49 protein-coding genes (1 of these 49 cut by a window edge) are annotated in these 56818 nt (G+C 71.1%); 23 read left to right on the top strand and 26 right to left on the bottom strand.

The window, feature by feature from the left end; translation table 11 throughout:
* The 3 genes in view from otnI to denD are tightly spaced (at most 31 nt apart) and all read left to right on the top strand, a layout consistent with a single transcriptional unit that may run on beyond the window.
* Positions 1-639, top strand: the 3' portion of a protein-coding gene (gene otnI, locus FV233_RS06725) for a 2-oxo-tetronate isomerase (protein WP_147857472.1). It extends 144 nt beyond the left edge of the window; 639 of the gene's 783 nt are visible here — the last part of the coding sequence; its start codon lies beyond the left edge, outside the window; the stop codon is at positions 637-639.
* Positions 636-1922 carry a 3-oxo-tetronate kinase gene (otnK, locus tag FV233_RS06720; RefSeq protein ID WP_147897000.1) on the top strand — a complete coding sequence of 429 codons (1287 nt, stop codon included), beginning with the start codon at positions 636-638 and terminating at the stop codon, positions 1920-1922. The genes otnI and otnK overlap by 4 nt, the downstream gene beginning before the upstream one ends.
* A gap of 31 nt (positions 1923-1953) precedes the next feature.
* Positions 1954-2931 carry a D-erythronate dehydrogenase gene (denD, locus tag FV233_RS06715; protein WP_147856467.1) on the top strand — a complete coding sequence of 326 codons (978 nt, stop codon included), beginning with the start codon at positions 1954-1956 and terminating at the stop codon, positions 2929-2931.
* A 3-nt stretch (positions 2932-2934) separates the two neighbouring features.
* On the opposite strand, the gene FV233_RS06710 is transcribed toward denD, so the two are convergent.
* Together FV233_RS06710 and FV233_RS06705 are read right to left on the bottom strand one after the other, a co-directional pair.
* Positions 2935-3336: a type II toxin-antitoxin system VapC family toxin gene (locus FV233_RS06710; RefSeq protein WP_147856466.1), complete on the bottom strand. Its 402-nt coding sequence runs from the start codon at positions 3334-3336 to the stop codon at positions 2935-2937.
* Complete coding sequence (locus FV233_RS06705) at positions 3336-3572, bottom strand: type II toxin-antitoxin system VapB family antitoxin (protein ID WP_147856465.1); 237 nt, start codon at positions 3570-3572, stop codon at positions 3336-3338. The genes FV233_RS06710 and FV233_RS06705 overlap by 1 nt, the downstream gene beginning before the upstream one ends.
* Positions 3573-3659: 87 nt before the next feature.
* Here FV233_RS06705 and recQ point away from each other — a divergent pair, with 87 nt between their 5' ends.
* The 7 genes from recQ to rlmN all read left to right on the top strand — a co-directional run bounded on the left by recQ (position 3660) and on the right by rlmN (position 12190).
* A complete protein-coding gene (gene recQ / locus FV233_RS06700; protein WP_147856464.1) occupies positions 3660-5501 on the top strand; it encodes a DNA helicase RecQ in 1842 nt (613 codons plus the stop codon).
* Between the two features lie 211 nt (positions 5502-5712).
* On the top strand, positions 5713-6867 hold the full coding sequence (locus FV233_RS06695; RefSeq protein WP_147897005.1) for a hydrolase: 1155 nt from the start codon (positions 5713-5715) through the stop codon (positions 6865-6867).
* Between the two features lie 138 nt (positions 6868-7005).
* Positions 7006-9231, top strand: coding sequence for a phosphoribosylformylglycinamidine synthase subunit PurL (purL, locus tag FV233_RS06690; RefSeq protein ID WP_147855271.1), 2226 nt, complete (start codon positions 7006-7008; stop codon positions 9229-9231).
* Between the two features lie 30 nt (positions 9232-9261).
* Positions 9262-9498 carry a BolA family transcriptional regulator gene (locus tag FV233_RS06685; RefSeq protein WP_007568343.1) on the top strand — a complete coding sequence of 79 codons (237 nt, stop codon included), beginning with the start codon at positions 9262-9264 and terminating at the stop codon, positions 9496-9498.
* A gap of 22 nt (positions 9499-9520) precedes the next feature.
* Positions 9521-10402, top strand: coding sequence for a DUF29 family protein (locus FV233_RS06680; RefSeq protein ID WP_147896999.1), 882 nt, complete (start codon positions 9521-9523; stop codon positions 10400-10402).
* 8 nt (positions 10403-10410) lie between these two features.
* Positions 10411-10749: a Grx4 family monothiol glutaredoxin gene (grxD, locus tag FV233_RS06675; RefSeq protein WP_147896998.1), complete on the top strand. Its 339-nt coding sequence runs from the start codon at positions 10411-10413 to the stop codon at positions 10747-10749.
* 166 nt (positions 10750-10915) lie between these two features.
* Entirely contained in the window at positions 10916-12190 is a 1275-nt protein-coding gene (rlmN, locus tag FV233_RS06670) for a 23S rRNA (adenine(2503)-C(2))-methyltransferase RlmN (RefSeq protein ID WP_147896997.1), read from the top strand.
* A 130-nt stretch (positions 12191-12320) separates the two neighbouring features.
* On the opposite strand, the gene FV233_RS06665 is transcribed toward rlmN, so the two are convergent.
* The 4 genes from FV233_RS06665 to FV233_RS06650 all read right to left on the bottom strand — a co-directional run bounded on the left by FV233_RS06665 (position 12321) and on the right by FV233_RS06650 (position 20802).
* Entirely contained in the window at positions 12321-13445 is a 1125-nt protein-coding gene (locus tag FV233_RS06665; RefSeq protein WP_147896996.1) for a mechanosensitive ion channel family protein, read from the bottom strand.
* A 200-nt stretch (positions 13446-13645) separates the two neighbouring features.
* Entirely contained in the window at positions 13646-18931 is a 5286-nt protein-coding gene (locus tag FV233_RS06660) for an alpha-2-macroglobulin (RefSeq protein ID WP_147896995.1), read from the bottom strand.
* A 692-nt stretch (positions 18932-19623) separates the two neighbouring features.
* Positions 19624-19923: an antibiotic biosynthesis monooxygenase family protein gene (locus tag FV233_RS06655; RefSeq protein WP_007568328.1), complete on the bottom strand. Its 300-nt coding sequence runs from the start codon at positions 19921-19923 to the stop codon at positions 19624-19626.
* A gap of 18 nt (positions 19924-19941) precedes the next feature.
* On the bottom strand, positions 19942-20802 hold the full coding sequence (locus FV233_RS06650; protein ID WP_147855906.1) for a Kdo hydroxylase family protein: 861 nt from the start codon (positions 20800-20802) through the stop codon (positions 19942-19944).
* A 220-nt stretch (positions 20803-21022) separates the two neighbouring features.
* Between FV233_RS06650 and FV233_RS06645 the strand changes: the two genes are divergently transcribed.
* Positions 21023-21472 carry an RNA polymerase subunit sigma-70 gene (locus FV233_RS06645; RefSeq protein WP_147896994.1) on the top strand — a complete coding sequence of 150 codons (450 nt, stop codon included), beginning with the start codon at positions 21023-21025 and terminating at the stop codon, positions 21470-21472.
* Positions 21473-21622: 150 nt separating this feature from the next.
* On the opposite strand, the gene FV233_RS06640 is transcribed toward FV233_RS06645, so the two are convergent.
* Positions 21623-22615, bottom strand: a complete 993-nt coding sequence (locus FV233_RS06640; protein ID WP_147855908.1) for a GNAT family N-acyltransferase — start codon at positions 22613-22615, stop codon at positions 21623-21625.
* Positions 22616-22766: 151 nt separating this feature from the next.
* Entirely contained in the window at positions 22767-23249 is a 483-nt protein-coding gene (locus tag FV233_RS06635; RefSeq protein ID WP_147855909.1) for an Hsp20 family protein, read from the bottom strand.
* A 206-nt stretch (positions 23250-23455) separates the two neighbouring features.
* On the opposite strand from FV233_RS06635, the gene FV233_RS06630 reads away from it, so the two are divergent.
* Positions 23456-24487 carry an alpha/beta hydrolase gene (locus FV233_RS06630; protein WP_147896993.1) on the top strand — a complete coding sequence of 344 codons (1032 nt, stop codon included), beginning with the start codon at positions 23456-23458 and terminating at the stop codon, positions 24485-24487.
* A gap of 160 nt (positions 24488-24647) precedes the next feature.
* Here FV233_RS06630 and FV233_RS06625 read toward each other — a convergent pair whose 3' ends face one another.
* Positions 24648-25172 carry a histidine phosphatase family protein gene (locus FV233_RS06625; RefSeq protein WP_147896992.1) on the bottom strand — a complete coding sequence of 175 codons (525 nt, stop codon included), beginning with the start codon at positions 25170-25172 and terminating at the stop codon, positions 24648-24650.
* Between the two features lie 173 nt (positions 25173-25345).
* Here FV233_RS06625 and FV233_RS06620 point away from each other — a divergent pair, with 173 nt between their 5' ends.
* Positions 25346-26275 (top strand): class I fructose-bisphosphate aldolase, encoded by a 930-nt coding sequence (locus FV233_RS06620; RefSeq protein WP_147896991.1) that lies wholly within the window; start codon positions 25346-25348, stop codon positions 26273-26275.
* Positions 26276-26278: 3 nt separating this feature from the next.
* Here the strand turns inward: FV233_RS06620 and FV233_RS06615 are convergent, their stop codons facing one another.
* The 3 genes from FV233_RS06615 to FV233_RS06605 all read right to left on the bottom strand — a co-directional run bounded on the left by FV233_RS06615 (position 26279) and on the right by FV233_RS06605 (position 29108).
* A complete protein-coding gene (locus tag FV233_RS06615) occupies positions 26279-27130 on the bottom strand; it encodes a MoxR family ATPase (protein WP_147854877.1) in 852 nt (283 codons plus the stop codon).
* A gap of 71 nt (positions 27131-27201) precedes the next feature.
* Positions 27202-27849, bottom strand: coding sequence for a hypothetical protein (locus tag FV233_RS06610; protein WP_147896990.1), 648 nt, complete (start codon positions 27847-27849; stop codon positions 27202-27204).
* The gene (locus FV233_RS06605; protein ID WP_147854875.1) at positions 27846-29108 is read right to left on the bottom strand and encodes an ATPase; all 1263 of its coding nucleotides are present in this window, start codon (positions 29106-29108) and stop codon (positions 27846-27848) included. Before FV233_RS06605 ends, FV233_RS06610 begins: the two co-directional genes overlap by 4 nt.
* Before the next feature lie 319 nt (positions 29109-29427).
* Here FV233_RS06605 and FV233_RS06600 point away from each other — a divergent pair, with 319 nt between their 5' ends.
* A complete protein-coding gene (locus tag FV233_RS06600; RefSeq protein WP_147854874.1) occupies positions 29428-31275 on the top strand; it encodes a cation:proton antiporter in 1848 nt (615 codons plus the stop codon).
* A 15-nt stretch (positions 31276-31290) separates the two neighbouring features.
* Here the strand turns inward: FV233_RS06600 and FV233_RS06595 are convergent, their stop codons facing one another.
* Positions 31291-31698, bottom strand: coding sequence for a hypothetical protein (locus FV233_RS06595; RefSeq protein WP_147854873.1), 408 nt, complete (start codon positions 31696-31698; stop codon positions 31291-31293).
* Positions 31699-32035: 337 nt separating this feature from the next.
* Here FV233_RS06595 and FV233_RS06590 point away from each other — a divergent pair, with 337 nt between their 5' ends.
* The gene (locus FV233_RS06590) at positions 32036-33211 is read left to right on the top strand and encodes a VWA domain-containing protein (RefSeq protein WP_147897004.1); all 1176 of its coding nucleotides are present in this window, start codon (positions 32036-32038) and stop codon (positions 33209-33211) included.
* 24 nt (positions 33212-33235) lie between these two features.
* Here the strand turns inward: FV233_RS06590 and FV233_RS06585 are convergent, their stop codons facing one another.
* The 4 genes from FV233_RS06585 to FV233_RS06570 form a co-directional block, all read right to left on the bottom strand.
* Positions 33236-33532 carry a type II toxin-antitoxin system RelE/ParE family toxin gene (locus tag FV233_RS06585; RefSeq protein ID WP_147896989.1) on the bottom strand — a complete coding sequence of 99 codons (297 nt, stop codon included), beginning with the start codon at positions 33530-33532 and terminating at the stop codon, positions 33236-33238.
* 24 nt (positions 33533-33556) lie between these two features.
* A complete protein-coding gene (locus tag FV233_RS06580; protein WP_147896988.1) occupies positions 33557-33787 on the bottom strand; it encodes a hypothetical protein in 231 nt (76 codons plus the stop codon).
* A gap of 199 nt (positions 33788-33986) precedes the next feature.
* Positions 33987-34307 (bottom strand): 2Fe-2S iron-sulfur cluster-binding protein, encoded by a 321-nt coding sequence (locus FV233_RS06575; protein ID WP_147854870.1) that lies wholly within the window; start codon positions 34305-34307, stop codon positions 33987-33989.
* Positions 34308-34453: 146 nt separating this feature from the next.
* Positions 34454-34777: an Hpt domain-containing protein gene (locus tag FV233_RS06570; protein ID WP_147896987.1), complete on the bottom strand. Its 324-nt coding sequence runs from the start codon at positions 34775-34777 to the stop codon at positions 34454-34456.
* Between the two features lie 290 nt (positions 34778-35067).
* Here FV233_RS06570 and FV233_RS06565 point away from each other — a divergent pair, with 290 nt between their 5' ends.
* A complete protein-coding gene (locus tag FV233_RS06565; protein WP_147896986.1) occupies positions 35068-42582 on the top strand; it encodes a hypothetical protein in 7515 nt (2504 codons plus the stop codon).
* Positions 42583-42633: 51 nt separating this feature from the next.
* Here the strand turns inward: FV233_RS06565 and FV233_RS06560 are convergent, their stop codons facing one another.
* The gene (locus tag FV233_RS06560) at positions 42634-43074 is read right to left on the bottom strand and encodes a DUF1489 domain-containing protein (protein WP_147857009.1); all 441 of its coding nucleotides are present in this window, start codon (positions 43072-43074) and stop codon (positions 42634-42636) included.
* Positions 43075-43145: 71 nt separating this feature from the next.
* Positions 43146-44117, bottom strand: coding sequence for a hypothetical protein (locus tag FV233_RS06555; RefSeq protein WP_147857010.1), 972 nt, complete (start codon positions 44115-44117; stop codon positions 43146-43148).
* A 164-nt stretch (positions 44118-44281) separates the two neighbouring features.
* Here FV233_RS06555 and FV233_RS06550 point away from each other — a divergent pair, with 164 nt between their 5' ends.
* The 5 genes from FV233_RS06550 (at position 44282) to FV233_RS06530 (ending at position 49343) form a co-directional block, all read left to right on the top strand.
* A complete protein-coding gene (locus FV233_RS06550) occupies positions 44282-45448 on the top strand; it encodes an MFS transporter (RefSeq protein WP_147896985.1) in 1167 nt (388 codons plus the stop codon).
* A gap of 66 nt (positions 45449-45514) precedes the next feature.
* Positions 45515-46639 (top strand): MlaE family lipid ABC transporter permease subunit, encoded by a 1125-nt coding sequence (locus tag FV233_RS06545; protein ID WP_147855719.1) that lies wholly within the window; start codon positions 45515-45517, stop codon positions 46637-46639.
* A gap of 10 nt (positions 46640-46649) precedes the next feature.
* Positions 46650-47459, top strand: coding sequence for an ABC transporter ATP-binding protein (locus FV233_RS06540; protein WP_187277788.1), 810 nt, complete (start codon positions 46650-46652; stop codon positions 47457-47459).
* Between the two features lie 98 nt (positions 47460-47557).
* Positions 47558-48640: an MlaD family protein gene (locus FV233_RS06535; RefSeq protein WP_147855716.1), complete on the top strand. Its 1083-nt coding sequence runs from the start codon at positions 47558-47560 to the stop codon at positions 48638-48640.
* A gap of 121 nt (positions 48641-48761) precedes the next feature.
* Entirely contained in the window at positions 48762-49343 is a 582-nt protein-coding gene (locus FV233_RS06530) for an ABC-type transport auxiliary lipoprotein family protein (protein WP_147855715.1), read from the top strand.
* Positions 49344-49376: 33 nt separating this feature from the next.
* Here FV233_RS06530 and FV233_RS06525 read toward each other — a convergent pair whose 3' ends face one another.
* The 5 genes from FV233_RS06525 to thiE all read right to left on the bottom strand — a co-directional run bounded on the left by FV233_RS06525 (position 49377) and on the right by thiE (position 52416).
* Entirely contained in the window at positions 49377-49682 is a 306-nt protein-coding gene (locus FV233_RS06525; RefSeq protein ID WP_147855714.1) for a DUF4258 domain-containing protein, read from the bottom strand.
* Positions 49679-50086, bottom strand: coding sequence for a hypothetical protein (locus tag FV233_RS06520; RefSeq protein ID WP_147855713.1), 408 nt, complete (start codon positions 50084-50086; stop codon positions 49679-49681). Before FV233_RS06520 ends, FV233_RS06525 begins: the two co-directional genes overlap by 4 nt.
* Before the next feature lie 84 nt (positions 50087-50170).
* Entirely contained in the window at positions 50171-50797 is a 627-nt protein-coding gene (locus FV233_RS06515; protein WP_147855717.1) for an XRE family transcriptional regulator, read from the bottom strand.
* Between the two features lie 96 nt (positions 50798-50893).
* The gene (gene thiD, locus FV233_RS06510; protein ID WP_147855712.1) at positions 50894-51709 is read right to left on the bottom strand and encodes a bifunctional hydroxymethylpyrimidine kinase/phosphomethylpyrimidine kinase; all 816 of its coding nucleotides are present in this window, start codon (positions 51707-51709) and stop codon (positions 50894-50896) included.
* Complete coding sequence (gene thiE / locus FV233_RS06505; RefSeq protein ID WP_147896984.1) at positions 51706-52416, bottom strand: thiamine phosphate synthase; 711 nt, start codon at positions 52414-52416, stop codon at positions 51706-51708. The genes thiD and thiE overlap by 4 nt, the downstream gene beginning before the upstream one ends.
* A 203-nt stretch (positions 52417-52619) precedes the next feature.
* On the opposite strand from thiE, the gene FV233_RS06500 reads away from it, so the two are divergent.
* Positions 52620-53615 carry a hypothetical protein gene (locus tag FV233_RS06500; protein WP_147896983.1) on the top strand — a complete coding sequence of 332 codons (996 nt, stop codon included), beginning with the start codon at positions 52620-52622 and terminating at the stop codon, positions 53613-53615.
* A 69-nt stretch (positions 53616-53684) separates the two neighbouring features.
* Here FV233_RS06500 and FV233_RS06495 read toward each other — a convergent pair whose 3' ends face one another.
* Positions 53685-54905 (bottom strand): YbfB/YjiJ family MFS transporter, encoded by a 1221-nt coding sequence (locus FV233_RS06495; protein WP_147896982.1) that lies wholly within the window; start codon positions 54903-54905, stop codon positions 53685-53687.
* Between the two features lie 68 nt (positions 54906-54973).
* On the opposite strand from FV233_RS06495, the gene FV233_RS06490 reads away from it, so the two are divergent.
* Positions 54974-55852 carry a LysR family transcriptional regulator gene (locus FV233_RS06490; RefSeq protein WP_147896981.1) on the top strand — a complete coding sequence of 293 codons (879 nt, stop codon included), beginning with the start codon at positions 54974-54976 and terminating at the stop codon, positions 55850-55852.
* Positions 55853-55867: 15 nt separating this feature from the next.
* On the opposite strand, the gene panB is transcribed toward FV233_RS06490, so the two are convergent.
* Entirely contained in the window at positions 55868-56686 is an 819-nt protein-coding gene (panB, locus tag FV233_RS06485; protein WP_147855196.1) for a 3-methyl-2-oxobutanoate hydroxymethyltransferase, read from the bottom strand.
* Positions 56687-56818 lie beyond the last annotated feature (132 nt).

Raw genomic sequence — 56818 nt, 5'->3', positions numbered from 1 at the left:
CTCCGGGCGAACGGCCTGACCCAGGCTTTGTTCAACCTGCCGCCGGGGGATTTCGCGAACGGCGAGCGCGGCTTGGCGGCGTTTCCTGAGCGCTTCGATGAACTGAAGGCGGGCGTCGACACCGCGCTCCGCTACGCCGAGGCGACCGGCGTCGCCCGGCTGCACCTGATGGCGGGCCTCGCCCCGCACGATGACGCCAAAGCCGCCGACGCCTATCGCCAGGCGGTGACCTGGACGGCGGAGCGCCTGGGCGCGGCCGGCCTCGAACTCGTGATCGAGCCGATCAACGGCCGCAACATGCCGGGCTACTTTTTGAACGATTTCGGTCGGGCCGCCGATCTCATCCGCGAGCTGGCGCTGCCGAACCTGAAGCTCCAGTTCGACCTCTACCATTGCCAGATCCTGCACGGCGACGTGACCATGCGGCTGCGCGCGCTGATGCCGATCGTCGGCCATGTCCAGACCGCGAGCGTGCCCGAGCGGCACGAGCCCGGCACCGGCGAGATGAACGACGCGTTCCTGTTCGACGAACTGGACCGGCTCGGCTACGCCGGGTTCGTCGGCTGCGAGTACATCCCGGCCGCCGACACCGTGGCCGGCCTCGGCTGGCTCGCCGCCTACAAGGGGAGTGCCCGATGAGCCTCGCGCTGGGATGCGTCGCCGACGATTACACGGGCGCCTCGGATCTCGCCAACACCCTGACCAAGGCGGGCCTGCGCACGATCCAGACCATCGGCGTGCCGGCGGATGACCGCGCCCTGCCGGAGGCCGACGCGGTGGTGGTGGCTTTGAAGAGCCGCTCGATCCTGGCCGAGCAGGCCGTGACGCGCTCCCGCGAGGCGGAGGGCTGGCTGCGCGCCCGAGGCGCCGCCCACGTGATGTTCAAGGTCTGCTCGACCTTCGATTCGACCGACGCCGGCAATATCGGCCCGGTCATGGACGCCCTGCGGGAAGCGGCCGGCGAACCGATCGCGCTGGTCACTCCGGCCTTCCCGGAGACGGGCCGCAGCGTCTACCAGGGCAACCTGTTCGTCGGCGCGGTGCCGCTGAACGAGAGTCCGCTGAAGGACCACCCGCTCAACCCCATGCGCGACGCCAACCTGGTGCGCGTCCTGGCGCGCCAGAGCGCCGGCCCGGTCGGCCTCGTGGATACCGCCACGGTTGCCCGCGGCGCCGAGGCCGTGGCGGCCCGGCTCGACGCCCTAGCGGCAGAGGGCAAGCGGGCGGCCATCGCGGACGCGATCTTCGACAGCGATCTTGAAGTGCTCGGTCGGGCGATCCTCACGAAGCGCTTCTCGGTGGGGGCCTCGGGGCTCGGGCTCGGGCTCGCCCGCGCCCTCGTGGCCGACGGGCGCGGCACACCGGATGCGGCCGGCGGCGCCCTCGGCGAACCGGTGGGCGGCGCCGCGGCCTGCCTCGCCGGCAGCTGCTCGCAGGCGACCCTCCAGCAGATCGCCGCCGCGGAGGCGCTGATGCCGGTGCTGCGCCTCGACACGGCGGCCCTGCTCGGCGGCGCCGACGCGGTGGCGCGCGTGGTCGGAGAGGTCCTGGCCTTCGCTGAAGAACGTCTGGCCGCCGGCCCGGTGCTGATCGCCTCCTCGGCGACCCCCGAGGCGGTGCGCGCCCTCCAGGCGGAGCACGGGATCGACGCGACCGGCCACGCCATCGAGGCGGCGCTGGCCGCCATCGCCGAGGGGCTGGTCGCCCGCGGCGTGCGCCGGCTCGTGGTGGCCGGGGGCGAGACCTCGGGCGCCGTGGTCGACCGGCTGGGGCTCCGGGCGTTCCTGGTCGGTCCCGAGATCGCCGCGGGCGTGCCGATCCTGCGCACCGCCGGCCGGCCGGAGCCGATGCTGCTCGCGTTGAAATCCGGCAATTTCGGCGGTCCCGACTTCTTCGGGCGCGCCCTGGACATGATGGCCTGACGCGGCAAACCATCGGACGAAGAGGTTACCCATGCACGCCTTGATTCTCGGCGCCGCCGGTATGATCGGCCGCCGCCTCGTCGATGCCCTGGTCGCGGACGGCACGGTCGGCGGCGCGCCGCTCACCGCCCTCACCCTGCTCGACGTGGTGCCGCCCACGGCACCCGCCGGCTTCTCCGGACCGGTGAAGGCCGAGGCCGCGGATCTCACCGCCCCCGGCGCCGCCGAGTCCGCCATCGCCGATCGCCCGGGGGTGATCTTCCACCTCGCCGCGGTGGTCTCGGGCGAGGCCGAGGCGAACCTGGAACTGGGCTACCGGGTCAACCTCGACGGCACGCGGCTGCTGCTCGACGCGATCCGACGGGCCAACGCCGCCGACGGCTACCGGCCGAAGCTGGTCTTCACCTCGTCGCTGGCGGTGTTCGGGCCGCCCTTCCCGAAGGTGATCCCGGATGATTACATCCTGCGTCCGGCCTCCTCGTACGGGGTCCAGAAGGCCATGGGCGAGCTGATGCTCGCCGACTACGCCCGGCGCGGATTCCTGGACGGGATCGGCCTGCGGCTGCCGACCATCTGCGTGCGCCCGGGCAAGCCCAACAAGGCGGCCTCGGGTTTCTTCTCCGGGATCATCCGCGAACCGCTGGCCGGCCAGCAGGCGGTGCTGCCGGTCCCCGATACGGTGCGGCACTGGTTCGCCAGCCCCGCCGCGGCGGTCGGCTTCCTGGTCCACGCGGCCGGGCTCGACCTCGCGGCGATCGGCCCGCGGATCAGCCTGACCATGCCGGGTGTCTCCGCCACCGTCGCCGAGGAGATCGAGGCCCTGCGGCGGGTGGCCGGCGACAAGGCCGTGGCGCTGATCCGGCGCGAGCCGGACGCCGCCATCGCGCGGATCGTCGGCTCCTGGCCGGAGGCGTTCGAGCCGGAGGCGGCCCTCGCGCTCGGCTTTCGGGCGGACGCCTCCTTCGACGCGATCGTGGCGCAGCACGCGGCGGAGTTCCACGGCGGCTGAGATTTAGCCGCAGGCGGAGCGGATGTCGGTCCGCGGGAAATCGTTGCCGATATAGAGCAGGGGCACGCCGTGGACCTGCGCGCAGGCATAGGCGAAGCAGTCGCCGAGGTTCAGGCGGGCGGGGTGGCGGCCCTTACCAAAACGGGCATGGGCGGTGAGGGCGAGGGCGGATTCCGCCGCCGAAATCGGCACGATTCGCAGACCAGCGATGCGGATGAACGCGTCGACCTCCGTCTCGGCGTCTGCCACGGAGATCGCCTTCTTGCGCGCCACCGCGACCACCGTCTCGAAGACGGCGATGCCCGATGTGAGCGGCGTCATCGCGCCATCGAGGCAGTCCAGCAGGACGGAACGCTCCGGCTCGGCCGTCAGGATCGCCACGAGAGCCGAGGCGTCGACGAACATCACTCGTCGTTCAGGCTGTCGTAGAACGCCTTGTCGGCCTCCAGGCCCGTGCGCGGTACGGCATCCATCTTGTCGAGCAAGGGTTTCAGGCGCTCCGCGAGCGGCACCCGCGGCTCCTGCCGCGCCAGCTCGTTCGTGAGCGCGATCCGCACCGCCTCGGTCTTGCTCACGCCGGCCCGCGAGGCCAGTGTCTCGGCGAGCCGGTTCACCTCTTCGCTGCGGATGTTGAGCGGCATGACCGTCCCCGTGTAGAGATCCGAAAGGCTAGTGTGTCGCCACGGGTGCCGCAAGCCGCACAACACGTCCCGAAACCAAGGATCCCGATGACCCGCCTCGACGAGGCCCGCGCCGCGCTGAAGAAGACCTTCGGGTACGAGGATTTCCGGCCCGGTCAGGACGAGGTGATCGGCGCGGTGCTGGACGGCGACGACGTGTTCGCCGTGATGCCCACGGGCTCGGGCAAGTCGATGACCTACCAGCTGCCGGCGCTGATCGATGCCGGGTTGACCGTGGTGGTCTCGCCCCTGATCGCCCTGATGCACGACCAGGTGCAGCAGATGCGCAGCGTCGGCGTCGAGGCCGCCACCCTCAATTCGTCCGTGTCGGAGGTCGAATCGCGCGAGACCTGGCGCAGCCTGCGCTCCGGGGAGCTGCGCCTGCTGTTCGTATCCCCCGAACGCCTGCTGATGGAGGGCTGCATCGAGGCCCTGCGCGGCGTCGGGGTCCGGCGGCTCGCGGTGGACGAGGCCCATTGCGTCTCGCAATGGGGGCACGATTTCCGCCCGGAATATCGGGAGATCGCCCGGGCCCGGCAGGCGCTGGGCAACGTCCAGACCCTGGCGCTGACCGCCACCGCCGATGCCGCCACCCGGGCCGAGATCGCCGAGCGGCTGTTCCCGCAGGGGCGCGGCCCGAAAATCTTCGTTCACTCCTTCGACCGGCCGAACATTCGGCTGACGTTCCAGCCCAAGGACAACCCGGCCCGTCAGATTGAGCGCTTCCTCAAGCACCGAAGGGCGGAGAGCGGGATCATCTACTGCTCCTCGCGCAAGCGCGTCGAACAGCTCGCCGAGACCCTCAAGAAGGACGGGTTCGACGCCCTGCCCTATCATGCCGGCCTCGACCAGGGGACGCGGATGCGCAACCAGGACCGGTTCCTCCAGGAGGACGGCGTGGTGATGACCGCTACGATCGCCTTCGGCATGGGCATCAACAAGCCCGACGTGCGCTTCGTCTGCCACGCCGACATGCCCAACAACGTCGAGGGCTACTATCAGGAGATCGGCCGCGCCGGCCGCGACGGGTTGCCGGCCGACACGCTGACCCTCTACGGCCTCGACGACATGGCGTTGCGCCGCCGCCAGATCGACGAGAAGGAGATCTCCGACGAGCGCCGCCGGGTCGAGCGGCGCAAGCTCGAGGCGATGATCAGCCTGTGCGAGGGCGCCACCTGCCGGCGCCAGTCGCTGCTCGGCTATTTCGGCGAGGCGAGCGAGCCCTGCGGCCGCTGCGACCTCTGCCGCGGTGGCGTCACCCTGGTGGACGGGACCGTGGCGGCGCAGAAGATCCTGTCGGCGATCGTGCGCACCGGCCAGCGCTTCGGCGCGGCCTATATCTGCGACGTGGTCCACGGCAAGGAGAGCGAGCAGGTCCGCCGCAACGGCCACACAAGCCTCAAGACTTTCGGGGTCGGGGCGGACAAGCCTGTGGCCGCCTGGCGAGCGATCCTGCGCCAGCTCTTCGCCGCCGGGGCGATCGCCGAGAATGCCGACGGCTTTGGCGGCCTGTCCATGACCGAGAAGGGCGAGGCGATCCTGTTCGGGCGGGAGCCGGTCAAGCTGCGCCCCGATCCGGAACCGAAGTCCGAATCCCGCGAACGCCGCCGCACCGCGCCGCGCGAGGATGGCGAGATCGCCCTCTCCGAGACAGACGAGGCGCTGTTCCAGCACCTGCGGGGCCTGCGCGCCACCCTGGCGCGGGCCGAGGGTATCGCCGCCTTCATGGTCTTCCCGGACCGGACCCTGATCGAGATGGCCCGTCAGAAGCCCGTCGACCTGTGGGCGCTGCGCGCGGTCCACGGCGTCGGCGAGCGCAAGCGCGATGCCTATGGCGAGAAGTTCGTGGCGGCGATCGGCGAGTTCCTGGCCCAGCCGCCGGCGGCGTGAGCCTGCCGCCTCGGCGACCGGTCCGGCGCAAGCCCCACGCAGTTTCACTCTCGGCGCGCCCGGCCGCTTCCTGTAGGCAAGCGGCCAACTCGAATCGATCGGACCCATCATTTCGACGCTTACGCCCGACGCCGACGCACCGGCCCAGCACAGCTCCGGGAAGCCGGACGGCACCGCATCGCGGACGCTGACCTCCCGCATCGTGTTCTACATGCCGGGCTTCGATCCGCGCGATCCGGAGACCTACTGGGGCCTGTTCCGGCGCGAGGCGCGGTTCACCGCAGCCCGCCGGGGCGCCGCGATCACGGTCGGCGATCCGGTCCGCTCGGCGGACGGGATCGAGCTCGCCTGGGCGGCGGAATCGCGCGGCGTTTCCACCCGCTACGTCCTGCTGCGCTGGGAGGACATCGTCCGCGCCCGGTTCCCGCAATCCGACTGGACGCGGCTCCGGGGCGTGCCGGCGCTGCTCTGGCGCCTGTGGCGGTCGGGCTACATGGCCAACCTGCGCCGGGAGGGCTGGCGCTTCTCCACGGTGATCTTCTGCGTCCACTACATCTACATCGCGCTGGCGCTCCTCAGCGTCGCCGCGGCCGCCGGGCTCGCCGGGCTGGCACCGGCGGCGGCCCGGCCCTGGAGCCTGCTGGCGGTGCCGCCCCTCGCCTACGCGATCCTGGCCGGATTGATCCGGGCGACCCGCGGCAAGCCGCTCTACGTGCCCCACCTCGTGGACGACACCGCCTTCACGCATGCCTACGCGGCCGGCGAGGCACCCGAGATGGGGCCCCGCCTCGATGCCTTCGCGGCGCGCATCCACGCCGCCGAGGGCGACGCCGACGAGGTGGTGGTGGTCGGCCATTCCTCGTCGAGCTTCCTCGGCATCGAGGTGCTGGACCGGGTGCTCGCCCGCGATCCCGGATTCGGCGCGCGCGGCACGCCGGTCTCGTTCGTGAGCATCGGCAGCGTCATTCCCTGGCTCGGCCTAGACCCGGCCGCGCAGGGCTTCCGCGACAGCCTCCTGCGGTTCGGGCGGGCCGCGCAGATCCGCTGGCTCGACGTGCGCGCCACCTGGGACTGGCTGTCGATCCACAAGAACAACCCGATCGCCGCCTGCGGCCTGACCCCGCCCGATCCCGGCCGGCCCGCCGTCCTCTGGGTGGCGATCCACGAGCTGATCACCAGCGCCGATGTCGGCCGGCGGCAGTGGAACCTGTTCCAGATGCACTTCCAGCTGCTCATGGCGAGCCAGCGCGACAGCGGCTTCGACTATCTCGACGTAGTCACCGGGCCGGAGCCGGTGCACAGGCTCGTATCCCGCTGCCAGGAGGATGGGCCGCCCCCGGAGCGCGTCGGCGAAGCCGGGATCTGACCCCCGCCCCGCGCCCACGGATGTTGCCAGCGCGGGCGCTTCCGCTCTAGAGCCGGGTCAGCTTGAGATCTCAGCCCGGTTCGGGTTCGCCGCGGTACGCGTCCTTCGGGACGGGCCGCTCTCTGCCGAGACCTTCGCATGTTCCGCAACGACGTTCCGATCACCCCCGAGCTCGTGGCCCAGCACGGCCTCACGCCGGAGGAGTACGAGCGCTTCCGCGGCCTGATCGGGCGCGACCCGACGCTGACCGAGCTCGGCATCGTCTCGGCGATGTGGAACGAGCACTGCTCGTACAAGTCCTCGCGCAAGCACCTGCGTGGCTTGCCGACCTCGGGTCCGCACGTGATCCAGGGCCCGGGCGAGAATGCCGGCGTCATCGACATCGGCGACGGGCTGGCCTGCGTCTTCAAGATGGAGAGCCACAACCACCCGAGCTACATCGAGCCCTACCAGGGCGCGGCGACCGGCGTCGGCGGCATCCTGCGGGATGTGTTCACCATGGGCGCGCGGCCGATCGCGGCGCTCAATGCCCTGCGCTTCGGCTCCCCCGACCATCCGCGCACCCGCGCCCTCGTCTCCGGCGTGGTGGCGGGCGTGGGCGGCTACGGCAATTCCTTCGGGGTGCCGACGGTGGGCGGGCTGACCGGCTTCCACCGGCGCTACGACGGCAACATCCTGGTCAACGCCATGGCGGTGGGGCTCGCCCGCACCGACGCGATCTTCTACGCCGCCGCCACCGGGGTCGGGAACCCGATCGTCTATCTCGGCTCCAAGACCGGCCGCGACGGCATCCACGGCGCCACCATGGCGTCCGCGGAGTTCGACGAGGCCACGGAATCGAAGCGCCCGACCGTGCAGGTCGGCGACCCCTTCGCGGAGAAGCTGCTGCTGGAGGCCTGCCTGGAGCTGATGGCCTCGGGCGCGGTGATCGCCATCCAGGACATGGGCGCGGCGGGGCTGACCTGCTCGGCGGTGGAAATGGGCGCCAAGGGCGACCTCGGCGTCGAGCTCGACATCGAGAAGGTGCCGGCCCGCGAGGCCGGCATGACCCCCTACGAGATGATGCTGTCCGAGAGCCAGGAGCGCATGCTCATGGTGCTCAAGCCCGGCATGGAGGCCGAGGCGGAAGGCATCTTCGTCAAGTGGGGCCTCGACTTCGCGGTGATCGGCCGGACCACCGACACGCTGCGCTTCGTGGTCAAGTGGCACGGCGAGACCGTCGCCGACCTGCCGATCAAGGAGCTGGGCGACGAGGCGCCGCTCTACGACCGGCCGCATCTCGCCAACACCCATCAGCCGGTGATCGCCGCATCCACGGTGCCGGCGCCGGCCTCGCTCACCGAGGCGCTCAAGCGCCTCGTCGGCTCGCCCGACCTTGCCTCGAAGCGCTGGGTCTACGAGCAGTACGACCACTTCATCCTCGGCAACACCGTGCAGAAGCCCGGCGGCGACGCCGCGATCGTGCGGGTCGAGGACGGCCCGAAGGGCCTGGCGCTGACCTGCGACGTCACCCCGCGCTACTGCGAGGCCGACCCGGTCGAGGGCGGCCGGCAGGCGGTGGCCGAGGCCTGGCGCAACATCACCGCGGTGGGGGCCAAGCCGCTCGCCATCACCGACAACCTGAACTTCGGCAATCCCGAGAAGCCCGAGGTGATGGGCCAACTGGTCGGCTGCCTCCAGGGCATCGGCGAGGCCTGCCGGGCGCTCGACTTCCCCGTCGTGTCCGGCAACGTCTCCCTCTACAACGAGACCAACGGCGTCGGCATCCTGCCGACCCCCACCATCGGCGGCGTCGGCGTGCTCGACGACGTGGAGCGCCACGCCACCATCGCGCTCAAGCGCGAGGGCGACGTGCTGGTGCTGGTCGGTGCCGGCGAGGGCTGGCTCGGCCAGTCGTCCTATCTCGCGGTGATCGAGGGCCGGGAAGAGGGTGCGCCGCCCCCGGTCGACCTCGCGCTCGAGCGCCGCAACGGCGACTTCGTGCGCGGGCTGATCGTGTCCGGCACGGTCGACACCGTCCACGACCTGTCCGACGGCGGGCTCGCCGTGGCGCTCGCCGAGATGGCCATGGCCGGCGGCATCGGCGCGGCCCTGCCGGAGGTGCCGGTGGATCTGCCGGCCCACGCCTACCTGTTCGGCGAGGACCAGGCCCGCTACCTGCTGGCGGTCGATCCGGAGGCGGCCACCGACCTGCTCTACAGCGCCTCGGCCCAGGGCATCGACGCGGCCGTCGTCGGGGTGACCGGATCCGACCGTTTGACCCTGCCGGGCGGCGAGACCATATCCCTGTCCGAGCTGATCGCGGCCCATGAAGGCTGGCTGCCCACCTACATGGCGAGCCAGCCGGCCGCGCCGGCCGCCTGACCCCCTCAACGACGCCCCAGGAGTTTCCCGATGCCGATGGATGCGGGCGAGATCGAGCGCATGATCCGCGAGGCCCTGCCCGACGCGCAGGTCGAGATCCGCGACCTTGCCGGCGACGGCGACCATTACGCCGCCACCGTCCTGTCCGCGGCCTTTAAGGGCAAGACCCGGGTGGCCCAGCACCAGATGGTCTACGGCGCCCTGCAGGGCCGGATGGGCGGCGTGCTCCACGCCCTTGCGCTGACCACCGGCGTCCCTCAAGATTGACGGGAGACGTTTAGGCCTCGGGATGAGTCTAAAACCCTCCGTCTTCGTCGAACGCGTACAGCCGGCGGCCTGGGGCGAAGCCCTCGCTTGGGAACGTCAACTGCTTGGCGCCGTGCTGGGCGACCCATCCCTCCATGATGACCTTCGCGATCTCGTCGCGCCCGAAGATTTCTCGACAGGCATCCATGAGCGCCTGTTCGAGGCCGTACCGCGAATCACGGGTTCGGATGGGTCCATCGAGCGGGACGCGATCCCGGCCGCATTAGGGGCTTATGCCTGGGATGCGGAAGGCGGTGTCGAAGCCTGGCTCGACCGGTTACTGGCTGAGCGTGCCGCTGCCCCCGATGTGCTGCGGTGCGCGCGCGACATTCACGCAAACGCTGAACGACGGCGCGATCAGCCCGAACTGATCGATCAGGACACCGTCGCGTGGTGCCATCAACAGGTCGCCTTGCTCACGCGGCTGGCCGAGCGGTCCGACCCCTTATCTCAACAGATTGATTGGCAAAACATCGTTGGGGAGCTTCTGTACGTGGGCCGCTCGCAGACCAGCGGCGTGGTCCGCAAGATGGAGCTGGTTTTCGAACATCTCGTCAAACTCCTGTCAGACCCGGACGCGCCCAGCCGCAATCGGTGGCGGATCGAAATCGACGCGTTTCTGCTTCGGATCGCGCATGAGGCGAAGCCCTCCATGCGTCGACTGATCGACTTGGACGCTGCCTGGCGTCGTGGCGTTGCGGATGCCGCTGCCGGCCTTGCCGAATATGCGGTCCGCGTCCCTCGCGACCTGCCGCAGAAATGCCCGTTTACCTACGAGGATTTGACCGGCGGCACGTTGCCGGTCACCGCCCTCCTTGAGAAGCTGGCCGCGACCGGCAATATGAACGCAAGTCAACAGCCGTGAGATTCCCGATGACCGACGCCAACGCAACCATCCAGAACGAGATCGCCTCCCAGGACGTGGTGGTGTTCATGAAGGGCACCCCGCAGATGCCGCAATGCGGCTTCTCGGGCCAGGTGGTGCAGATCCTCAATTACCTCGAAGTGCCGTTCAAGGGCGTGAACGTGCTGGCCGACCAGGGCATCCGCGAGGGCATCAAGGCCTTCTCGAACTGGCCGACCATCCCGCAGATCTACGTGAAGGGCGAGTTCGTCGGCGGCTGCGACATCACCCGCGAGATGTTCCAGTCGGGCGAGTTGCAGACCTTCCTGGCCGAGAAGGGCATCCCGGTGAAGTCCGTCGCCGCCTGATTTCTTTGGGACCCGGCCGGATGGATCAGGGCGCCTGCGGGCGCCCTTTTTCGTGGCCGACTGCCATAGCGCCCGGTCGGGTCACCCGTGGGCGGGACGCATTCGCGTTCGCCGGCGCGATCGCCTATATCAGAACCGTTCCACAGCTATGGATAGACCGATCATCATGGCGACGCCGTCGCTCGACAGCGCCCGCGCGGCCGAACCCGCGATCGAGAAGGCGCCCGATTTCCAGCCCATGCCGCTCCCCGGCCGGCGCCCCTCGCTGGTCGGGCTGACCCGCGACGCGCTCAAGGCGCAACTCGTGGCGATGGGCGTGCCCGAGCGCGAGAGCCGGATGCGGGCCGGCCAGCTCTGGCACTGGGTCAACTTCCGCGGGGCGAACGACTTCGCCGAGATGACCAATGTCGGCAAGGCCCTGAAGGCCGAGCTGGCGCAGCACTTCACCCTGGAGCGTCCCGAGGTTGCGAGCCGCCAGGTCTCCCGCGACGGCACCCGCAAGTGGCTGCTGCGCATGGCGCCGACCAACCCGCAGGAGCACAATCGCGGCGCCGAGATCGAGTGCGTGTACATCCCGGGTCCGGACCGGGGCACGCTCTGCGTCTCCTCGCAGGTCGGCTGCACCCTCACCTGCTCGTTCTGCCACACCGGCACGCAGCGCCTCGTGCGCAACCTCTCGGCCGCCGAGATCGTGCAGCAGTTGGTGACCGCCCGGGACGAGCTCGGCGACTGGCCCGGCCAGATGCCGAGCCGCGACGCCTCCGGGGCCGGCGACGTCGGACGCCTGGTGACCAACATCGTGTTCATGGGCATGGGCGAGCCCCTGTACAATCTCGACGCGGTGATCGACGCCGTGGGGGTGATGTCCGACCAGGAGGGGCTCGCCCTGTCCCGGCGGCGCATCACGGTCTCGACCTCCGGGGTCGTGCCGCAGATCCCCCGGCTCGGTGAGGCGGCCAACTCCATGCTGGCGATCTCGCTCCACGCGGTGCGCGACGATCTCCGCAACGAGCTGGTGCCGCTCAACCGCAAATACCCGATCGCGCAGCTGCTCGAAGCCTGCCGGACCTATCCGGGCGTGAGCAACGCCCGCCGCATCACCTTCGAGTACGTGATGCTGAAGGGCGTCAACGATTCCGACGCCGATGCGCGCGAGCTGGTCCGCCTGCTCAAGGGCATCCCGGCCAAGATCAACCTGATCCCGTTCAATCCCTGGCCCGGCAGTCTTTACGAATGCTCGGATTGGGACCGGATCGAGCGCTTCTCCGAGATCGTGTTCAACGCCGGCTACGCCTCGCCGGTGCGCACCCCCCGGGGCCGGGACATCCTGGCCGCCTGCGGCCAGCTCAAGAGCGAGACCGAGAAGCTGCGCGCCCGGGCCCGGCTGATGCAAGAGGAAGGTATCGGCGCCGAGGGGTTCTACGCTGGGCTGGACGACTGACGCAGGTCCGGTTTCGAAAGGTCCGAGACCTTTCGTGGGTGCAGGGCAAAGCCCTGCTGCCGGGCTTCGCCCGGTGTCGGGCTCCGCCCTGACGACCCGCCAAAGGGCATGGCCCTTTGGAATCCCGGGATCACGCCGCGATCCGCTGCCCGTCCGCCCGGCGCAAGGGGGGCTCCTCGGCGCCGACCCATTCCGTGCGGTGCCGCGGCAGGGCCTCGGGGTGCTCGGCCTGGAGCCAGGTGATCATCGCCTCGCGGATCACGCAGCGCAGGTCCCAGGCCTGGGGCGCATTGCGGGCGCTCACCAGCATCCGCACCTCGATGGTCGTTTCCCTGGCGTCCGAGACTTGGAGGTTGACGACCTTGCCGTCCCACAGGGGCGTGGCGGCGGCGATCTCCGACAGCTTCTCGCGCATCCGGGCCACCGGGGCGCGGTGGTCGACATGCAGGAACACGCTGCCGATCAGCGAGGCGCCGTCCCGGGTCCAGTTCTGGAACGGCTTCTGGATGAAGTAGGTGAGCGGCAGCACCAGGCGCCGCCAGTCCCACAGGCGCACCACCACGTAGGTGGAGGTGATCTCTTCGACCCAGCCCCATTCGTTCTCGACGATGATCGCGTCCTCGATCCGGATCGGCTGGGTGATGGCGATCTGGATGCCGGCCACGAGGTTCGACAGGACCGGCTGCATGGCAAGCCCCAGGATCAGGCCAGCGGCCCCCGCCGAGGCCAGCAGGCTCACCCCATACTGGCGCACCGGCTCGAAGGTCATGAGCGCCACCGAGACGGTGATCAGGCCGACCAGGGTGACGGCGGCGCGCTCCAGGATGCGCATCTGGGTGAAGTGCTTGCGCGCCAGCAGGTTGTCCTCGGCGTCGAGCTTGAACCGGCGTAGGTAGATCACCGTGGCGATGTGGAGCGCGGTGGCGCAGCACCAGCCGGTGAGCGTCACGAAGGCGACGAGCAGGATCTGGTTGAGGGCGATCCGCACCTCCCAGGACAGGTGTACCGTCGTCGAGGCGAGGCTGATTGCCACGACGATCAGGCCCAGGCGGCTCGGTCCGCGGCTGCGCGAGACCAGGGAGCGCCAGAACAGGCTCTTGCTCGCCACCGCCCGCTTCATCGCCCGGTACGCGACCCCGTGCAGCGGCATCACCACGGCGCAGCAGGTGACGATCAGGATCAGGCTCTCGGCCCACCACGGCAGATAGGCCAGCACGGAGGCGGCGCGGCCGGTCAGGGCATTAAGGTCCGGCATCGGGCATGACCTCCACGGGTTCCGAACGGGACCTGGAGGAATGGGCGGCACCGGTCAGGGTTCCGCAGCGCACCATGCCGGCGCTGCAACGCAGCGGCATGGTCAGGACGCGGCCGGACGGTTGCGTTTCGGTGCCCGGCCGGGCAGCCGCGCGCGTTCGCCGGCGACCCGTCCCGATGGGCGAGCCGATCCCGTGCCCCTTACCGCGCCGCCCCGATCTCCACGCTGCCGGTCGCTGTGCGGCCGAAGCGCGCCGGCCGGTACATGTCCTCCACCGAGGCGCCCGGATGCACGTAGGTCCCGGGCGAGACCGCCCGGACCGTGTAGGCCACGGTGAAGAACGCCGACTGGCTCGGGTCGCGGTCGTAGGCGGCCACGAAACGGTCGTCGCGGAACTCGGTGTGGACCGGCTGCACCTCCGACTTGGCGAAGGCGAGGCTCTGGAGGGCGTCGGCGTCGAGCAGCTTCGGGTTGTCGATCTCCAGCCCCGCCGGCAGAGGATCGACCAGCAGGATCCGCCCGGCCTGGGCCTTGTCCTCGATCACCTTGAGCACCACCACGAGCCGGTCGTTCTGGCGCAGGCCGTGGGCCGGATCGACCACGCTGCCGTCGAGCCGGTGGATGCTGCGCTCGATCCTGTAGCCCTGGGCGGCAGCGGGCTCGGGCACCAGCGGGCTGCCGTTCACCCCCAGCACCACCTGCACCGGCGCCCGGCCGGTGTTGACCAGCGCGACGCTGCGCCCGTCCAGGGCCGGCCCCCGGTAGATCCGGGCGAGCGGCCCGGCCTGCGCCGCGCCGTCGAGGCTGAACGACAGGGCGTCGGCCTCCTTGGACAGGCCCTCGGCCGCGAGCACCAGCCAGGCATTCTCCTGCGTGCTGGTCGTCCGCGTGTCCTGGGATTCCTCGCCGATCACCGCGGCCACCGGGGCCAGCGCGACCTGGGTCAGCCCGCTCTCGGCCGCCAGCGCGATCAGGCCGGCCCCGTCGCGCAGGCGGGAGCCGTAATCGGCCCGGTACACGCCCGTATCCCGCTGGGCTCGCAGCGTGGCGAGCGCAGCGTCCATCGCCTTGGCGGCACGACCCCGGTCGCCCAGGAGCGCCAGGGAGGCGGCGAGCTGCGCCCGGCCGAGCCCGGTCGCGAAGGCGTCGAGCTTGGTGTCCACAAGGTAGCGCAGGTCGCCCATCACCGGCCGGCCGTTGCGGGCCAGCACGTAGGCGGCGTAGGCGAGGTCGGCGCCGCCGTCCCGCACCTCCGTGGCGTTCGCGACGGTGTTGCGCAGGCGGTCCAGCGCCTGGGTGAAGGCCCCCTGGGGCACCGCGAAGCCGCGCTCCCGGGCGCGGGTGAGGAAGTCGGTCACGTAGGCGTCGAGCCAGACGTCGCCCGACCCTTGCGCCGACCACAGGCCGAAATCCCCGCTCGCATCCTGGCGGGCGAGCAGCCGCTCGATCGACTCGCGCACCCGGTCGTCGACGTTCGCGTCGAGGGCCAGCTTGTCGAGCCCGGCCAGGCGGTTGACGTAGAGCAGCGGCATCGCCCGGCTGACGATCTGCTCGGAACAGCCGTAGGGATAGCGGTCGAGCGCCTGGAGCAGCGCCGGCACGTCGAGGCCCGGGAGCGCCGAGGCCGAGAGCGTGACGCTGCCGGTTCCGGGCAGCAGGTCGGCCAGCAGGTCGGCGCTCACCGTCAGGCCGGCCCCCGGCGCCAGGTTGCGCACCGACCGGCGCAGCAGCGCCCCGGTCCCCGGCAGCACGCCGAGCGCGAAGCTCTGGCCGAGAGGGCCGTCGAGGCCGGGCCCCGACAAAGCGAGGTCGAGCCGCGCCGTGCCCGGGCCCGCGGCGGTGATCGGGACCACGACCTGGCCCCTGCCCCCGGCCTCCAGCCGGATCGTCTGGCGCAGGGCCCCGGCGCCGATCAGGATCGGGCCGGACGGGGCGATGTCGACCGTGTAGTCGCCCGCCCGGCCCTCGACGTTGTCGAGCGCCATGAACAGGCGCGAGCGGTCGCCGGTATCGAGGAAGCGCGGCAGCGTGGCGGCGAGCACCACGGGGTCGCGGATGATCACGTCCGCCTGCGTCTGCCCGACCCGGTCGCCGCTCCAGGCGGTGACCATCACGCGGCCGGTGCCGTTGAACGCCGGCAGCGGGAAGGTGACGCTGGCGGCCCCGTCCGGCCCCACGGTCACGACGCCCGAGAACAGCGCGAGCGGCGCCTGGGTCGGCGGCGCGTCGGCGAGCTCGCCGCCCCCCGCGTCGCCCCCGGAGCGGATCGCCCCGGCCGAGCCCTGCATGCCGTCGATCAGGTAGCCGTAGAGGTCGCGGAACTCCGGACCCAGCGCCTTCTGGCCAAGGAAGTACTGGGTCGGGTTCGGCGCCTCGTAGCGGGTCAGGTTGAGGATGCCGACATCGACCAGCGCAACGGTGATCCGCGCCGGCTCGCCGGCCTTCAGACCGGTGAGCTGCACCGGGATCGTCAGGTCCTGGCGCGGGCGGGTGCGCTCCGGGGCCTTCACGGCGACGCCGAGGCTGCGCCGCTCGCGGTCCACCGAGAACCAGGCGAGCCCGAGCGCCCGCCCCGGCAGCCGCTTGGCCGCCTGGTCGAGGGGCCGGTAGGCGGTGGCCACCAGGTAGGCGCCCGCGCCCCACTCGGCCTTGACCGGCAGGCTCACCGTGGTGCCGCCCGACGGGACGCTGACCTCGACGGTCTCGTGCACCCGGTCGCCGACCACCATGAGGCTCGCCTGCCCCTTGAACGACGGGCTGAGCTTGGCCCGCAGGGTGTCGCCGGCCGCGTAGGCGGCCTTGTCGAGGGTGAGGTCGAGCAGGTCCGGCGCCTCCGCGGTCTCCGAGCCGCCCCAGCCGACGGTGAAGCCGAGGCTCGCGGTGGCGTCCGGGGCACCCGGGGCCGAGACCTCCAGCCGGTAGCGCCCGAGGCCGACCGGCGCCTCGATCCGGCCCGACCCGCCGGCCGCGAGGTCGAGGCCGCCCTCGGCGACGCGGCGGCTGGTCTTGACCGGCTCGAACGACCAGCGGCCGCCGGCGCGGTACCATTGGTAGCTCTGGTCGATCTGCGAGAGCGTCCAGGTCACGCCCGGCCGGGCCAGCAGCGTGCCGTCCGGGGCGGCGAAGACCACCGCGAAGGTCGCGCGTCCGCCCTCTTTCAGCTCGGAGAAGCCCTTCCGGATCGCCAGCACCGGGGCGGCCGGCAGGATCGGCAGGGTGAGGCTCCGCGACAGCGCCCGCCCGCCGGGCTCGCCGACCGCGAGGGTGATCTTCGCCTCCAGGGGCCGCGGCGCCGCGAGGTCCGGGATCGGCACCGGGACCGTGGCCAGGCCCCGCGCGTCCGTGGTCGCCCCGCCGGAGATCTCCTGGGTGACCGGCTCCACCGCCTCGTCGTCGAGGCCGACGGCGTAGCCCTCGAGGCCCTTGATGCCGGAGCCGGAGGCGGCCTGCTGCACGACGACGCTGCCCGAGACGTCGAGCCCGGCGCCCGGGGCGCCGTAGAGGTAACGCGCGGTCACGGCGACCTGCGCGGCCTCGCCCCGGCGCAGGCCAGCCTGCGCCGGCTTGAGAGTCACCTCCAGACGCTCGGGGACGTAATCCTCCAGCAGGAAGCTGGTCTCGCCCAGGGCCGGCGCCTTCGGGTCGCTGTAGGCGGCGATCCGCCAGGTGCCCCGCATGGCCCCCGACAGCAGCGGCAGCGGCAGCGCCCGGCCGCCGAGCCCCTGGTCCGGCACCGAGACCCGGCGATACTCGACCCCGTCCGGGCGCTTCACCACCACGGTCAGCGGCAGGTTCGGCACCGCGGCGCCCCTCGGGTCGCGGAGCAGGGCGGTGATCTGCACGGTCTCGCCCGAGCGGTAGACCCCCCGCTCGGTGAACAGGTAGGCGTCGAGGCCGCCGCTCTCGGGCCTACCCTTCACGCCCCGGTCGGTCAGGTCGAAGGCGCCGAGGTTGAGGTCGAGGAAGCCGTAATCGTCCCCAGCCTGGGCGACCACGAGGCTCGGCGCGGTGCCGCCCTCCCCGCGGGCGAGGCCCGGACCGAACACGGCCCGGCCCTGGGCATCGGTCCTGGCGGTGCCCAGCACTTCGTTGTTGCGGGCGACCAGCCGGATCTCGGCCCCCGGCAGGACCTGCGCGGAGGCGAGCGAGCGCAGGACCACGTTGACCCCGTCCCGCCCCTTGGTGGCGGTGAGGCCGAGATCCGAGACCACGAACCACTGGGTCGCCTGGGTCTCGTATCCGTCCTCGTCCCCGGCGACCGTGCCGGAGGGCCGGGCCACCATCACGTAGATCCCGGGTTCCAGCTTGCCCACCGCCTGCAGGACCGGGAAGGCGGTCACGGCCTCCTGGTTCAGCTCGGCCTTGGCGGTGTCGAGGGTGCCCTTCCAGACGCGCTGGCCCTTCTCGGCCGCAAGCGTCGCAGCATTCGTGCCGCTGAGCTGCCCCAGGAAATCTTCGGAGCGCAGGGTCGGCAGCAGGCTGCGGTCGCCGATGCGCAGGACCTCGACGTCGAGCTTGGCGGCGTTCACCGAGACCAGGGGCACGCCCGCCTGCCCGGTGCGGGGCAGGACGTAGTTACGCCCGGTGAACCGGACCTGCGGGGCGCGGTCGCGGACGTAGATCTCGTAATCCGCGGACTTGAGCAGGCTCTCGCCCACCGCGGACGGCAGCCCCTGGCGCAGGACCACCGCATACCGGCCGCCATGCTTCAGCCCGTCGACGCAGACCTGCGCGTTCTCGGCGGTCACGGCGGCGCTGCTGCTGCCCGAGACCGCCACGTAGGGGGCGTAGTCGGTCTTGGGGACCACGGGCTCCGAGAGGGTGAAGCACAGGCGTGGCGCGGCGGCATCCGAATCGACCTTGTAGTCGAGGATGCGGAAGCCGTGCTCGGCCCGCAGGGCCTCGTAGGTCCGGTGCATCGCGGGCAGATCGTCGAGGGCCAGGCTGGCCGCGTAGGCGTTCAGGGCCGGCCGCCAGTTGGATTGCCCGGCCTCCACGGCGCCGAGCTGCGCCAGGGAGGCCGCCGCGTCGGCGGGCGAGCCGGCGCGCTCGTAGGCCCGGTAGGCCGCCGCGGCGGCCCGGTCCCGCAGGCGGGCCCGGCCTTGGTAATCGTTCTCCTCCAGGGCTTCGGCCGCCGCCGCGGCGGCCCGGGACAACGCCTGCCAGCTCCGGATGTCGGCCGGGTCGGTCGCGACCGCGGCGGTGAGCGGGACCAGCGACTCGTCCGGCTTGCCGGCGGCCAGCAGCGCCTGTCCCGCGGCCCGGGACTGGCCGGCCGGCCTGAGCGGGCCTCCGGCCTCGGCCTTGAGCGCAGCCTCGAGCCGCACGGCGGCGCTGGCGAGATCGGTCCGGACGAAGGTCTTCTCGAAGGCTGCAGCCGGACGGGGCGCGGTGCGCGAGGCCGGCGCCGTCTGGGCGAGGGCCGGCCCGCAGGCGAGACCTGCCAGAAGCGCCAGAGCACCCGCCAGCCGGTTCCGCCACGCCATACGCCTGCCCTCGTCGGCCCCGGATCCCGGACGATTCGTCCCGGGATCGGCCCGCCGGGAGCCTAGCACCGATCGATCCCGCCGCAACGCTCTGGGTGCGTGTTGGGAGCCGCTCCGCGGTCCCTTTCCGAAGGGCTATGGCCGCGACAGGATCGAGGCGCGAGGGGCTTTTGCAGGCTGCGACGCACCCCCGCGCCCGTATGGGCTGGCGGCTGCACAGAGTGCCCTCCGGATGGTCCTCGGCCGCAAGAGAGGTCTCCACGAGGCAGGCACGCACTATCCCTTTGCGGGCTACAGGTTGCTCAGCTTGGACAATTCACTGCCTGAGGATCGATACCCCATACCGGATAACCCGCGCCGTCATACCGGGGGCGCCGCAGGCGAGCCCGGACCCGAAGGGGCCGCCGGGGGCGCCAACCCAGAAACGCTGTCCGTCCAGGAGCTTCACACAGCGATCGTTCTCGATCCCGGGCTCCGCTGCGCGGCCCGGGACGACCGCCCGTGGCGGCATCGATCCAGCCACCGCTCGAAGAAAGAGACGGAGCTTTCCGCTCGCTGAAACGATGACCATTCCAACTGCGACGTGTGAACGACCGAGCCCGCACGGGACAGGCAACCCGCGCGTGTCCCGGGTCACGGGTGGTCGATCGTCCCGCGCCCCAACCTTGAGCGCAGCGCACGATCCCAAACAATCAGAACGCCTTGAGCACCTGCTCGGTGTGCTCGACCGAGACCGGGCCCGCGAAGCAGTGCGAGACCAGGGCGCGGTAATCCTGCCAGGGCTGCGAGCCGGTGAAGTCCTTGGTGTGGGCCTCCAGCGTGTCCCAGTGGATCATAAGACGGTAGCGCTGCGGGTGCTCGATCGAGCGGCGGACCTCGAAGGCGCGGCAGCCCTTGGCGGCCTTGAAGATTGCCGAGGCCTCGGTGATGCCGGCCTCGAACGCCGCCTCCATCCCGGGCTTGATCTCGATCTGTGCGATTTCGAGGATCATGGTGTCGAATCCTTATCCTTACGCGTGGAGGGGGCGGCCGAGCTTGGCCGCCAGGATGCGCTGCGGGCTCAAGCCGGGATCGGCCTGGGCGGCGACCGGCAGGTAGGCGGTCTGCTCCAGCATGTAGCGGCCGCCCATCGCCCCGTGCATCACGAGGTCGGAGAAGGTCACCCAGGTCTCGCCGGGCCGGAACGCGACGTCGGCCTGGGGGGCGCTGGCCTGGTAAGCCTCGTCCTGCTTCAGGGCGTCGTGCAAGTGCAGCATCAGGTGGTCGTATTCGGAGCGCCGGGCCTTGGTGATCCGAAGGACCGCGAGCAGCCGCGCCGTGAGCGGCGCGTAGCGCGGCAGCCGGGGCAGGAACTTCTCCGCCATCGACCCGAAATCCTCGCCGACCCGCCAGCGGCGGGGCTCGCCGGACGGGTTGATGTTGCGGAACACCCGCAGGATCCGCTTCTCGCCGATCGGGTTCGACGGGAACGCGTCGACATGCAGCCGGGTGTCGTCGCGCCGCCAGCTCAGCTTGCGCCGGTCCACGTCGAACGGGCGGTAGGAGGTGCCGGCGAGCGCCACCCGGTCGGCGTAATCCGGCAGGTAGGTGCCGATCAGGTCCCGGGCGAAGGCGCGGTAGCGGATCAGGAGCTGGCGCAGGGCCTCCTGCTCCTCCGGGGTGCCGGCGGCGCCGCGCAACTCGGCGGCCTCGCCCCGGATGTTGACGTTCTTGGCCTTGCCGTCCGCGAAGGGGCGCTCGGTGAACCGGCGCTCGTACGCGCTGAACGGGAACGGCAGGTCCGGGAACAGCAGCACCGCCCCGGCTTCCAGCTCCCGGGCCAGGGAGTCGGCGGTCTCACCGGGGGCGACTGTGCGGATCGGGCTGATCATCGTGTGCGGGCTGGATCTGCCGGGCCGAAGGGGGGCATGACGGGGCGCAATCCTGTAGCCGAGCCGCCCGCGGGAGGCTAGGGCCCGCATTTCCGGTGGATGACATCGCCCGTCCACTGGCACCGTCCGGGGGGGCCGCCCCGGGCGCTTGCGCAACCGCCGCGTTCCCGGCACGTTCCCGTCGCATACCGGCCCACGAGCCCGGCGGAGGATGGCGCCGATGGCGACCCTGAAGGAATTCGAGGAAGCCCTGCGCGAGCATGGCATGAACATGGCGCTGGCGCTGCTGGAGCGTCTGCGCGAACGCGACCGCGCCACCCGCACGGTCAAGCCGGCCCGCCGTCTCACGGGCCAGAAGATGACGCCCGAACTCGCCCGGGCGATTCTCGACCTGCACGCCTCCACGGGCATGACCCAGCAGGAGATCGCGTTCAAGGTCGGGGTCAATCAGGGCCGGGTCAACGAGGTGATCAAGCGCGGCAAGTGGCTGTCGGACGACCCCCATGCCCCCGAGGCCGTGGCCCGCGACAAGGCGCTGGCCCGCATGCGCGGCGACCCCAAGCCGAAGAAGCCGCCCCTGGCCGCTCGTTCCAAGGAGCGCAAGGCTGCCCCCGCCAAAGCGCCCGCCAAGGCGCGCAACCAGGGTCAGCTGGCTTTGGGGGATCTGTAGGAACGAACGGGATCCCAAAGGGCTTGCAGCCCTTTGGCGGGGTTCGGGGCGCGCAGCCCAGAGGCCATAGGCCGCTCCGGGACCTTCTTAGGGCTCCACCCTACACCCGCAAAAGGTCCGAGACCTTTTTGAATCCAGGAGTTTTTGGGTTCAGTTCGTCGGCGCGAAATGCCCCCGGTAGCGCGCGCCGATCGCTTCGACCGGGAGCGCCACGAACACGTCGGTGGTGCCGAACTGGCGGTCGATCACCGCGCCCTCCCCGAAGGTCGCGCCGAGCCGGAGATAGCCCTTGATCAGCGGCGGCAGCGCCTGCAGCGCCGCCTTGGGATCGACCGCCTCGCGGGGCATCCGGTCCATGGACACCGCGCGCTCCGGCAGGGCCCGGGCCCGCCACGCCTCGGGTGCGCGGGCGTGGTGGTGCAGGAACGACAGCGGCAGGGCCAGCCGGTCCGGATCGGTCCCCTCCAGGCTGGCGCAGCCGATCAGCGCGTCGATCCGGTGGTGCAGCACGTAGGCGTAGATCCCCTGCCAGAGCAGCTCGACGGTGCGCTTGCTGCGGTACGGCTTGAGCACGCAGGAGCGTCCGAGTTCCAGCAGGCGCCGGTGCCCCTGCGCCGCCAGGATCGGCTCCAGGTCGTACTCGCCCTCGGAGTAGAAGCCGGCATGGCGCTCGGCCACCTCGCCGCGCAGCAATCTGTAGGTGCCGACCACCTTGGGCCGGTGCTCGACGAACGGTTTCTTCCGCCGGGGCGCGGCATGGTCGAGGACGAGGAGATGGTCGCAGAGCGCGTCGTAGGCGTCGGCGTCACGTCGCGACAAGGCCGAAAGACCCGTCGGGATCGCCGCCATTTCTTCGTAGAACACCTTGAACCGGAGGCGCTGCGCGCGCCGGATTTCGGATTTCTTCGAAGCTAGCCGGACCTCGAGGTTGCCGATCCGGCCGAGGCTGCGCCCCTCGAACGGCTCCGGCAGGCGGATCGCCCGCTCGCCCGACAGGATGTCGGCGATGGCCGCCGGCTCCGCCTGGACGAGCGCGTGGCGCCGACGCAGCTTCGCGATCGGCGCGCCGACCCCCCATTGCACGCCCTTGTGCCAGCCGGCTCCGAGCGCGCTGTAGGCTCCGCGGGCGAGATTGGCGACCATGGTCGGGTTCACTCCGGGCGCACGACCGTGCACCGTCGGGATGGACAGAGAGCACGAACCGCACACGCCATTATGACAGCCCCGACACGAAAGCGCCCCGGCCGGGGCCGGGGCGCTCCATCAGCGTAGCGGGTTCCGAGCCGCGACCGGATCAGGCTGCCTGCGGGACCGCGTCCTTGCGCACGTCACCCTCGATCACCGGCGCGGACGGGGTCCCGGCCGTGGCGATCTGGATGCGGCGCGGCTTCTTCGCCTCCGGGACCTCGCGGACGAGGTCGATGTGGAGGAGGCCGTTCTCCAGAGCCGCCCCGGTCACCTGGACGTGGTCGGCGAGCTGGAACCGGCGCTCGAAGGCGCGGGCCGCGATACCCTGGTGCAGGAACTCCGCCTTGGGCTCGGCCTTGCGCTCGCCCTTCAGGGTCAGCGCATTCTCCCGCACCTCGATCGACAGGTCGGATTCGGTGAAGCCGGCGACCGCGACGGTGATGCGGTAGGCGTTTTCGCCGGTCCGCTCGATGTTGTAGGGCGGGTAGGTCGGCGCCGCCTCGGCGGTGGCGAACTGATCGAGGGCGGAGAACAGTCGGTCGAAGCCGACGGTGGAACGATACAGGGGAGCGAGATCGAACTGACGCATGACATATCCTCGTATGAGCAACATGCAGAATCGGTCCGCCCGATGGGCCGGACCCGTCTTTCGTGCCGCCTGACGGCCGGCACAGACGGGATATCGGGGGGCAAAAAACGGGGTTCAAGACCTCCGGACGGGCCCGGATGCGAGTTTTTTCCGCTACGGTGACGCTTGCATGCGGACCCGGCATGCGGACGGACTGAGGTTGGCCCGTGAGACGGTTGGACGGCGATATCGGACGGGAGCCGCCGCTCCTGACCTTGCGCGGCACGCCGGACAATCCGGTGCCGCCGGGCGGCACCCTGATCGCGGTCGGCACCCGCGACGACTGCACCCTGCGGGCCGCCTACTGGCAGGCCACGACCCGGACCTGCCGGGGCACGGTCTGCCTGCTCCAGGGACGGGCCGAATTCATCGAGAAGTACTACGAGACCATCCGCGACCTGCGGGCGCGGGGCTTCGCCGTGGTGGCGTTCGACTGGCGTGGCCAGGGCGAGTCGGACCGGCGGGTCGACGACCCGCACAAGGGCCATGTCGGCCGCTTCGACGATTACCGTCTCGACCTGCGGGCGGTGGCCGAAACGGTGCTGGTGCCGCTGATGCCGGAGCCGCATGTCGGCCTGGCGCATTCGATGGGCGGCTGCGTCGCCCTGATCGGAGCGCTCGACGGCTGGCTGCCGTTCCGGCGCCTGGTGACGGTGGCGCCGATGCTGTCGGTCCGGATGGTGCGCTGGCCCGCCGGGGCGGCGTTCCTGTCGCGGGCCCTGCACCGGATCGGGCTGGGCGATCGCTACATCCCGCTGGGCAAGCCGGTCTCGATCGCCACCAAGCCCTATGCCGGCAACCGGCTGTCGCGGGATCCCGCGCGCTACGCCCGCAACGCGGCGGCGGCCCGGCAGGTCGGCGCGGGCGCGGTCGGGGACCCGACGATCGCGTGGCTCGCGGAGGCCTTCCGGGCGATGGCGCGCTTGCGCGACCCGCGCGCCGCCCCGCGCATCACCCTGCCGACCCTGATCGTCGCGGCCGGCGCCGACCCGGTCTGCGGGACCCTGGACACCGAGCGGTTCGCGGCGCGGCTGAAGGCCGGCCACATCCTGGTCCTGCCGGATTCCCGGCACGAGATCCTGAGCGAGCGCGACGCCATCCGGCAGGATTTCTGGGCGGCCTTCGACGCCTTCGTGCCGGGCTCGCCCCTGCCCTCGCACAATGAGGTGGAGGCGCACCAGGCTGTGCCAGTGGCCTGAGCGGTTGCGGCCTTCCCGTCATAGCGGGATCCCAAAGGGCTCAGCCCTTTGGCGGGGTATCGGGGCGGAGCCCCGATGCGCCAGGGCTCTGCCCTGGACCCGCAAAAGGTCCAATACCTTTTGAAACCGGGACTTTTGCGGAGCGGACCGAGGGTGGGCCTCAGCCTCCCAACGCAGGGTCGATGTCCCGCGGTCGCACGAACCTCTCCAGCCGCCCCTGCCCCGGGGCGATCGCCGACCAGGCCGCGGCGTCGAACGCGATCACCGCGTAGGCGGCGGTCGGGAATTCCGTGGCGAGGCGCGTGCGTTCCTTGCGTGGCCCCTCCCCGGCCAGGGTCGCGGCGAGGTCGCCCAGGCCGGGATTGTGGCCGACGACGATCACGGTTTCCGCGCTGTCCGGCGCCCCCCGGATCAGCCCTAGAATCCGCTCGGCCGGCGCTTCGTAGATCTCGCGGTGATACCGCGTCTCGGGCGCGCCGAGGGCGGCCGAGACCGCATCCCAGGTCTCGCGGGTGCGGGTCGCCGTCGAGACGAGGGCCAGGTCCGGCCGGAGGCCCTCCTGGGCGATGTGGCCGCCGACTGCCGGCCCGGCCCGGCGGCCGCGGTCGTTGAGCGGCCGTTCGTGGTCGGCGACGCCCGCCGGACGGTCCGACTTGGCGTGCCGCAACAGGATCAGCCTGCGCATGGAGCGGGCCCTTCTCGGGATGGAATGACCGAAGCGCGCCGAACGCGCGCCGGGGCCCGGTTAGCGCAAAGCGCGGCCCCCGGGAACCTCGGCGGTCCTGCCCGGTTCGAAAAGCTGGGCCGCCGATGCGGGACGCGCACGGGGTGGCGGTCTCTGTCGAAGGAGGTCGCGCCATGGATCGCTCGCCCCGCGTTTCGGAGATCCTGTCCTGGTATGGGGCCGACAGCCCCGGCACGCTCACCAACCTCGCCCGGATGCTGGAGCACGGCCGGCTCGGCGGCACCGGCAAGATGCTGATCCTGCCGGTGGATCAGGGCTTCGAGCACGGCCCGGCCCGCAGCTTCGGCCCGAACCCGCCGGCCTACGATCCGCACTACCATTTCGAGCTGGCCCTGGCGGCGGGCTGCAACGCCTACGCCGCGCCGCTCGGCTTCCTCGAGGCGGGCGCCCGGGACTATGCCGGACGGATCCCGCTGATCCTCAAGCTCAACGACCACGACCTCCTCGCCGACGAGGAGGATCCCGAGCAGGCGATCACCGGCTCCGTGGCGGACGCGCTGCGGCTCGGCGCTTGCGCCATCGGCTTCACGATCTATCCGGGCTCGGCCCACCGCAACGCCATGTACGGCCAGATCCGCGCGATCGCCGAGGAGGCCAAGAGAGCCGGGCTCGCCGTGGTGATGTGGTCCTATGCAAGGGGCTCGGCGCTGTCGAAGGACGGCGAGACCGCCATCGACGTGATCGGCTACGCGGCGCAGATCGCCGCGCAGCTCGGGGCCCACATCATCAAGGTCAAGCTGCCCACCGCCCATATCGAGCAGCCGGCGGCGAAGAAGGTTTACGAGTCGACCGGCATTCCGATCGGCACCGCGGCCGAGCGGGTCCGCCACGTGGTGCAATGCGCCTTCAACGGGCGGCGGATCGTGATCTTCTCGGGCGGCGCCCAGGCCGAAGACGACACGTTCCTCGACGAGATCCGGGCCATCCAGGCGGGCGGCGGCTTCGGTTCCATCGTCGGCCGCAATGCCTTCCAGCGCGCGAGGACGGATGCCCTGACGCTTCTGGGGCGGATCACCGACATCTATGCCGGCAAGGCAGGCTGAGGCTCAGCCGCCGCGCTGCTCCCGGCGCATCATGAAGGCGAGCTTCTCGAACAGGCTGACATCCTGCTCGTTCTTCAGCAACGCGCCGTGCAGCGGCGGAATCAGCTTGCGGCCGTCGCGCTCGCGCAGGGTCTCGGGCGAAATATCCTCGGAGACGAGCAGCTTGAGCCAGTCCAGCAGCTCCGAGGTCGAGGGTTTTTTCTTCAGGCCCGGCACCTCGCGGGTCTCGAGAAAGACCCGCAGGGCCTCCTCGACCAGGCGGTGCTTGATGCCCGGATAGTGGACGTCGACGATGCGCATCAGCGTCTCGGCGTCCGGGAACTTGATGTAGTGGAAGAAGCAGCGGCGCAGGAACGCGTCCGGCAGCTCCTTCTCGTTGTTCGACGTGATGATCATGATCGGCCGGCGCACGGCCTTCACGGTCTCGCCGGTCTCGTAGACGTGGAACTCCATCCGGTCGAGTTCGGTCAGGAGGTCGTTGGGGAACTCGATGTCGGCCTTGTCGATCTCGTCGATCAGCAGCACCGGCCGCTCGGGCGCGGTGAATGCCTCCCAGAGCTTGCCCCGGCGGATGTAGTTGCCGATGTCCGAGACGCGCGGGTCGCCCAGCTGCGAGTCCCGCAGCCGCGAGACGGCGTCGTACTCGTAGAGGCCCTGCTGGGCCTTGGTGGTCGACTTGATGTTCCAGACGATGAGCGGCGCGCCCAGGCCCCGGGCGATCTCCTCGGCTAGCACGGTCTTGCCGGTGCCGGGCTCGCCCTTGACCAGGAGCGGGCGCTCCAGGACCACGGCAGCGTTGACCGCGGCGGTCAGGTCGGGTGTCGCGACGTAGGTCTCGGTTCCGGAAAATCGCATCGCGCTCTCGGAGAAGCTGGCCTGGAGGCAACCGGTAGCGCGTGCCGACGTCGCCCCGCAAGCGAGACCGGCTAACCCTTCTCGTGCCAGACGCAGTTCCGGGCCAGGATCTCCAGGTTCACGTCGGATTTCTGCGGCTGCGGCAGGGTCTTGGTGTCCATGGCGAGGTCGATCTTGATCTCGACCTGACCCTTCGACTCGTTGGAGCGGCGGGAGAAGTAGCAGTACTGCTGATAGGGCTGGTCGGAATTGTCCTTGAAGTTCCAGCCGGTGACGATCTGGCCGTCGAGATAGGGTACCTGCTTGAACACCGTGAAGGTGGTGTTCACCGCCGCCTTCGAGGCGGGGGCGGCGTCGCTGCCGAGCTGCGCCTTGGTGGGCGTCGGCGTGCCGCCGCCGCCCATCTTGGGAAGACCTTCGAGCTTGAGCGTGTTGTCGGTCAGCGTGACCTCGCCCTTGGTCTTCAGGGTCACGTCCGAAAGCGCGGTCTGCATGGCCGCGGCGATCTTCTCGGCGGCCGTGTCGAATTGGTTGAGGGTGGCCCAGCCATAGGCCGCCGCCCCGACGCCGATGCCGGCCAGGCACGCGAAGGCGCCGAAGCCCAGCGCGCGGAACAGGAAGGCCCGCGCGGCCACGTAGCTCGAATCCGCTCGGAGGCGGGAGTTCACCTGCTGGGCGAGGGCGACGTTCTCAGGGGTGCCGCCGGCGACGTAGTTCATGCGCCGGCTCCCGCGGCTGGGAGGGTCTGCTGGCCCGGAAGGTTCTGGCCGGGCAGACTCTGCTGGCCCTGGGCCGGGCGGTTCATCGGGATCACCGCGCCGGTGGCGTTGGCCGCCCGGGGCAGGATCGGCTCGGGGTTCGAGCGCAGCGCGTCGGCGATCGCGTCCAGCATGTAGGGCGCGGCCTCCGGGTTCACGGCGGCGCCGAGGTCGTCCTCATCCATGAAGGTCCGGCGGGTCGAGACCGCGCAGAGCGCCAGGATGGTCGACGCGAAGGCGGCGCAGACGGCGGGCAGGAACACGAAGATCCGCAGGAAGGCGTGTACCTGTTGCTCGGTCACGTCGATCGGATCGACGCCGTAGACCATCGCGGTGAAGGAGTGGAGCTGCGAGCGGTTGACCGCGTTGCGGTAGCCCTGCTCGGCATCGGCCACGCGCCGGTCGGCGGCGCCGGGGTCGAGGGTCGCGCGCGCCTTGCGGGCCTCCTCCAGCTCCTTGATCAGCACGGCGCGGTCGGCCGACGCCTTGGTCACGCCCGCCGACAGGGCGGCCACGCGCGGGTCGGCCACGCATTTCAGGTTCTGGTACTTCCGGCCCTTGCTGTTGGTGCCGAACACCCGCTCGCAGCGCTGGGCCGGCAGGCCGGCGAGCTGCTGGGCGTTGTCGGAGGACCGCTTCTCGATCTGGTCGAGCTCGGTCGTGTACTGCGCCACGCGCTCGTCCGCCGCCTTGATCCGGTCGCCGATCGTGGCGCGGTCGGCCTGGGCGTCCTTGAGGGCGGTCTTGGTCCGGGCGGCCTCCATCAAGCGGGGATGGAACATCATCTCGCCGAGCTGCGACACCGACTTGGTGGTGACGCCGGCCGCGAAGATGATGCCGAGCACCGCCAGCCCGCGCACGAAATGCGAGCGCTGGGTGCGGGCCAGGATGCCGAGCGGCACCCGGCACAGCTCCACGGCGGCGTAGACCAGGGGCGCCAGCAGCATAAAGTAGAAGGCGTGCCAGTCGCCGTCGCTGTAGACGCCCGCGAACAGCCACGCGCCCCAGAGCGAGGCGCCGATCACCATGAACTCGACGAGGTACGCGATCGCCACGTAGCCCCACTTGATGCGATAGCCGCGATCGACGTGGCGCTGGTGCACCCACCTGTCCGACTCGAGCCTCCATTCGCGGCGCTCGCGCTGGAGATCGCGACTCGGGGGGGCCGTCGGACCGGAGAATATCGACTTGATGGAGATCATCGGCCTCGTCACATCCATCGGGTCCAGTCGCAGGCGCCGTGTTACAGCACGGGCGCGGTCCTGGCCGAACTTAACGCCCAGTTAACCGCCGCGTGTATGCGGGCATTGTGCCGATTTTGGGCCGCCCTGCACGCAATTCGCCGGTGGATCGCCGGCAAGCCGCATCCGGGTGGCTCAAATGTCTCACCCGAACCGTGTATCCGGCTTGTGTCCGAGCGCACCTCGCCGGCCTTGCCTTGGCCGAAAGCGGTTGCCCGATGCACGGGGCCGACCCATGATCGCGCATCCGTGATCGGCCTCCGCACCGGTCGGAAACAGGAGGTTCGATCCGCCGCCGATGCCTGAAGTCCACGCCGGCTCCTACAAGGAAGCGATCCTGTTCCTCGTCACCGCGGGTATCGTGGTGCCGTTGTTCCACCGTTTGCGGATCTCCCCGGTGCTCGGCTTCATCGGCGCCGGCGCCCTGCTCGGACCCTTCGGGCTCGGTCGGCTCGCCGACACCCATCCCTACGTCCACCTCTTCACCATCGGCAACCGCACCGAGATCTCGCACCTGGCCGAGTTCGGGGTGATCTTCCTGATGTTCATGATCGGGGTCGAGCTGTCGTGGGAGCGGCTGCGCACCCTGCGGCGGCTCGTGTTCGGCCTCGGCTCGCTGCAGGTCGGCTGCTCGACGCTGATCCTCGGGGCGATCCTGTACGGGCTGCAGGTGCCGCTCGCGGGCGCCGTGATCGTCGGCATCGGGCTGGCCCTGTCGTCCACCGCGGTGGTGCTGCCGGTCCTGGCCGAGCAGAAGCGGCTCAACGCGCCCTCCGGCCGCGCCAGCTTCGCGGTCCTGCTGTTCCAGGACCTCGCTGTCGCTCCCGTGCTGTTCGCGATCGCGGTGCTGGGCCGCGGCGACGAGGGCGACAAGGGCTGGGCGCTGGCCATGGCGCTGGGCCAGGCCGCCATCGCGCTGGTGCTGATCGTGGTCGCCGGCCGCCTCGCCCTGCGCCCGCTGTTCCAGCTGGTGGCGCGGACGCGCTCGACCGAGCTGTTCATGGCGGCCTGCCTGCTGGTCATCGTCGGCACCGCGCTGACGGCTGCGGCGAGCGGCCTGTCGATGACGCTGGGCGCCTTCGTGGCCGGGCTGCTGCTGGCCGAGACCGAGTACCGCCGGGCGATCGAGGCGACCATCGACCCGTTCAAGGGCCTGCTGCTCGGCGTGTTCTTCGTCTCCGTCGGCATGAACTTGGATCCCGCGCAGCTCATGGCGGCGCCGGGGGCGATCCTCGGCCTGTCGCTGGCGCTGGTGCTGATCAAGGCCGCCGTGGTGATGATGGCCGCCCCCGCCCTCAAGATCTCGCGCCCGGTGGCCCTGGAGGCGGCGTTGCTGCTCGGGCCGGGCGGCGAATTCGCCTTCGTGCTGATCGGGGGCGCGGCCGCCACCGGGCTGGTGCCGGAGGATGTCGGCGCCGCCGCATTGATCGTGACCACGGTCACGATGATCATGATCCCGGCGCTGGCGGCCCTGGGCCGCAGGCTGAGCCGTGGTGCGGCCAGCGCCGCCCAGGCCGCCATGAAGGCGGAGCCGCTGCCGGAGCGGGTGGAGAACCGGGTGGTGATCGCGGGCTTCGGCCGCGTCGGCCGCCAGGTCGCCGAGATGCTGGACCGGCACGGGATCCCCTACCTCGCCCTCGACTCCGACGCGGCCCGGGTCGCCGAACAGCGCCGCGCCGGCGCGCCGGTCTATTTCGGGGATTCGGGCAACACCGAGATCCTGCGCCGCTGCGACATCGCGACGGCGCGCGCCCTGGTGGTCACCCTCGACAACCCGCGGGCGGTCGAGCAGGCGGTGGCGGCGGCCCGGGCGGAGCGACCGGACCTGACGATCGTCGCCCGCGCCCGCGACGCCCGGCACGCCTCGGCACTCTACGAACTGGGCGTCGACGACGCCGTGCCGGAGACCATCGAGGCGTCCCTGCAATTGTCGGAGGCCGTCTTAGTCGATGTCGGCGTGCCGATGGGGCTCGTCATCGCGTCGATCCACGAGCGGCGGGACGAGTACCGCGCGCTGCTCAAGAAGCGCGAGAACGAGGCCAAGCCGATCTTCCGTGCCCGGCGCACCGTCGGGAAGGCCCTCGGGAAGCCGCCGGCCAAGAAGGAGGCGGCGCCGCGTCAGGAGGCCGGGCGCCAGGAGGCGTGAGCCGGGTTCGGCTCATCACGCCGAGGCGAGATGCGCCTCGGCGTGCTTGGGCTGACGCGTCACGCGGTTGCGCGGCGCCGGCTCGAACCCGTCGGCGAAGCTGCACCGGTAGACGATCTCGTCCGCCGGTCCGAGGCCGGTGACCAAGGGGACCGTCACGGTGTCCCCCGCGAAGCGCCAGCCGCGTGCTCCCTTGTCCCAGTACAGCCACACGGTCCCGGGGAACCCCCGCAGGGTGAACACCGCGGCCTTGCGCGACAGGGCTTGCACGGCGCGCGGCGCGTACATGCCCTTGGCGCGGTAGGCCTCACGGGTCGTCTCGGGCTGGCGATCCATGAAGGTGTTGCGCACCAATTGAATCGTCGCGCCCGGCTTCCCGAGAAACCGCTTGAAATCCGTCAGATTCCGCAGGATGACCGCCATTGCTGGTCTCCTCGCTTCGGTTGGTGCGGCACGCGTCCTCGCGGCTGAACACACCTGAGATGCCGAGTTGAGCGATTCCCATGACCGTTTCAGTGACTGCGCGAGGCTTGGACCCGCACATATCAACAGATTCGGTGAGTTATGCCCAGCTTATGACTCTCCGAGGCTTCTGGAGACTCTCCGGGAGACTCTGGATAAGCACTTCGCACGCCGATGAATCTTGTCGACCATCTGAAACGACTCTGAGATCAGCGCCGGATGTGCGGGCCGCCGGATCCTGAACTTGGCTGATTCGCCTGGGCTTGACCCGCGCGCTTTGCTGGCGCGTTCTTCGGGGATGCTGCTGCACTTCTTCACGGCCCTCCGAGACGCGAAGGTTCCCGTCTCCCTCAAGGAGTACCTGACCCTGCTCGGCGCCCTCGACCAGGGCCTAGCCGAGCGGGACGTCGAGGCGTTCTACTTCCTCGCGCGCACGGCCCTGGTGAAGGACGAGGCGCATCTCGACCGGTTCGACCGGGTGTTCGGCACCGTCTTCAAGGGGCTGGAGACTCTCGGGGAAGCGGTGGAGCCCGCAGCCATCCCCGAGGAATGGCTGCGCAAGCTCGCGGAGAAGTATCTGACCGACGCCGAGAAGGTCGAGTTGCAGGCGCTCGGCTGGGACAAGTTGTTCGAGACCCTGAAGCAGCGCCTAGCCGAGCAGAAGGAGCGCCACCAGGGCGGCTCGAAATGGATCGGTACCGGCGGGACCTCGCCGTTCGGCGCCTACGGCTACAATCCCGAGGGCATCCGCATCGGCCAGGACGGCAACCGCAACTTCCGCGCGGTGAAGGTCTGGGACAAGCGCGAGTTCAAGGATCTCGACGACGACCGCGAGATCGGCGCGCGCACCATGCGCCTCGCGCTGCGGCGGCTGCGCCGCTTCGCCCGGACGGGAGCGGCCGAGGAACTGGACCTCGACGGCACGATCCGCGAGAGCGCTCGCCAGGGCTACATCGACGTGCGGCTGCGGCCGGAGCGGCGCAATGCCGTCAAGGTTCTGCTGTTCCTGGATGTCGGCGGTTCGATGGACTGGCACATCGAGCAGGCGGAGGCGCTGTTCTCGGCGGCGCGCTCGGAGTTCAAGCACCTCGCGCACTACTACTTCCACAACTGCCCCTACGAGGCGGTCTGGACCGAGAACCGGCGCCGGCACGAGGCCAGGACCCCGCTGACGGAGGTGATCCGCACCTACGGCAGCGACTATCGGGTGGTGTTCGTCGGCGACGCCTCGATGAGCCCCTACGAGATCGCCACGCCGGGCGGCTCGGTGGAGCATTGGAACGCGGAGCCCGGCGCCGTCTGGATGCAGCGGCTCCTCGACCATTTCCCGAAGGTGGCCTGGCTGAACCCGATACCGGAGACCCACTGGGGCTACACCCAGTCGATCGGGATGGTGCAGCGGCTCGTGGGCGGCCGCATGTTCCCCCTCACCCTCGACGGGCTCGACGCGGCGGCCCGGGCGCTGGTGCGGTGAGGGCCGGTCAAAACAGACAGGGCGTCAAAGGTTATCCGAACTCTGGCCGGGTCCGAAGACGCAGAGCACATCGACTGTCCCCGTGCCTTCGTCGTCTGTCATCGCGTAGACGATTCGGTGGCCCGCTACGGTGCGGGATCGCGTTCCATCATGCTCGCCGTCCGGCCACATGAGCGGGGTGTGTCGCAGTTCCTGAAGGGCTCTGTTGATCTGAGCAAGGCGGTGTGCCGCCCTCTCCCCTGCGCCAGGCTGGCGGAGCCATCTTCGCACGGAAGCGAGATCAGCCGCCGCCGCGCGGGAAATCCGAAAGCGAAACGACACGGTTCGGAGTTCGTACGTCGCAAATTAGCGCTTGCGCGAGTGGGCAGAGGCTTCAGGAATCTCGACCGGCTCTCCATTCACCCAGGCATCAAGCCAAGCATCGACATCGCCGTCCGCGATATATCGACCGTCTGCGATATCCGCTTTGGCGACCGCCAGCATCGACGCTTCGGCTGCGAGGCGAGCCTTACGCTGTTGTGCCGTCTCGTCGGACGAGTCCAGCCGATGTTCCTGCCGGAATTCAACCCTGGTCATGTTCAGGCTCCCGCAGCGTCGTCCCGAAAGATGGTAGCTTGCTTTCGGAAAACGATGATACCCGCGCGACAGCTTAGCCCCGCGCGAGCCTCATGGGGAGTCATCCTCGACTTCACCTGCGCGCTGAATATGACGCGTGAAGGCAAGCCCTATCGAAGGTGGGCAACCTCATTCTCTCGTCAGCTAAGCGCCCGATAGCCTATCCCTGCTGCGCCGGGGTCGAGACCACCAGCCCGTCCAGGTTCGGGGCGATCTTGATCTGGCAGGACAGGCGGGAATTCTCGCGCACGTCGGAGGCGAAATCGAGCATGTCCTGCTCCATGTCCTGGGCCTTGCCCACGACGTCGATCCACGCGTCGGCCACGTAGACGTGGCAGGTGGCGCAGGCGCAGGCGCCGCCGCACTCCGCATCGATGCCCGGGACGTTGTTGCGCAACGCCGTCTCCATCACGGTCGCGCCGACGCTGCCTTCGACGGTCCTCTCCGTCCCGGCGTGGTCGACGTATGTGATCTTGGGCATGCTCGGCTCCGGGCTCGCGTCGAGCGGCCTCGCTTCGACGGGCGGGGTGACTGCTTGGCGGCTGAGGCCATGGAATGCAAGCGCGGTGGCGGCGGTCCGTTCCGGATCGATCGCCGCATCGGCGCCTGTTCGGCGAACCGACGCTCTTAAGACTCGGCGTCCGGCGCGATCTCGGCCAGTGCCGCCGCGACGGCCTGAACGAGGTCGTCGAGGGCGACCGCCCCGGCGCCGGCCCGCAATCGTGCCTCGGCGGCGTCCGCGCAGGCGCGGACCCGGGTGGCGCCGACCCCGGAGGCCGAGCCCTTCAGGGTGTGGGCGAGGTCGGCGCGCTGGGCGGCCGGCAGGGACGGGTCGGTCAGCCGAGGTAGGATCGACCGGCATTGCCCGGCAAACAGCGCCAGCACCTCGTCGGCCAACTCGGCGTCGCCGAAGGTCTGCGCATCGAGTTCCGCACGGTCGATGGCCAGCATGCTCGAACTCCCGGAATCCGCATTCTTCTGGGGGTTGCCGAACCTCTCCCCATGATTCACCCCCCGATTCGCTGGACGGGGATCGCGCAGGGACCCTCATCTGCGCCAAGATGGTGCAGCCGGAAGGCGGCGGACCCGGTAACCATTCTCGTAACGGTTTCTGGGGTCGGACGGCGGCTCGGGTATCGGCAATCGGTGTCCGCGTCTAATCCTGTAATGGTAAACGGGACGTTGCGTCTCTGGCATCAGCCTCCCCAGGTGCCGGTGAAACCCGTGTGACGAGGCGTTGAATGGCGACCGAGAAGAAGCTGAAGGATCCGGCCGAGGCCGCGCTCTCTGCGATCGAGCAGGCGCTGAACCTCGACGCCCTGACGCCGACCGGCACCGAGAGCCGCGCCGAGCCGCGCCTGCCCGATGTCGGGGATGCCGATCCCCTGCTCGACGGTGCCCTCGACCCGGCCGGCCGCCAGACGCCGCCGCGCCTCGACCTCGACCCGCCGCTGGCCTCCGACCTGCCCCCGCCCGGCCGCGAGCGTCCGCGCCGCGAGGGCGGACTGCTGCCGCCCGACCGCTCGCTGGTGGCGAACGATGACCGGCGCAACATCGGTATCCTGCAGCAGACCTTGCGGGTGCGCTCCTCGCCCAAGCCTTATCTGTACGCGTTGCTGGCCGGCCTCGCTTGGATCGCCGGCCTGGTGCTGGTCGCCTGGCTGCAATCCGGCGGCGACCTGCGCGGCGTCGTCTCGGGCCTCACCCCGCTCCAGGCGACGGTGGGCGCCGCGGCCCTGCTCGGGCCGGTCGTCCTGTTCGTGATCGCCGCCATGCTGGCCGCGCGGGCGCAGGAGATGCGCCTCGTTGCCCGCGCGGTCGGCGAAGTCGCGGTGCGCCTGGCCGAGCCCGAGAGCTTCTCCACGGATGCGGTCCTGACCATGTCGCAGACGGTGCGCCGGGAAGTCGCCGCGGTCGGCGACGGCGTCGAGCGTGCGCTCGCCCGGGCCGGCGAACTCGAGACCCTGGTGCGCGGCGAGATCGCCACCCTGGAGCGGGCCTATTCCGACAACGAGATCCGCATCCGCTCCCTCGTCGAGGAGCTGGTGGCCCAGCGGGAATCCATCGTCACCAACGCCGAGCGGGTGCGCGGCGCGATCACCGGCTCGCACCAGAGCCTGAGCCAGGAGCTGGAGGGCGCGTCCGAGCGGATCGTCCTGGCGCTCAACGGCGCGGGCGAGCGCGTGACCGGGGCGCTCGACGCCCGCGGCGCGGCCATCACCGCATCCCTTGGCGAGGCCGGCGACCGGGTCGTCAGCCTGATGACCGGGCGCGGCGACGAGTTGATCGAGAACCTCGCGGCCACCAGCGAGGGCGTGCGCGGCAGCCTGCTGGACGTCGGCGAGAGCCTGACGCGCGCCTTCGAGACCCGCGCCCGCGACGTGACCGGCGCGTTCCAGTCGACCGGGGACGCCCTCACCGGGCGGATCGCCGAGAGCACCGCCTCCGTCGCCCAGAGCCTCGCCGAGACCGGCCTGCGCGTCAGCGAGTCCCTGGAGCGCCAGGGCGGCGTCGTGCGCGAGAGCTTCGAGCGCTCGGTGATCGGCCTGGAGAACGCTTTCCTGTCGCGGAGTTCCGAGCTGACGGAGCGGTTCGGCGCGATGGGGACTCAGATCACCGCGCGCTTCGCCGAGACCGGCGCGGCCCTCACCCAGGACATTGCCGGCCGCGGCTTGGCGCTGCGTGCCGAGATCGAGACGGCCGGCCTCTCCGTCGCCGAGGCGATCGAGAGCCGCGGGCGCGACGCCCAGGCCGCCCTGGCGCTGGCCATGGGCGGCGTCGGCGAGACGCTGACCAGCCAGGCCGGCACCGTGCGCGATGACCTGATCGGCACCGCCGAGCGGATCGCCGAGACGATCGCCGAGCGCGGCGATGCCCTGGCCGGGCGCATGGACGGCATCGCGGCGCGCCTGCACGACACCGTGACGGTCCAGGCCTCGGACCTCGAGAGCCGCGTCCAGGCGGCGGCCGAGCGGGCCGGCGGCCACATCACCGACAGGACCGAGGCCGCCACCCAGAGCCTGGAATCCGCTTTCTCGGCGCTGGGCCACGGCTTTGAGGCCGGCGCCGCCGCCGCCGTCCAGTCCCTGCGCGGCTCCGCGAGCACCGTCACCGGCGAACTCGAGGCCCACACGCGCGCGGCGTCCGCCCGCCTGGCCGATACCCTGCAGACCCTGCGCCACGGCTCGGCCGAGGTGACCGGCGCGGTCGCGGCCGAGACCGCGAACCTGCTGACCCATTTCCGCGATGCCGCCGACCGGGCCGGCATCGAACTCAATGAGCGCGGCTCTGCCGCGGTGACCGCCCTGCGCGGCGCCCTCGGCGACCTCAACCGCGAGCTGTCCGCCCGCACCGGCGACGCCACCCGCAGCCTGGCACAGGCCGCCCGCGCCATCTCGGACGACCTCGCCGCCCGCATCGGGGAGATGGAGGCCGCCTTCGGCGAGCACGGCAAGGGCGTGGCCGAACTCCTGGCCAGCCATGCCGAGGAGACCCAGACCCGGATCAGCGGCACCGGCCGCGACATCGTGCTCGCGGTGGCGAGCCAGGGTGCGCGCATCGCCGACACGCTCAGCCAGACCGGCGCGAGCTTCGCCGAGACCGCCGACGGCCGAGTCCGCGCTATCGACGAGACTCTCGGCAGCCGCCTCGCCGCCCTGCAGGAGACCATCGCCCGCGGCGACATCCTGGCCGACCGCATCGGCCGCGACACCGCGACGATGGGCGAGACCGTCGGGGCCCGGCTGGAGGAGATGGACCGGCTCATCACCGTCAAGGGCCAGGCGGTGGCCGAGACCATCGCGACCCGCGCCCGCGAGGCCGGCAGCCTGGTCGAGACCCATCTCGGCGACCTGGAAGCGCGCTCGGCCAAGCGCGCGGCCGAGATCGGCGACGTCGTGGCGAACCTGGTCGATCACGTCGACGGCCGGATCGACGCCCGCGGCAAGGCCCTGAACGAGGCGCTGGCCGCCCGGACCGGGGAGATGGCCCGGATCATGGAAGAGGGCAGCCGCAACCTGGTCGCGGTGCTCGACGGCCGGGCCGAGGGGCTCGGGCAGGACATCGACCGGCGCACCGCCGAGATGGCCCGCCGTATCGCGGGCAGCGCCGAGCATTTCGACGCCGGCGTCATCAGCCGTCTGCAGGAGATTGCCAACGCCCTCGATGAGCGCGCCCGCCTCGTGGACGAGAGCTTCGGCGTGCAGGCCTTCGAGGCGATCCGCCTGATCGAGGCGCGCACCCGCGCGGTCGACGAGGAACTGGCCGGCCGCACCCGCGACCTGGTCGCGACGATCACCGACCGGACCGGCGGGATCGACAAGGCGATGGCCGAGAGCATCGGAAGCCTCACGGGGGCCGTGGCCGAATCCACCCGGGTCCTCGAGGCTTCGCTGTCGGGCCGGGTGCAGGAGATCGTCCAGCTGGTGGACGAGCGGGCCCAGAGCGCCGACGCGGCCCTCTCCGCCCGCACCGAGGCCGTGCGCGCGGCCTTCGCCGAGCGTTCGGAACTGCTCGCGACGTTGATCGACGAGCGCATCGCCGCCATGTCGAGCGAACTCGACGAGAAGGGCCGGACCGTGTTCGGGGCGATCGGCGGCCGCATCACCGAGCTGGCGCGCCTGTTCGACCGCGGCGGCACCTCGCTGGCCGAGCTGATCGACCAGCGCGGCGACAGCGTCCTGTCCAAGCTCCAGCAGACCATTGCGGATGCCGAGCGGATGCTGGAGGCCGGCGAGGGCCGCCTCGGCCACACCCTGTCGAGCCGCACCGCCGACATCAGCGGCCTGCTCGACGAGGGCGTGCGTTCGGTCCACGGCCTGCTCGACGACCGCACCAACCAGATCCGCGTGATGCTGGACGGCCATGCCGGCACCCTGGCCACCACCCTCGACGGCCGCATGGGCCCGCTCAACGAGGCGCTGGATACACGCGGCCGCGCCCTGATCGCCGCCGTCGAGGACGCCTTCGGCAGCGCCGCCGGGGCCCTGGATTCCCGGACCCAGGCGCTCGGCGGCCTGTTCGACGAACGCCTCGGGCACCTGGAGAACCTGGTCGAGGGTCGCGGCAACCGCCTGGCCGAGACCCTGGACGCCCGCGCCCAGGGCCTGCGGACCCTGTTCGAGGAAGCCCACACCGCCCTCGACGCGGTTGTGGAAGGCGGGGGCGGCCGCTTCGCCGCCTCGGTCGACACCAAGATCCAGGCGTTGCGGACGATGCTGGAGGCGGCGCCCGCCGCCGTCACCGCGCTGGTCGAGACCCGGGAGCGCCAGCTCGCCGCGACCCTCGACAGCCGCACGCAGCGCCTCCAGGCCCTGTTCGAGGAGGCTCAGGCCGGCCTGCGCGATCTCGTGGAGGTGCGCGGTCAGGAACTCGCCGACACGATCACCACCCGGACCGAGGGCCTGCGCCAGACCCTCGACGCGGCGCCCACCGACATGGCGGACCTGCTGGATGCCCGCTTCGCCGACCTGCGCGCCTTGTTCGATCGGGCGCAGTCGGAGATCGACCGCCTGGTCGACGGCCGCAGCCGCGAGATCGCCGGCACCATCGAGCACCGCACCCAGGCCCTGCAGACGGCGATCGAGCAGGCCAGCCCGGCCATCGCCGGCCTGCTGCAGGCGGGTGAGACCCAGATCGCCCAGGCCTTCCAGGCCCGGAGCGGCAACTTGGAGGCCCTGTTCGCCCAGGCGCAGTCGGAGATCGATCGTCTGGTCGACGGCCGCGGCCGCGAGATCGCGGGGGCGATCGAGCACCGCACCCAGGCTCTGCAGACCGTGATCGAGCAGGCCAGCCCGGCCATCGCCGGGCTGCTGCAGGCGGGGGAGACCCAGCTGGCCCAGGCCTTCGAGGCCCGGAGCGGCGACCTGCAGGCCCTGTTCGCTCAGGCCCAGGCTGAGATCGACCGTCTGGTCGATGGCCGCGGTCGCGAGATCGCGGGGACCATCGAGTACCGCACCCAGGCCCTGCAGACCGTGATCGAGCAGGCGAACCCGGCCATCGCCGGCCTGCTGGAGGCCCGCGAATCGCAGTTCGCCGAGACCTTCGAGGCCCGCAGCGGTCAGCTCCGGACCTTGTTCGAGCGGGCGCAATCCAGCCTTGAGCTCTCGGTGGAGAGCCGCGGCCGGGAGATCGCTATGGCGGTCCAGGCGCGCACGCAGGACCTGCGTACCCTCCTCGACGCGGCGCCTACGGGCGTGGCCGCCCTCCTGGACACCCGGATCGAGACCCTGCGCACGACCTTCGACGAGGCCCGTTCGGCGATCGAGACGTTGCTCAGCGAGCGCAGCCAGGCGCTGCTCGACGCCGCGCAAGGGCGCACCGGCTCGCTGGTCGAGGCCTTCGATGCGCGGATCCGCGACCTCGACGGCGTCGTCGAGGGGCGCACCGCGGCCCTGGTGCACACGGTCGAGGCGCAGAGCGAGGCGCTGGCCCGCGGGGTCGATGCCCGTGCCGACGCCTTCACTCAGCGCATCGACAGCCGCATGCGGCTGTTCGCGACGCTGGTCGCCCAGCGCGCCGAGACGCTGGCCACCGCCTTCGACGACCGCCACGACGCCTTTGCGGGCCTCATGGACGAGCGCACCGCCAGCCTCGTGGCGGCGCTCGACGAGCGGGCGCGGGCGCATGCCGAGCAGGTCGACGCGCACAACGCCGCCCTGGCCGACACGCTCAGCCGTCGCGAGGCGGCGCTGGCGGGCCTGATCGACGCCCGCACCGAGGCTCTGGGGGCCGGCTTCGAGCGCCGCTCCACCGCGCTCGGCGCCCTGGTCGATGCCCGCGGCGAGGCTCTGTCCCGCCGCCTCGCGGAGAGCGCCGAGGTGCTGGTCCGCGCCATCGAGGAGAAGGGCGGGGCGCTCATCGCCAGCGTCGACGGCAGCTGCCGTGCGGTCGGCGACAGCCTGGAAGGGCATGTCGAGCGCCTGCGCGCGGCCATCGACGGGCCGATGCTCGACCTGTCGCGGGCCCTGGCCGACCGTGCCGACGCCATCGAGCGCGTGCTGATCGAGACCGGCGTGCCTCTGGCCGAGACGCTACGGCTGCAGACCGAGGAACTGGCCGCGCAGTCGCGGGCCTCGGCCGAGCTGCTCCGCGCCGCCATCGACGACGGCGCGGGCCGCGCCCTCACCGAACTGTTCGAGACCAACGACCGGCTGGGCCGCGAGCTGGGTGCCGTCCTCCAGCGGATCGAAGGTGCCAACGCGGCGCTGGGCGAGCTGGTGTCCGGTGCAGGCACCAACCTCGGCGCGATCGAGCAGGGGCTGGCGGGCCGGGTCGAGCAGGTCCAGTCGGCGCTGCAGCGCATCGCCTTGGAGACCGGCCGCGCCACCGCCGGTGTTGCGTCCCAGGTCGAGGCCCTGCGCGAGGTCGCCAACACGGCGCTGCGCGAGGCGACCGGCCTCGCCGAGTCCCTCGACGGCCGCGGCCGTGCGCTCGGCGAGCAGACGTCCGTGCACGTTTCAGCGCTCGACCGGGCGGCCTCGTCGCTCGCCGCGATCGAGGAGCGCCTTGGGGCTACCCTGTCGGGCCGCGAGGCCGCGCTCGCGGAGGCGCTGGCCGGGTTCGAGGCACGCGCCAACACCCTGGAGCAGCAGGGCGGCGCCCTGGCCGAGACGATCGAGCGCACGCTGCGGACCGCCGAGGAGCGCGCCCGCGCCGTCGGCGAGGCGCTGACCCGCTCGGCGGAGGGCGCGGGGGCTTCGGTCACCAGCGCCTTCGAGGGCCTCAAGGACAGCGCGGGAGCCGAGAGCGAGAAGGCGGCCCAGGGCGTGCGGCAGGCCATCGAGGAGGCCGCCCGGGAGATGCGAAGCGGCCTCGACGAGGCGCAGACCAAGTTCGGGGCCTCGGTCTCGTCCCTGCGGGAGATGGCGGGCTCGATCCGCGGCGAACTCGACGCGACTCGCGCCGAACTCGCCCGGGGCGTCCTCGACCTGCCGCGCGAGACGCAGGATGCCACCGGCGAGATGCGCCGGGTGGTGGCCGACCAGATCAAGGCGCTGAACGAGTTGTCGGCCCTCGTGTCCCGCACCACCCGCTCGGTGGACGTGGCCCAGCCGCAGGCCCAGCGCCGGGTAGCCGAGGGCGGCTCCCGCGCCGTCTCGGCGGCGCAGGTGAGCAGCGCTTCGACTGCGACGCAGGCTCAGCCGGTCTCGACTCCGGCTCTGCCGGCGCCCCAGGTTCCGGCGCGGTCCGCCATCGGTCCGGCCCGGATCGAGGCGCCGCGGCCCTCTGCGACTGCCCGCCCCGCCGCCATGACGGCGGGCGGCGCCAAGCGCGGCTGGCTGTCGGACCTGCTGACGCGCGCCTCGCTGGACGAGGACGACGACGCCGAGCCGGCGGCCACCAGCGCCGCGTCCCCGGCGCCGTCGGGCCGCCAATCCCCGGCGCAGTCTCAGGCCCCCGCCGAGACCGGCCGGATCGCGCTGGACACGATCTCCACCGACATCGCCCGGATGATCGAGCACCGGACCGTGGTGGACCTGTGGGAGCGCTATCGCCGGGGTGAGCCGAACCTGTTCGACCCGCGCATCTACACGCCGCAGGGCCGGACCACCTTCGCGGAGATCCAGCGCCGCTACCGCGCCGATGCGGAGTTCCGCCGCAGCGTCGACCGGTACGTGGGTGAGTTCGAGCGGCTGCTGGGCGACGTGGTCAAGAACGACAGCGACGCCAAGCGGACCGACGCCTACCTCACCTCGGAGACCGGCAAGGTCTACACGATGCTGGCCCATGCCAGCGGGCGCTTCGACGGGGCGTAGGACGACGGCCGGCGCGGGTGCATCACGTACCCGCGCCGCCGGTACGCGGCCTCAGAGAAGGCCCAGACCGACCAGCTCGCGGCGCAGGGCCTCGGGCATCTCGGCGAGGTCGCCCGATTGCCCGGCGCCCAGGTCGGCCGGTGCGTCTCGGGCCGTGAGGTAGCGCCAGCCCTGGAACGGTCGGCAGGGGCGGGGCGACACCGGAACGAGGCGCGGGTCGAAGACGAGCCGGCAGCGCGGGATGCCGTCCTCTCCGGTCAGCTTCTCGATCGCGGTGATCGCCTGCCGACAGGACAGGGTCCCGCGGATCACCCAGTAGATCGAGCCCTTGCCGGCGATCTCGCGATGGCGCTTGGGCAGGGTGCGGGTGACGTGGAACGGGTCGGCCGGCCGACCCTCGCGCAAAGCCTCGGCCCGGTACCGCTCCTGACGGGCTTCGAGGTCGGCGATGGAGGCGGGTCCGACGCAGAGCTTGATCAGGTTCAGGGCCACGGAAGCGTTTCGTCTGACGGCCCTCGGCGGGCGGGGCCCCCTGATAGCAGGCTCCGGGCGCGTCCGCGCCGTCAGGCGAACAGGGCGAGCCGCTGCTCCGGCGGCAGCGCGTCGATCGCCGCGAAGCTCAAGGCCGGCAAGCCCGGTTCCAAGGCGGGTGCGGCCGCGAACTCGGCCCCATCCGCGTTGGGGCTGGGCTCGGCGTGTATGGCATCCATGCCTACGAACGCGTTTTCCGCCGCGAGATCCTCGATCGTCGCGTTTTCCGCCTCGTCCGAGACGGGCAGGAACACGATGTCCTCGTGCAGCGGCGGGCTTCCCGGGCGGGCGACGAGCGCCGCCGCGGTCACGGCCGGGACCTCCATGGCGATGTAGCGGTCGATGTCGCTCTGGCAGAGGTCGAGCGGTGGCGCGTCCGGCAGGGCCCCGGCCGCCGGGTTGACCGGCATCGGCGGGATCCGCTCGGCGTCGGTGCCCCAGATCGCGATCATCGACGCGAGCCGGTCCTCGAGGTAGCGCAATGTATAGACGATCCGGGCGGTGCGCTGGGCGGTGAGATCCTGAAACGAGCAGGCCGTGTAGATCGCGGTCGCGTGCCGATCCAGCGCGTCGCAGGTCGGGGCGTCGGCGCCCCGCTCGCGCAGGGTCCAGGCCGCCTCCTGGATCGCTTCGGCCGAGCCGAGGATGTCGGAGGTCGCCTGCTCGGTCTCGCGGACGATGGCGTCCAGCGCCAGGGAGGCCTGCGTCAGGCGGGTCTGCTCGTTGTCGCGCGCGCTGATCGCGGCGATCTCGGCCTTGGTCTGGCTGATCGCCGCGGCCATCTCGACGAGGTTGCCGTGCAGCTGACCGAAGGCTTGGTTGTCCCGCTCGGCCGTCACCACGTGCTCGAGCCGGCTCATGGCGCCGAGCAGCATCTCGGTCTCGGCGGCCCGGTTGCGCCGGGCATACTCGGCCAGAAACCAGCGCCCGCGCTCGCTGAGGCAGATCGTCGCCTCGATCGCCTCGTACTCGGCGAGGGCGCCTGCGGGGGCTGAACCGGACATGGGATCCCTCCGAACCCGAAAGGACGGCACGGCGACGGCCGGCGCGCGGTGCGAACCGGGAGACGGCAAATTGACAGGGAGGGTTTAACGGGCGCTTACGGCGTTCGCACCCGGGACCCGGGACGTCCCCGAACCCGCTTCCCTTCCTCCGGGACCTCTTATCCTTGCCTCGTCCGTCCGGCCCGGCGCGCCTGTCGCTGCTGTACGCCGTCGTCTTCACCGAGATCGGCATCGCGATGCCGTTCATGCCGCTCTGGCTCGACGGCCTCGGCCTCGATGCCGGGGTGATCGGCGTGCTGCTCGCCCTGCCGATCGCCACGCGGATCGTCGCGACGGCGCCGCTGATGAGCCTGCTCGACCGCGGGCTGGGTCCGCGGCGGCTGATCATGATCGGCAGCCTCGCCCTCAGCCTGACCTACGCGCTGATGCCCGGCGCCGCCGGGCTCGGCTGGCCCGCGCTCGCGTCGCTCATCGTCCTCAACGCCGTGGCCGGCGCGCCGCTGGTGCCGTGCATCGACTACCTGACTCTGGCGGCCGTGCGCCGCGACGCCCGCCTGGTCTACGCCCGGATCCGGATGGCGGGCTCCATCGCGTTCCTGCTGGCCAACCTCGCGGGCGGCCTGATGCTCTCCGCGCTCGGCGGCCAGCTCGCGGTGCCGCTGCTGCTCACCGGCCTCGCCCTGGCGGCGGGGTTCGTGGCCTGGCGCAGCCGCTCGGTGGTGGCCCTGCCGCAGGTCCCGTCCGGGACCGTGCGGCCGCGCCTGCCGCTCAGGCTGTGGCTCTGCATCGGCGCCGCGGCGGCGATCCAGGCGAGCCACGGGGCGATCTACGGGTTCGGCAGCATCTACTGGACCAGCCAGGGGATCGCACCGGCCTGGGTCGGCTCGCTCTGGGCGACCGGCGTGCTGGCCGAGATCGCGCTGTTTGCCGGCATCACCGCCCTCCCCGCCGCCTGGCGCAGCCCGGTGCGGCTGCTGGCTCTGGGCGCCGCGGCGGCGATCCTGCGCGCGGTCGGCATGTATCTTCTGGGCGACCACCTGGCCGCCCTGGTACCGCTCCAGGGCCTGCACGGCCTGACCTTCGGGGCGACGCAGCTCGGCGCGATGGCGGCGGTGTCGGCCTACGCCCCCGAGGGCGCGCGGGGCCGGGCGCAGGGCACGCTCAGCGCGGTCAACGCCGGAATCTCCGTGGTCGCCACCCTGGCGAGCGGGCTCGCCTACCGGGCCGGCGGCCCCCTCGCCTTCCTGCTGATGGCGCCGCTCGCCGCCTGCGGCCTGGGTCTGGCGCTCGCCTCCGGCCGCGTGCCGCCGGATACGGATCGTCAACCGTAATGTCGACATAACCACACGGCAGGGTGGTGCCTCCAATCGAGGAGTTAGGGCTTGCTGAGCGAGGGCATGGTTCCCGGCGCATCGCTGCGGGACCGGCCGGCGGATGGCCGGTTGGCGCTCGACGGGCGCTGGACCGCCGACCAGGCGCCGACCGTCGAGGCGAATGCGGCGCGCATCCTGGCGGCCGGCCGGACCGGTTCCGTGACGGTGGACCTGTCCGGGATCGAGCGGCTCGACACGCTGGGCGCCTGGGTGCTCGAGCGGACCCGCGCCGAGATCGAGCACGCGGGAGGCGCGCTGACCTATGTCGGCGTGCGGACCGAGCACCGGACCCTGCTGGGCGAGGTCCGCCTGCGCGAGGTCGAGGCCGCGGACCCGCTGCGACGCGGCCGCGTCGTCGGGTTCCTCGACACGGTCGGCCGCGAAACCGTGCGCGGCGGCCGCGAGTTCGTCACCGCCCTCGCCTTCCTGGGCGAGGTGATCGCCGCCTGCGGGCGGGTGGCCCTGCGGCCGGGCACGTTCCGGGGCACCGCCCTGGTCAACCAGATCCAGCAGGTGGCCTTCAACGGCGCCCCGATCATCGTGCTGATCTCGTTCCTGGTCGGCGGCATCGTCGCCCAGCAGGGCATCTTCCAGCTCCAGCGCTTCGGCGCCCAGACCTTCGTGGTGAACCTGATCGGCCTCCTGATCCTGCGCGAGATGGGCGTCCTGCTCACCTCGATCATGGTCGCGGGCCGCTCGGGCTCGGCGATCACCGCCGAGATCGGCTCGATGCGCATGCGCGAGGAGGTCGACGCCCTCCGGGTCATGGGCCTCGATCCCATCGAGATCCTGATCGTGCCACGGGTGCTGGCCCTGATGGTCGGCCTGCCGATGCTGACGCTGATCGGCGACATCGCCGCGCTCACTGGCGGCGGCCTCACCGCCATGCTGTACGGCGGGCTGACGCTGGATCAGTTCCTGGTCCGGCTCCAGGCGGCGGTGGGCGTGCACCACGTCATGGTCGGCCTGATCAAGGCGCCGTTCATGGCACTGATCATCGGGATTCTCGCCACGATCGAGGGCTTCGCCGTGGAGGGCTCGGCCGAATCTCTGGGCCGCCACGTCACCGCCTCAGTCGTGAAGTCCATCTTCATGGTCATCGTCCTCGATGGATTGTTCGCCGTGTTCTTCGCCGCGATCGATTTCTGAGCCCGCTGTGATGATCGCCCCCGCCATGCCCGAGACCGCCGCCGGCCCCGCACCCATCATCCGGGTTCGCGACCTCGTGGTCGGCTTCCGGGACCGCACCATCCTCAAGGGGCTGAACCTCGACATCCGCGCGGGCGAGATCATGGGCTTCGTCGGGCCGTCGGGCCAGGGCAAGTCGGTGCTCACCCGGACGATCCTGGGCCTGACGCCGAAGCGGGCGGGCACGATCGAGGTGTTCGGCCGCGACGTCGACGGCATGACCTATGCCGAGCGCCGCCGCATGGAGCAGCGCTGGGGCGTGCTGTTCCAGCAGGGCGCCCTGTTCTCGGCGCTGACGGTCAAACAGAACATCCAGGTGCCGATGCGCGAGCATCTCGACTTGTCCGAACGCCTGCTCGACGAGTTCGCCCGGCTCAAGATCGAGATGGTCGGCTTGCAACCGGATGCGGCGGACAAGCTGCCCTCCGAGCTGTCCGGCGGCATGATCAAGCGCGCGGCGCTCGCCCGCTCCCTGGCGCTCGATCCCGAGATCCTGTTCCTCGACGAGCCGACCTCGGGGCTCGACCCGATCGGCGCGGGCGAGTTCGACGACCTCGTCTCGACCCTGAAGGAGACGCTGGGCCTGACCGTGTTCATGGTCACCCACGACCTCGACAGCCTCTACACCGCCTGCGACCGCATCGCGGCGCTGGGCGACGGCCAGATCATCGCCGCCGGCACGATCGAGGAGATGCTGGCGAGCGACCACCCCTGGTTGCGCTCATACTTCCACGGCAAGCGGGCCCGCGCCATCACCCCCGGGGTGCCGGCGCATGCCTGACCGCCCCTTCCCCCTGATCCCGTCCCGGTCCCGCCTGGGATCGTGGACACGCAGCTCGGCCGGACCCCGTTCGCCGAGCGGAACCGCAGGCTGATCGCATGGAAACCCGCGCGAACTACGCCCTCATCGGGGCCTTCACCCTCGCCGTCATCCTGGCGGGCTTCGGCACCGTGCTGTGGCTCTCCGGTGGCTCCTCGCGGCAGGTGAGCCAGATCGTCCGCATCGTATTCTCCGGCTCGGTCGGGGGGCTCTCCCGCGGGTCGAGCGTGAACTTCAACGGCATCAAGGTCGGCGAGGTCACCGATATCCGCCTCGCCCCGCAGGACCCGCGCCGGGTGCTCGCCCAGATCAAGGTCGACCCCTCGACGCCGCTCCGGGCCGACACCCGCGCCCGGCTCGATTCGGCGATGCTGACCGGCGTCTCGGTGATCTCCCTGTCGGGCGGCAACGCCGACGCGCCCGTGCTCGCCCCGATGGCCAACGGCGAGCCGCCGACGATCTTCGCCGATTCCTCCGACATGCAGGACATGATGGCGCTGGCCCGCCAGGTCGCCCAGCGGGCCGACGACATGCTCGCCCGGCTCGACCGGATCGTGGCCGGCAACGAGGGCGCGATCAACCGCGCGCTCACCAATGTCGAGGCGTTCTCGAAGACGCTCGCCGATGCGGGCCCGAACATCGCGACCCTGGTCAAGGCGGTGGATGGGGTGAAGCTCGGCCACGTAATCGACAATGCCGACCGGTTCTCGGCGGCCCTGTCGAAGTCCAGCCCGGACATTGAGGGCGCCGTGCACGACGCCCGCTCACTGGCGGCCAAGCTCAACGCATCGGCCGACAAGATCGACGCGGTGCTCAACGGCGCCCAGAGCTTCCTCGGCTCCGCCTCCGGCCAGGAGGGCTCCAGCACGTTCACGGAGATCCGCGCGGCCGCGGTCTCGGTGCGCGACGCCGGCAAGGCCTTCCGCGTCATGTCGGAGAACCTCGACAAGCGCACCGCCAGCATCTCGACGAATTTCGGCCGCCTGAGCGGCACCGGCCGCCGGGAGGTGGAGGCCCTGTCGGGAGACGGGCAGCGCACCCTCAACACCCTGAACCGCACCGTGCGCAGCCTGGAGCGCGACCCGAGCCAGGTGATCTTCGGCGGCAAGCCGTCGTTGCCCGAATACAACGGCGGGCGGTGAAATCACCGTGCGCCCGGCCGATGTGTCCCGGCGCACGGCACTTATACGAGCGAGGGATAGTTTCTGCGGCATAGCTTATACAGCTCTGCCGTTCGCCGGCGGGGTTCCTCAGGTTGTGCGTATGGCCCGCTGCTCGTCCCACCTCATCGCCGCCGCGCTGCTCGCCGCCCTGCTGGGTGGCTGCGGCGGTGCGACGCCCCTGACCTTCGATCTCGCGGCGCTCCCTCCGGCCGGGCGCCCGGTCGCGGCCGGCCGCTCGATCGCCGTGTCGGAGCCCGTGGGGATCCAGCCGTTCGAGGCCGACCGGATCATCGTGCGCGAATCCGGCGGCGCCCTCGCCTTCCTGGGCGGCGGCCAATGGGCCGACCGGCTGCCGCGGCTGATCCAGACCCGCCTCCTGCAGAGCCTGGAGAATTCCGGCCGGCTCCGCTCGGTCAGCCGGCCCGGCGACAAGGTCGTGGCGGATTATCAGCTGATCAGCGAGATCCGCGCCTTCGACATCCAGGCGACGACCGGTGAGGCGGTGGTCGACCTGTCCCTGAAGCTCGTGGCCGACGGCACCGGTAAGGTCACCGCCGCCCGGATCTTCACCGCCCGCGTGCCGGTGGCCAAGATCGACGCCGGCAACGGCGCCCGCGCCCTCGACCAGGCCCTGACCACCGTGCTGGCCGACGTGGTGCGGTGGGTGAATACCGGACGGTGACGGGGCGCGGCCTGAGCCGCACGATGCCGTCGATCAGACGCCCGGCTGTAATCGGTCGATGGAAGACGGCGCTTCGTCAGCCCGGAATACGCCGAGGACGATCATCTGCTCCGGTCGGTCTTGCGTGAGCGCCAAGACAGCCCTCATGTCGCCGGCACGAACGATGAAGGTCTCCTCGCCGTGACGCTTGCCTAAGCGGACGACATCTTCCGAACGCGTCAGGGTCTCGCGATCTCTCGAGACATGCTCGACCTTCTCGAGAAGACGGCTCACGTCGATGTCGTTGACGTCGCGCGCCTGCATGCGGTCGACGGCATGTTGGGTGAACACGGTGTTCATGGCTGACGATCCCCCGACTCGGATCCGAACATTCGCTTGACGTCGTCGAGCGTCCGCAGCTTCCTGTCCTGAATATCGCGTTTCGCCGCTTCGATCATCGGGCCGACCAGTTCCTGAAGCGCGATGCCCAGAACGTCGGCCTCACTCAATGCGCGGCGCATCCTGTTTTCGTAGCGGGCGGCCCCCCAACCGTACAAACCCATGCCTGATAGGACGATCACGAGAAGCCAGAACGAACGGCTGTAAGGCGTCGCGCTCCAATCGAGAACCTGTACTCCGTCGATCGTCTTCGTGATCTCGAAGATGTAGGCGCCCGACAGAACGTTGCCGAGAAGACCAAGGAGGCCGAGTCCGACGGCTTTCACAAGGGGGTGGTCAAAGAGCAGCCGCCCGATACGCTCCACGGGGCCGCCCTTGATTCCCGTAATGCCTCTCGGTCTTGAGGTTGCTACAACCCAATCGTTCGCACAAGAAGGTCGCCCGGCCGGTCACTCCATCACGGCCGCCTTTAGGATCACCACCATGGTAGCCCGGGCCGGGCCCTCGGTGCAGCGCACGAGGTGAGGCCGGTCGCAGCGGTAGCGCAGGGTCTCGCCGGTCCGGGCGCGCTGCACGATCCCGCCGATCTCGACCTCGAACGCGCCCTCGGCGACCGAGAGCGATTCCACCGAGCCGCGCTGGTGCGGATCCGAATCGAGGACGCCGCCGAGGTCGGCCGTGACCTCATACCATTGCAGCCACTCGATCGTCTTGATCCAGCCGATGATCGCCAGCCGGACCTTGCCGTCCTCCGAGACCAGGATCGGGGTGTCCGCCCGGGAGGTCTTCTCGATGAACGGCTCCTCGTCGCTCGACGCCAGGACCCGGTCGATCGACACGTCGAGCGCCTGGGACAACCGCCAGATCGTCGCCAGCGTCGGGTTGGTCTCGTTGCGCTCGATCTGACTGATGATCGACTTCGCCACGCCCGATTGCTCGGCGAGTTCCGACAGCGAAAGGTTGTAGGCCTTGCGCAGGCGCTGGATCGTCTTGCCGAGCTGGCCGGAGAGCACCTGCGCCCCGGTCAGCAGGTCGCGTCCGCGCGTCCGGTCGGGCCGTTCCGCCTGGTCCTGCATCGTCACCGGTCCACCCTGGCCGTTCCGTTATCCGAACGATCGTGCGCTTCTTCAAACGCAATCGCCGTCCGGACGCAAGGCAGGGGGCTTTGGAAGCTAACGCCAGATCGCGTGGAAGTGGTGGACCGGCCCATGGCCGGCGCCGATCGCAAGGCGATCCGCGGCCGTGAGCGCGGCCGTGAGGTAGTCCTTCGCGGCCGTCACCGCCTCCGGCAGCGTCAGGCCCCGGGCGAGCCCCGCCGCGATCGCGGACGAGAGCGTGCAGCCGGTGCCGTGGGTGTTGCGCGTGGCGATTCGCTGGGCCGCGAAGGTCTGCGCGTGACCCTCCCGTGTCACGAGGTGATCGACGCTTAGCGCCCCGGTCCCGTGGCCGCCCTTGATCAGCACGGCGCGGGCGCCCAGCGCGATGAGCCGCCGGGCCTGGGCGACGATTGCCGCCTCGTCCCCGGCGACCGGCTCGCCGAGCAGCACCGCCGCTTCCGGCAGGTTGGGGGTGATCAGGTCGGCCCGGCCCATCAGCCGCTCGCGGAGCGCCGCCACGGCGTCCTGCGAGATCAGCCGGTCGCCGCTGGTGGCGACCATCACGGGGTCGAGGACCACCGGGGCGGTCCCGGCCCACCGTGACAGCCCGTCGGCGACCGCCTCGATCACCGCGATCTGCGACAGCATGCCGATCTTCACGGCATCGACCGCCAGATCGGAGAACACGCTGTCGATCTGCCGGGCCACGAAGTCGGCCGGCACGTCGTGGATGCCCTGGACGCCGCGGGTGTTCTGGGCGGTGAGCGCCGTGATCACGCTGGCGCCGTAGACGCCGAGCGCCGAGAAAGTCTTGAGGTCGGCCTGGATGCCGGCGCCGCCGCCGGAATCCGAGCCCGCGATGGTGACCGCGATGGGGCTGGCGCCGCTCACCTTGAGTCTCCCCGCACCGACAGGGCGGCGTCGATGGCCGCGCGCAGTTCCCGGGCGCGCTGGCGCACCGGCTCGGTCCCGAACAGGGCGGTGATCACCGCGACGCCGTCCGCACCGGCGGCGATCACCGGGGCGGCGTTGTGCAGGCCGATGCCCGCGATGGCGCCGAGCGGCAAGCCGGCGCCGCGGGCGAGCCGGGCCCGGAAGGCGATGCGCGAAAAGCCATCGAGGCCGACCGGTGGATCGGGATTATCCTTGCTGGTGGTGGCGAACACGCCGCCGATGCAGGCGTAATCGACCGGCAGCCGATACAGCTCGTCGGCCTGGACGGCGGTCTTGACGGTCAACCCGATGATCGCCCCCTCCCCCAGCAGGCAGCGCGCCTCGGCCGGGTGGAGATCGCTCTGGCCGAGATGGACGCCGTCCGCACCGGCTGCCAGGGCCAGGTCGACCCGGTCGTTGACCAGTACCGGCACCCGCCCGCCCACGGCGGCCTGGATCGCCCGGATCCGCGCGAGCGCGACGCGGGCGTCCGGGATGTCCTTCTCGCGGTACTGGAGCAGGGTCGCGCCCCCCGTCGCCGCGTCGGCGGCGAGCCGCGCCAGATGATCGCCGTCGGCGCCGCAGACGCCGACATCGAGGAGGCCGTAGAGCCGCAGATCGACGGGCCGGCTCCCGGCCGTCGCGGAGTTCGCGCGCGCTGCCATTCTGGTCGCCGGCCCCCGCCGGAACTGGCCCTGCGCCGGCCCCGCGCCGGCGCATCTCGGGCGGTCCTGTTTGGGCAGCGGCCGTCGGCTTTGCAACCCGTCCGGTCACAGAGCCGCGTTGACGCGCGGCGATCCTGTACCCCTATAGAGACGTATCAGTCTGGGATCCCGCACCCGGCGGGAGAGGTTTTTCTAGAGGGACGATGACGGTCGGCGAGGCACAGACGGGTGCGCGCGGGGCACAGGCCCTGCCGGAGCGCTCCTCCGTGGGCCTCGTCGCGGTGATCGTCGCGGCGACCAAGGGGGAGCCGCGCGCCCTGACCATCCGGGTCCCGGATCAGGCCCCGGGCCGCGGCGACGGCCTCCCGGCCGGGCCGCTCGTGCCCGAGCACGCCACCCTGGAGCGGGGCCTGCGCGCCTGGGTTGAGCGGCAGACGCACCAGCGCCTCGGCTATGTCGAGCAGCTCTACACCTTCGGCGACCGCGACCGCTCCGGCACCGCCGACATGCCGGACGCGCATTCGCTCTCGGTGGCCTACCTCGCCTTGGTCCGCGAGGAACGCCCGGCCGGCCTGGCCGAGGCGGCGTGGCAGAACTGGTACCGCTACCTCCCGTACGAGGATTTCCGCAAAGGCCGGCCGCCCCAGCTCGACGCGATCGAGACGCAGCTCGCCGCCTGGGCCGCCGAGCCGACGGATTGCGCGATCCGCACCCGCCGCCTCGACCGGCTCGGCCTGACCTTCGGGATGAACGGCGGCACCTGGAACGAGGAGCGCGTGCTGGAGCGCTACGAGTTGCTGTTCGAGGCCGGCCTGATCCCGGAAGCGAAGGGCAATGCCGGCCCGGCGGTGCCGAACGACCCGACCGGCGTGCCGATGGCCTTCGACCACCGCCGGGTGCTCGCCACCGCGATCGGCCGGCTGCGCGGCAAGATCAAATACCGCCCGGTGGTGTTCGAGCTGATGCCCCCGGCCTTCACCCTGCTCCAGCTCCAGCGCACCGTCGAGGCCCTGTCGGGCACGCAGCTGCACAAGCAGAACTTTCGCCGGCTCGTCGCCCAGCAGGGGCTGGTGGAGGAGACCGAGGCCCTCACCAGCGGCACCGCCGGCCGACCGGCCCGCTTGGTGCGCTTCCGCCGGGAGGTTCTTTTGGAAAGGCCGGCCCCGGGGCTGCGGCTGCCGTTGCGGCGGGTGGGGTGATCGGCGCAGCCTCGCTCGACGGTGCCAGCCAAGGGCTCACCAGATTGGGGTGCGCGACCCGACGCCGTGTCAGATCGGCACCAGCCGCTCAGGCGATACGCGCGCGGCGCGCCACAGCCACAGAGCCGTCAGCACCAGCAGCAGGGTGGCGACGGCGCCGGTGCAGTCCAGGGCGTCCCAGCCGGCGCGGCGGCCGGGACCCAGCAGGCGCACGAGCACCGGGCCGAGGATCTGTCCGGCCGCGAAGGCGGCGGTCATGCGGGCGAGGAGCGGCGTTGGGTTGTCGGGCCGCGCCTCGCGGGCCAGTTGCAGGCCCGCCATGGTGGCGACCATGAAGGTCCCGCCCACCAGCACCGCCGAGGCCGCGACCGCCCAGAGGGTGTGGGCCACCAGGGGCAGGCCGGTGCCGAGCGCCATGAGGCCCTGCGCCGCCGCCCAGAGAAGCCGCCGCGGCACGCGCGTCAGCCAGTGGGCCACGGCCGCGACCGACAGGGCCGAGGCGAGGCCGAACAGCGGCCAAGTCAGGCCGAACACCCTTGGGTCGGAGGCCAACTCGCGGGCCATCGCGGGCAGGAACGTGGCCGGCACGATGTAGCCGAACCCGAAAATTCCGTAGCACAGGACCAGGGCCGCCTGCCCGCTCCGTGACGGACGGGCGAAGGACGCGGCCTCGCGCTCGCCGATCCGGACCGGGGCCAGGCCCTGCCCCCGGGACAGGAACCCGACGAGCAGCGCGCCCAAACCTGCGACGAGGCCCAGTTCGAGCCACAGCCGCGTCGCCGGCTGGGTTCCACCCAGCCAGGCCAGCGCGCCGGCCAGCGCGATGCCCAGGCCCACGCCGGTGTAGATCCATGCGCCGAGCCGCGCGACGTGGCGCCGGGCGAGCTCGGCGAGGCACCAGCCGCTCGCGCAGATCAGGGCCCACGCGCTGAACACGCCGGCCAAGGCCCGCAATCCGGCACCGAGCCCGGCCGGCGCGGCGTGATCGGCCGCCGCCATCGCCACCGTCGTCAGCGCCACGCCGGCGAGGCTGAGCAGGAGGCCCCGGAGCGGAGCGCGGGCGAACCAGGGGGCCGTCAGCGCACCGACCAAGTACCCGACATAATTCGCCGCGGCCCATTCGGCGCCCGCGGCGGCGGTGAGGGTGTCGTCGCGCATCATCAGCGGCATCAGGGGCGTGAACGCGAACCGGCCGATCCCCATCGCGACCGCGAGGGCGACGAGGCCGCTGGCGACGATTGGCCAGGGCGGGCGATTCGGATCGGTCGGAGCGTGCGGGAGCGTACTCATGTCGGCACCCCTTGAACACCCGCGGGGCGTTCTTGGAAAATGAATTTTTGTGACGTACGGTTCTCTTGATGAGAACGATGGATCTGGACGACCTCGACATCTTCCGCTGTGTGGTCCGAGAGGGCGGCGTGACGCGGGCGGCGACGCGGCTGCACCGGGTCCCGTCCAACGTGACGACCCGCATCAAGCAGTTCGAGGCCCGTCTGGGCGTGGCCCTGTTCCGCCGCGAGGGCCGCAGCCTGAACCTTACCGAGGCGGGGCGCATTCTCCTGGGCCATGCCGAGACGCTGCTGCGGATGGCCGATCTGGCCGAACAGGAGCTGCGCAGCGGCGTGGTCCGCGGCGTCCTGCGCCTGGGCTCGCTGGAGAGCGCGGCGGGGGCGCGGCTGCCGCCGATCCTGTCGGCCTTCCACGCCCAGTTCCCCGACGTCACGATCGAGCTGCAGACCGGGACGAGCCGCGCCATGCTCCGGCAACTCGAGCGCTTCGAGATCGAGGCGGCCTTCGTCTCCGAACCGTTCGATCACTCGAGCCTGTTGTCGGTGCCGGCCTTCGACGAGGAGCTGGTGCTGATCACCGGCCGGAATGCGCCCGGGATCGGCACCGGCACCGGCCGGCGGACCCTGGTGGCGTTCCCGCACGGCTGCTCCTATCGCCAGCGCCTGATCGCGTGGCTGGCGGAGGACGGGGCGTCCTACGACCGGGTTCTGGAGATGAGCTCGTACCACGCCATCGTGGCCTGCGTGGCCGCCGGCACCGGTATCGCCATCGTGCCGGCGGCGGTGCTCGACAACGCGGTGATGAGCACGGCGATCGAGCGCCATCCGCTGCCGTCGCACCTGCGCATTAACTGGACCCGCCTGGTCTGGAAGGGGGAGGCCAGCGCGGCCCTGCGCGCGCTCACGATGCTGCTGCCCGATGCGGCCGGGACCAGCGCGCCGGCGTAGGGCGCGTGTTCGCCCCTACCCGTAGGTGTGGTCGTCCGCCGGGAACCGACCGGCCTGCACGGCGTCGGCGTAGGCTTTCACGGCATCCTCGATATGGGCCCGCAGCGACCCGAACTGCCGGACGAATTTCGGGGTGCGCTCGGACAGGCCCAGCATGTCCTCCAGCACCAGGATCTGCCCGTCGCAGACCGCCGAGGCGCCGATGCCGATGGTGGCGGCGGCGACCTGCGGGGACGTGGCGATGGTTCGCGCCACCGGCTCGACGATGCCCTCCAGCACGATCGCGAAGGCCCCGGCCTCGGAGATCGCGCGGGCATCCTCCAGCAGGCGGCGCTCGTCGTCCGGCGCCCGGCCCTGGACCTTGAACCCGCCCATCGTGTTCACCGCCTGCGGGGTCAGGCCGATATGGCCCATCACCGGCACGCCGCGCTGGACTAGGAAGGCCACCGTCTCGGCGAAATGCGCCCCGCCCTCCATCTTGATCGCCCCCGCGCCGCTTTCCTTGAGCACCCGGGCGGCGTTGAGGAAGGCCTGCTCCCGGCTCGCCTCGTAGGAGCCGAACGGCATGTCGACCACCACCAGCGCCTTGGCGGTGCCGCGGATCACCGCCTGCGCCTGCAGGATCATCATCTCCAGGGTCACCGGAATGGTCGATTCCATCCCGTGCATCACCATGCCGAGCGAGTCGCCCACCAGGATGAAGTCGCAATAGGGATCGACGATGCCGGCGGTGTGGGCGTGGTAGGCGGTGAGCGCGATGATCTTGCGCCCCTCGGCCTTGCGCTTGCCGATGTCGATGGCTCGGAGCCGGCGGGACTGCACGACCTGCGACATGGTTCGGACCTCTTTCGGCTCATCGGGGTCGGCGGATGGCGCCCGAAACACCACGTTTCCCTCTCCCCTCTGCGGGGAGGGTGGGCCGGCCGTCAGGCCGGGTCGGGAGAGGGGAGCCCGGTTTCAGGAAAG

The sequence above is a fragment of the Methylobacterium sp. WL7 genome, from assembly GCF_008040085.1.
GTDB lineage: Bacteria > Pseudomonadota > Alphaproteobacteria > Rhizobiales > Beijerinckiaceae > Methylobacterium > Methylobacterium mesophilicum.
This window is presented reverse-complemented; position numbering and strand designations above follow the sequence as displayed.

Bases quoted from the DNA above. Each gene is read 5' to 3' on its own strand.
- rlmN (WP_147896997.1), top strand. From the start codon at position 10,916: ATGGCGACGCCGTCGCTCGACAGCGCCCGCGCGGCCGAACCCGCGATC.
- FV233_RS06685 (WP_007568343.1), top strand. From the start codon at position 9,262: ATGCCGATGGATGCGGGCGAGATCGAGCGCATGATCCGCGAGGCCCTG.
- FV233_RS06705 (WP_147856465.1), bottom strand. From the start codon at position 3,572: ATGCCGCTCAACATCCGCAGCGAAGAGGTGAACCGGCTCGCCGAGACA.
- FV233_RS06650 (WP_147855906.1), bottom strand. From the start codon at position 20,802: ATGATCAGCCCGATCCGCACAGTCGCCCCCGGTGAGACCGCCGACTCC.
- FV233_RS06625 (WP_147896992.1), bottom strand. From the start codon at position 25,172: ATGCGCAGGCTGATCCTGTTGCGGCACGCCAAGTCGGACCGTCCGGCG.
- FV233_RS06615 (WP_147854877.1), bottom strand. From the start codon at position 27,130: ATGCGATTTTCCGGAACCGAGACCTACGTCGCGACACCCGACCTGACC.
- grxD (WP_147896998.1), top strand. From the start codon at position 10,411: ATGACCGACGCCAACGCAACCATCCAGAACGAGATCGCCTCCCAGGAC.
- FV233_RS06490 (WP_147896981.1), top strand. From the start codon at position 54,974: ATGAGAACGATGGATCTGGACGACCTCGACATCTTCCGCTGTGTGGTC.
- FV233_RS06530 (WP_147855715.1), top strand. From the start codon at position 48,762: ATGGCCCGCTGCTCGTCCCACCTCATCGCCGCCGCGCTGCTCGCCGCC.
- FV233_RS06665 (WP_147896996.1), bottom strand. From the start codon at position 13,445: ATGCCGGACCTTAATGCCCTGACCGGCCGCGCCGCCTCCGTGCTGGCC.
- FV233_RS06710 (WP_147856466.1), bottom strand. From the start codon at position 3,336: ATGTTCGTCGACGCCTCGGCTCTCGTGGCGATCCTGACGGCCGAGCCG.
- thiE (WP_147896984.1), bottom strand. From the start codon at position 52,416: ATGGCAGCGCGCGCGAACTCCGCGACGGCCGGGAGCCGGCCCGTCGAT.
- FV233_RS06640 (WP_147855908.1), bottom strand. From the start codon at position 22,615: ATGGTCGCCAATCTCGCCCGCGGAGCCTACAGCGCGCTCGGAGCCGGC.
- FV233_RS06610 (WP_147896990.1), bottom strand. From the start codon at position 27,849: ATGAACTACGTCGCCGGCGGCACCCCTGAGAACGTCGCCCTCGCCCAG.
- denD (WP_147856467.1), top strand. From the start codon at position 1,954: ATGCACGCCTTGATTCTCGGCGCCGCCGGTATGATCGGCCGCCGCCTC.
- FV233_RS06525 (WP_147855714.1), bottom strand. From the start codon at position 49,682: ATGAACACCGTGTTCACCCAACATGCCGTCGACCGCATGCAGGCGCGC.
- purL (WP_147855271.1), top strand. From the start codon at position 7,006: ATGTTCCGCAACGACGTTCCGATCACCCCCGAGCTCGTGGCCCAGCAC.
- FV233_RS06575 (WP_147854870.1), bottom strand. From the start codon at position 34,307: ATGCCCAAGATCACATACGTCGACCACGCCGGGACGGAGAGGACCGTC.
- FV233_RS06655 (WP_007568328.1), bottom strand. From the start codon at position 19,923: ATGATCCTCGAAATCGCACAGATCGAGATCAAGCCCGGGATGGAGGCG.
- FV233_RS06535 (WP_147855716.1), top strand. From the start codon at position 47,558: ATGGAAACCCGCGCGAACTACGCCCTCATCGGGGCCTTCACCCTCGCC.
- FV233_RS06660 (WP_147896995.1), bottom strand. From the start codon at position 18,931: ATGGCGTGGCGGAACCGGCTGGCGGGTGCTCTGGCGCTTCTGGCAGGT.
- FV233_RS06545 (WP_147855719.1), top strand. From the start codon at position 45,515: ATGGTTCCCGGCGCATCGCTGCGGGACCGGCCGGCGGATGGCCGGTTG.
- otnK (WP_147897000.1), top strand. From the start codon at position 636: ATGAGCCTCGCGCTGGGATGCGTCGCCGACGATTACACGGGCGCCTCG.
- panB (WP_147855196.1), bottom strand. From the start codon at position 56,686: ATGTCGCAGGTCGTGCAGTCCCGCCGGCTCCGAGCCATCGACATCGGC.
- FV233_RS06595 (WP_147854873.1), bottom strand. From the start codon at position 31,698: ATGGCGGTCATCCTGCGGAATCTGACGGATTTCAAGCGGTTTCTCGGG.
- FV233_RS06580 (WP_147896988.1), bottom strand. From the start codon at position 33,787: ATGACCAGGGTTGAATTCCGGCAGGAACATCGGCTGGACTCGTCCGAC.
- FV233_RS06565 (WP_147896986.1), top strand. From the start codon at position 35,068: ATGGCGACCGAGAAGAAGCTGAAGGATCCGGCCGAGGCCGCGCTCTCT.
- FV233_RS06555 (WP_147857010.1), bottom strand. From the start codon at position 44,117: ATGTCCGGTTCAGCCCCCGCAGGCGCCCTCGCCGAGTACGAGGCGATC.
- FV233_RS06590 (WP_147897004.1), top strand. From the start codon at position 32,036: ATGCTGCTGCACTTCTTCACGGCCCTCCGAGACGCGAAGGTTCCCGTC.
- FV233_RS06540 (WP_187277788.1), top strand. From the start codon at position 46,650: ATGATCGCCCCCGCCATGCCCGAGACCGCCGCCGGCCCCGCACCCATC.
- FV233_RS06500 (WP_147896983.1), top strand. From the start codon at position 52,620: ATGACGGTCGGCGAGGCACAGACGGGTGCGCGCGGGGCACAGGCCCTG.
- FV233_RS06600 (WP_147854874.1), top strand. From the start codon at position 29,428: ATGCCTGAAGTCCACGCCGGCTCCTACAAGGAAGCGATCCTGTTCCTC.
- FV233_RS06570 (WP_147896987.1), bottom strand. From the start codon at position 34,777: ATGCTGGCCATCGACCGTGCGGAACTCGATGCGCAGACCTTCGGCGAC.
- FV233_RS06495 (WP_147896982.1), bottom strand. From the start codon at position 54,905: ATGAGTACGCTCCCGCACGCTCCGACCGATCCGAATCGCCCGCCCTGG.
- FV233_RS06515 (WP_147855717.1), bottom strand. From the start codon at position 50,797: ATGCAGGACCAGGCGGAACGGCCCGACCGGACGCGCGGACGCGACCTG.
- recQ (WP_147856464.1), top strand. From the start codon at position 3,660: ATGACCCGCCTCGACGAGGCCCGCGCCGCGCTGAAGAAGACCTTCGGG.
- FV233_RS06680 (WP_147896999.1), top strand. From the start codon at position 9,521: ATGAGTCTAAAACCCTCCGTCTTCGTCGAACGCGTACAGCCGGCGGCC.
- FV233_RS06605 (WP_147854875.1), bottom strand. From the start codon at position 29,108: ATGGATGTGACGAGGCCGATGATCTCCATCAAGTCGATATTCTCCGGT.
- FV233_RS06645 (WP_147896994.1), top strand. From the start codon at position 21,023: ATGGCGACCCTGAAGGAATTCGAGGAAGCCCTGCGCGAGCATGGCATG.
- FV233_RS06695 (WP_147897005.1), top strand. From the start codon at position 5,713: ATGCCGGGCTTCGATCCGCGCGATCCGGAGACCTACTGGGGCCTGTTC.
- FV233_RS06620 (WP_147896991.1), top strand. From the start codon at position 25,346: ATGGATCGCTCGCCCCGCGTTTCGGAGATCCTGTCCTGGTATGGGGCC.
- FV233_RS06635 (WP_147855909.1), bottom strand. From the start codon at position 23,249: ATGCGTCAGTTCGATCTCGCTCCCCTGTATCGTTCCACCGTCGGCTTC.